Source organism: Sporomusa rhizae, assembly GCF_041428845.1.
In the GTDB taxonomy this organism is placed as follows: domain Bacteria; phylum Bacillota; class Negativicutes; order Sporomusales; family Sporomusaceae; genus Sporomusa; species Sporomusa rhizae.
This window is the reverse complement of the sequence record NZ_CP156925.1, coordinates 5,399,449-5,457,119: the sequence shown is the minus strand read 5'-3', so window position 1 is coordinate 5,457,119 and position 57,671 is coordinate 5,399,449. Positions and strand designations below refer to the sequence as shown.

At 45.6% G+C, this 57,671-nt stretch carries 50 protein-coding genes, 1 tRNA gene and 1 other annotated feature (2 of these 52 only partly in view); of the genes, 42 read left to right on the top strand and 9 right to left on the bottom strand.

All coding sequences use genetic code 11. The features are described 5' to 3' along the window. Together SRRS_RS25500 and SRRS_RS25495 are read left to right on the top strand one after the other, a co-directional pair. Nucleotides 1-840: the 3' portion of a nuclease-related domain-containing protein gene (locus tag SRRS_RS25500; protein WP_371364392.1), read on the top strand. 12 nt of this gene lie to the left of the window's left edge; the window shows 840 of its 852 coding nt (coding positions 13-852); its start codon lies beyond the left edge, outside the window; its stop codon occupies nt 838-840. Between the two features lie 444 nt (nt 841-1,284). Then, on the top strand, nt 1,285-1,830 hold the full coding sequence (locus SRRS_RS25495; protein WP_371364391.1) for a DUF4337 domain-containing protein: 546 nt from the start codon (nt 1,285-1,287) through the stop codon (nt 1,828-1,830). 145 nt (nt 1,831-1,975) lie between these two features. Here SRRS_RS25495 and SRRS_RS25490 read toward each other — a convergent pair whose 3' ends face one another. Next, complete coding sequence (locus SRRS_RS25490; protein ID WP_371364389.1) at nt 1,976-2,146, bottom strand: hypothetical protein; 171 nt, start codon at nt 2,144-2,146, stop codon at nt 1,976-1,978. A gap of 656 nt (nt 2,147-2,802) precedes the next feature. Then, entirely contained in the window at nt 2,803-3,021 is a 219-nt protein-coding gene (locus SRRS_RS25485) for a hypothetical protein (protein ID WP_371364387.1), read from the bottom strand. Nucleotides 3,022-3,596: 575 nt separating this feature from the next. On the opposite strand from SRRS_RS25485, the gene SRRS_RS25480 reads away from it, so the two are divergent. The 15 genes from SRRS_RS25480 (at nt 3,597) to SRRS_RS25410 (ending at nt 16,761) form a co-directional block, all read left to right on the top strand. Continuing rightward, nucleotides 3,597-3,803, top strand: a complete 207-nt coding sequence (locus SRRS_RS25480; protein WP_371364385.1) for a hypothetical protein — start codon at nt 3,597-3,599, stop codon at nt 3,801-3,803. A 199-nt stretch (nt 3,804-4,002) separates the two neighbouring features. Continuing rightward, nucleotides 4,003-4,380, top strand: coding sequence for a response regulator (locus SRRS_RS25475; RefSeq protein WP_371364383.1), 378 nt, complete (start codon nt 4,003-4,005; stop codon nt 4,378-4,380). 59 nt (nt 4,381-4,439) lie between these two features. Then, the gene (locus tag SRRS_RS25470) at nt 4,440-4,598 is read left to right on the top strand and encodes a hypothetical protein (RefSeq protein WP_371364381.1); all 159 of its coding nucleotides are present in this window, start codon (nt 4,440-4,442) and stop codon (nt 4,596-4,598) included. A gap of 228 nt (nt 4,599-4,826) precedes the next feature. Continuing rightward, nucleotides 4,827-4,916: transfer RNA gene (locus SRRS_RS25465), tRNA-Ser, on the top strand. Nucleotides 4,917-5,344: 428 nt separating this feature from the next. After that, the gene (gene dnaX, locus SRRS_RS25460) at nt 5,345-7,081 is read left to right on the top strand and encodes a DNA polymerase III subunit gamma/tau (RefSeq protein WP_371364379.1); all 1,737 of its coding nucleotides are present in this window, start codon (nt 5,345-5,347) and stop codon (nt 7,079-7,081) included. Between the two features lie 12 nt (nt 7,082-7,093). Beyond that, nucleotides 7,094-7,420, top strand: coding sequence for a YbaB/EbfC family nucleoid-associated protein (locus SRRS_RS25455; protein WP_371364377.1), 327 nt, complete (start codon nt 7,094-7,096; stop codon nt 7,418-7,420). A 3-nt stretch (nt 7,421-7,423) separates the two neighbouring features. Next, a complete protein-coding gene (recR, locus tag SRRS_RS25450) occupies nt 7,424-8,017 on the top strand; it encodes a recombination mediator RecR (RefSeq protein ID WP_371364375.1) in 594 nt (197 codons plus the stop codon). A 52-nt stretch (nt 8,018-8,069) separates the two neighbouring features. Then, entirely contained in the window at nt 8,070-8,324 is a 255-nt protein-coding gene (locus SRRS_RS25445; RefSeq protein ID WP_371364373.1) for a DUF2508 family protein, read from the top strand. Nucleotides 8,325-8,417: 93 nt separating this feature from the next. Further along, a complete protein-coding gene (locus SRRS_RS25440; RefSeq protein WP_371364371.1) occupies nt 8,418-8,714 on the top strand; it encodes a DUF2508 family protein in 297 nt (98 codons plus the stop codon). Nucleotides 8,715-8,754: 40 nt separating this feature from the next. Continuing rightward, a complete protein-coding gene (locus tag SRRS_RS25435) occupies nt 8,755-9,036 on the top strand; it encodes a pro-sigmaK processing inhibitor BofA family protein (RefSeq protein WP_371364369.1) in 282 nt (93 codons plus the stop codon). Nucleotides 9,037-9,106: 70 nt separating this feature from the next. After that, entirely contained in the window at nt 9,107-9,796 is a 690-nt protein-coding gene (locus tag SRRS_RS25430; protein WP_371364368.1) for a hypothetical protein, read from the top strand. A 331-nt stretch (nt 9,797-10,127) separates the two neighbouring features. Next, the gene (locus SRRS_RS25425) at nt 10,128-11,567 is read left to right on the top strand and encodes a sigma-54 interaction domain-containing protein (protein WP_371364366.1); all 1,440 of its coding nucleotides are present in this window, start codon (nt 10,128-10,130) and stop codon (nt 11,565-11,567) included. A gap of 346 nt (nt 11,568-11,913) precedes the next feature. Further along, the gene (locus SRRS_RS25420) at nt 11,914-12,816 is read left to right on the top strand and encodes a trans-4-hydroxy-L-proline dehydratase activase (RefSeq protein WP_371364364.1); all 903 of its coding nucleotides are present in this window, start codon (nt 11,914-11,916) and stop codon (nt 12,814-12,816) included. Between the two features lie 6 nt (nt 12,817-12,822). Then, entirely contained in the window at nt 12,823-15,201 is a 2,379-nt protein-coding gene (gene hypD / locus SRRS_RS25415; RefSeq protein ID WP_371364362.1) for a trans-4-hydroxy-L-proline dehydratase, read from the top strand. A gap of 285 nt (nt 15,202-15,486) precedes the next feature. After that, the gene (locus tag SRRS_RS25410; RefSeq protein WP_371364360.1) at nt 15,487-16,761 is read left to right on the top strand and encodes a sodium:proton antiporter; all 1,275 of its coding nucleotides are present in this window, start codon (nt 15,487-15,489) and stop codon (nt 16,759-16,761) included. A 221-nt stretch (nt 16,762-16,982) separates the two neighbouring features. On the opposite strand, the gene SRRS_RS25405 is transcribed toward SRRS_RS25410, so the two are convergent. Next, nucleotides 16,983-17,642 carry a C40 family peptidase gene (locus tag SRRS_RS25405; RefSeq protein WP_371364358.1) on the bottom strand — a complete coding sequence of 220 codons (660 nt, stop codon included), beginning with the start codon at nt 17,640-17,642 and terminating at the stop codon, nt 16,983-16,985. 158 nt (nt 17,643-17,800) lie between these two features. Then, nucleotides 17,801-18,205, bottom strand: a complete 405-nt coding sequence (gene mgsA, locus SRRS_RS25400) for a methylglyoxal synthase (RefSeq protein ID WP_371364356.1) — start codon at nt 18,203-18,205, stop codon at nt 17,801-17,803. Nucleotides 18,206-18,597: 392 nt separating this feature from the next. Here mgsA and SRRS_RS25395 point away from each other — a divergent pair, with 392 nt between their 5' ends. The 11 genes from SRRS_RS25395 to SRRS_RS25345 all read left to right on the top strand — a co-directional run bounded on the left by SRRS_RS25395 (nt 18,598) and on the right by SRRS_RS25345 (nt 30,667). Then, nucleotides 18,598-19,902, top strand: a complete 1,305-nt coding sequence (locus tag SRRS_RS25395) for a phenylacetate--CoA ligase family protein (protein WP_371364355.1) — start codon at nt 18,598-18,600, stop codon at nt 19,900-19,902. Nucleotides 19,903-20,040: 138 nt separating this feature from the next. Beyond that, nucleotides 20,041-20,490: an ACT domain-containing protein gene (locus tag SRRS_RS25390; RefSeq protein WP_371364353.1), complete on the top strand. Its 450-nt coding sequence runs from the start codon at nt 20,041-20,043 to the stop codon at nt 20,488-20,490. Nucleotides 20,491-21,092: 602 nt separating this feature from the next. Next, on the top strand, nt 21,093-21,620 hold the full coding sequence (gene ilvN / locus SRRS_RS25385) for an acetolactate synthase small subunit (RefSeq protein ID WP_371364351.1): 528 nt from the start codon (nt 21,093-21,095) through the stop codon (nt 21,618-21,620). Continuing rightward, complete coding sequence (gene ilvC, locus SRRS_RS25380; protein ID WP_371364349.1) at nt 21,601-22,593, top strand: ketol-acid reductoisomerase; 993 nt, start codon at nt 21,601-21,603, stop codon at nt 22,591-22,593. The genes ilvN and ilvC overlap by 20 nt, the downstream gene beginning before the upstream one ends. Before the next feature lie 89 nt (nt 22,594-22,682). Further along, nucleotides 22,683-24,227: a 2-isopropylmalate synthase gene (locus tag SRRS_RS25375; RefSeq protein WP_371364347.1), complete on the top strand. Its 1,545-nt coding sequence runs from the start codon at nt 22,683-22,685 to the stop codon at nt 24,225-24,227. Between the two features lie 6 nt (nt 24,228-24,233). Next, on the top strand, nt 24,234-25,502 hold the full coding sequence (gene leuC / locus SRRS_RS25370) for a 3-isopropylmalate dehydratase large subunit (protein WP_371364345.1): 1,269 nt from the start codon (nt 24,234-24,236) through the stop codon (nt 25,500-25,502). Further along, nucleotides 25,499-26,017 carry a 3-isopropylmalate dehydratase small subunit gene (locus tag SRRS_RS25365; RefSeq protein ID WP_371364343.1) on the top strand — a complete coding sequence of 173 codons (519 nt, stop codon included), beginning with the start codon at nt 25,499-25,501 and terminating at the stop codon, nt 26,015-26,017. The genes leuC and SRRS_RS25365 overlap by 4 nt, the downstream gene beginning before the upstream one ends. Then, nucleotides 26,014-27,087 (top strand): 3-isopropylmalate dehydrogenase, encoded by a 1,074-nt coding sequence (leuB, locus tag SRRS_RS25360; RefSeq protein WP_371364341.1) that lies wholly within the window; start codon nt 26,014-26,016, stop codon nt 27,085-27,087. The genes SRRS_RS25365 and leuB overlap by 4 nt, the downstream gene beginning before the upstream one ends. Before the next feature lie 11 nt (nt 27,088-27,098). After that, complete coding sequence (gene ilvB, locus SRRS_RS25355) at nt 27,099-28,763, top strand: biosynthetic-type acetolactate synthase large subunit (RefSeq protein WP_371369924.1); 1,665 nt, start codon at nt 27,099-27,101, stop codon at nt 28,761-28,763. A 225-nt stretch (nt 28,764-28,988) separates the two neighbouring features. Next, nucleotides 28,989-29,918: an ABC transporter ATP-binding protein gene (locus tag SRRS_RS25350; RefSeq protein ID WP_371364339.1), complete on the top strand. Its 930-nt coding sequence runs from the start codon at nt 28,989-28,991 to the stop codon at nt 29,916-29,918. Continuing rightward, nucleotides 29,918-30,667, top strand: a complete 750-nt coding sequence (locus SRRS_RS25345) for an ABC transporter permease (protein ID WP_371364337.1) — start codon at nt 29,918-29,920, stop codon at nt 30,665-30,667. Before SRRS_RS25350 ends, SRRS_RS25345 begins: the two co-directional genes overlap by 1 nt. Nucleotides 30,668-30,759: 92 nt before the next feature. Here the strand turns inward: SRRS_RS25345 and SRRS_RS25340 are convergent, their stop codons facing one another. After that, the gene (locus SRRS_RS25340) at nt 30,760-30,942 is read right to left on the bottom strand and encodes a hypothetical protein (RefSeq protein ID WP_371364336.1); all 183 of its coding nucleotides are present in this window, start codon (nt 30,940-30,942) and stop codon (nt 30,760-30,762) included. Between the two features lie 231 nt (nt 30,943-31,173). Here SRRS_RS25340 and SRRS_RS25335 point away from each other — a divergent pair, with 231 nt between their 5' ends. Together SRRS_RS25335 and SRRS_RS25330 are read left to right on the top strand one after the other, a co-directional pair. Then, nucleotides 31,174-32,409 (top strand): DUF445 domain-containing protein, encoded by a 1,236-nt coding sequence (locus SRRS_RS25335; protein ID WP_371364334.1) that lies wholly within the window; start codon nt 31,174-31,176, stop codon nt 32,407-32,409. Continuing rightward, entirely contained in the window at nt 32,406-33,665 is a 1,260-nt protein-coding gene (locus SRRS_RS25330; protein WP_371364332.1) for a DUF445 domain-containing protein, read from the top strand. Before SRRS_RS25335 ends, SRRS_RS25330 begins: the two co-directional genes overlap by 4 nt. Here SRRS_RS25330 and SRRS_RS25325 read toward each other — a convergent pair. Beyond that, nucleotides 33,646-35,790 carry an HD domain-containing phosphohydrolase gene (locus SRRS_RS25325; RefSeq protein ID WP_371364331.1) on the bottom strand — a complete coding sequence of 715 codons (2,145 nt, stop codon included), beginning with the start codon at nt 35,788-35,790 and terminating at the stop codon, nt 33,646-33,648. The genes SRRS_RS25330 and SRRS_RS25325 overlap by 20 nt on opposite strands. Before the next feature lie 135 nt (nt 35,791-35,925). Further along, on the bottom strand, nt 35,926-37,311 hold the full coding sequence (locus SRRS_RS25320; RefSeq protein ID WP_371364329.1) for a PhoH family protein: 1,386 nt from the start codon (nt 37,309-37,311) through the stop codon (nt 35,926-35,928). Between the two features lie 395 nt (nt 37,312-37,706). Here SRRS_RS25320 and SRRS_RS25315 point away from each other — a divergent pair, with 395 nt between their 5' ends. From SRRS_RS25315 to SRRS_RS25300, 4 genes are all read left to right on the top strand, one after another. After that, nucleotides 37,707-38,396: an NAD(P)-binding domain-containing protein gene (locus SRRS_RS25315; protein ID WP_371364327.1), complete on the top strand. Its 690-nt coding sequence runs from the start codon at nt 37,707-37,709 to the stop codon at nt 38,394-38,396. 239 nt (nt 38,397-38,635) lie between these two features. Then, nucleotides 38,636-40,603: a methyl-accepting chemotaxis protein gene (locus tag SRRS_RS25310; RefSeq protein ID WP_371364325.1), complete on the top strand. Its 1,968-nt coding sequence runs from the start codon at nt 38,636-38,638 to the stop codon at nt 40,601-40,603. Between the two features lie 210 nt (nt 40,604-40,813). Further along, nucleotides 40,814-42,784, top strand: coding sequence for a methyl-accepting chemotaxis protein (locus tag SRRS_RS25305; protein WP_371364323.1), 1,971 nt, complete (start codon nt 40,814-40,816; stop codon nt 42,782-42,784). Between the two features lie 204 nt (nt 42,785-42,988). After that, nucleotides 42,989-43,249 (top strand): hypothetical protein, encoded by a 261-nt coding sequence (locus tag SRRS_RS25300; RefSeq protein WP_371364321.1) that lies wholly within the window; start codon nt 42,989-42,991, stop codon nt 43,247-43,249. 78 nt (nt 43,250-43,327) lie between these two features. On the opposite strand, the gene SRRS_RS25295 is transcribed toward SRRS_RS25300, so the two are convergent. Then, complete coding sequence (locus SRRS_RS25295) at nt 43,328-44,290, bottom strand: DMT family transporter (protein WP_371364319.1); 963 nt, start codon at nt 44,288-44,290, stop codon at nt 43,328-43,330. 210 nt (nt 44,291-44,500) lie between these two features. Here SRRS_RS25295 and SRRS_RS25290 point away from each other — a divergent pair, with 210 nt between their 5' ends. Beyond that, nucleotides 44,501-45,769 (top strand): MFS transporter, encoded by a 1,269-nt coding sequence (locus tag SRRS_RS25290; RefSeq protein ID WP_371364317.1) that lies wholly within the window; start codon nt 44,501-44,503, stop codon nt 45,767-45,769. Nucleotides 45,770-45,843: 74 nt separating this feature from the next. After that, the gene (locus SRRS_RS25285; RefSeq protein ID WP_371364315.1) at nt 45,844-47,808 is read left to right on the top strand and encodes a methyl-accepting chemotaxis protein; all 1,965 of its coding nucleotides are present in this window, start codon (nt 45,844-45,846) and stop codon (nt 47,806-47,808) included. 509 nt (nt 47,809-48,317) lie between these two features. Here the strand turns inward: SRRS_RS25285 and SRRS_RS25280 are convergent. Continuing rightward, nucleotides 48,318-50,027: an EAL domain-containing protein gene (locus SRRS_RS25280; RefSeq protein WP_371364313.1), complete on the bottom strand. Its 1,710-nt coding sequence runs from the start codon at nt 50,025-50,027 to the stop codon at nt 48,318-48,320. Nucleotides 50,028-50,182: 155 nt separating this feature from the next. On the opposite strand from SRRS_RS25280, the gene SRRS_RS25275 reads away from it, so the two are divergent. The 6 genes from SRRS_RS25275 to SRRS_RS25250 form a co-directional block, all read left to right on the top strand. Further along, nucleotides 50,183-51,022: an ABC transporter ATP-binding protein gene (locus tag SRRS_RS25275; RefSeq protein WP_371364311.1), complete on the top strand. Its 840-nt coding sequence runs from the start codon at nt 50,183-50,185 to the stop codon at nt 51,020-51,022. Nucleotides 51,023-51,033: 11 nt separating this feature from the next. After that, nucleotides 51,034-52,449: a CCA tRNA nucleotidyltransferase gene (locus SRRS_RS25270; RefSeq protein WP_371364309.1), complete on the top strand. Its 1,416-nt coding sequence runs from the start codon at nt 51,034-51,036 to the stop codon at nt 52,447-52,449. Nucleotides 52,450-52,524: 75 nt separating this feature from the next. After that, nucleotides 52,525-52,720 (top strand) — a binding site (T-box leader). A 291-nt stretch (nt 52,721-53,011) separates the two neighbouring features. Further along, entirely contained in the window at nt 53,012-54,109 is a 1,098-nt protein-coding gene (gene serC / locus SRRS_RS25265; protein WP_371364307.1) for a 3-phosphoserine/phosphohydroxythreonine transaminase, read from the top strand. A 21-nt stretch (nt 54,110-54,130) separates the two neighbouring features. Further along, on the top strand, nt 54,131-55,714 hold the full coding sequence (gene serA / locus SRRS_RS25260; protein WP_371364305.1) for a phosphoglycerate dehydrogenase: 1,584 nt from the start codon (nt 54,131-54,133) through the stop codon (nt 55,712-55,714). A 56-nt stretch (nt 55,715-55,770) separates the two neighbouring features. Next, entirely contained in the window at nt 55,771-56,421 is a 651-nt protein-coding gene (locus SRRS_RS25255) for a histidine phosphatase family protein (protein ID WP_371364304.1), read from the top strand. Between the two features lie 202 nt (nt 56,422-56,623). After that, nucleotides 56,624-57,671, top strand: partial view of a tetratricopeptide repeat protein gene (locus SRRS_RS25250; protein ID WP_371364302.1) — the 5' portion only. 29 nt of this gene lie beyond the right edge of the window; only the first 1,048 of its 1,077 coding nucleotides appear in the window; the start codon lies at nt 56,624-56,626; its stop codon lies off the right edge, out of view.

The window sequence follows — 57,671 nt, the reverse complement described above, 5'->3', positions numbered from 1 at the left end:
GTATTTTTAGGAGCATGTATTATATGCATTGGTTTGTTTTTGTTACGACCTTGCTATGCTGCTTCAACGCAGCAGCCTCCGCCAGAGTTTCAGGAAAGTGTAAAAAAAAGCAAAGCAGAATACGAGGAGCGTGTGAAAAAAAGCCAGGCGGAATTCGACGCTAACGTTGCTAAGATGCGGGCTGATACAGCTAAAGAACGCCAAAAAATGAAAAGTGATTTCTACATCTGGGCGGTATTTGTGGGAATACTCGGTGTATCGGGCGGTCTTCTTAGATTTTATCAAAGACGCAAGAGGCATAGAGGGAAAGAACGAATTTCTAACGAACAGGCTATTTTAGATGCCGGAGAAGAGGGAGAAAAACAGACTGCATTTCATCTTTCTTTTCTACCAAAAGGGTACACGGTATTACATAATGTAATTGTACACTCAGAGGGGTTGAGCGCGGAAAATGACCATGTTGTTATTGGTTCATCGGGCATAATTCTTGTTGAAACTAAGAATTATGGAGGCACAATTTACGTTCGCCCCAATGGTTGGGTTCGGGAGAAGTTTGGTAACAAGCAGGGATGTGACAGTCCAATTGCACAGTCTGAACGGCATAAAATCGTTTTGGAAAGCTTTTTAACAAAAAGAGGATGGAGGCAAGTTCCAATTTATCTTGTTGTTGCTATTTCTAATTCGCAGGCAATTATTGAAGGTGAAGACCCTCGGTGTCCTGTGATGAAGTCTGAGAGTTTGCCTCATTGGATAAGAAGTCTGCCATCAACAATTTCAGAAGAGCAAGCAAATGATTTACGGAATCTATTTATTTCATTAGAAAGGACTGCGGTTAATTAAAAAAAGCTAAAGCTTTCTTATAGAAGCAAATAAGGTTTGTACAATTCCAGTATTACATTCTATACCCCCGGGGATGGATATTTATATGTTGATGTTATACCATTAAATCCTGCTCTACAAAGCAAATCGTATAAATTTCAATTACCCGAAGACGCACAGTACTTTAATGGGAAATGTTATGAAAATGTACTGATTGGTGAAATCGGTCTATATCAATAGTAGATAACAAAATGGACTCGCTTTTGCGGGTCTTTTTTTGTTACTGGTGGTACTTGTACTAGTTCATGTTTTTCTATCATTTAAGCTGGGGGCAGGGGTTATGATATACCTGATCGGATTGCAGGTAAACAGATTTACCTATTTTGTGATGACGGTAAGTGGTTTATAGAGCAGTAATTATAGTATAATTGATATCATCTTTTCTTAGGAGGAATTAGGAAGTACATGTCAAATGACCAAGGAAAAACACAGGAAGTTACCAGAAACGTGTGGAAAGAAAAAATTCCGTTATTTATTGCTATTACTACCTTAGTTTTGGCAGCATGCGCAACTTTAGCTTCATTTAAAGCTGCGGGATATGGTAACAAAATGGTTCTCGCTCAGAATCAGGCATCCGATCAATGGGCATTCTATCAGGCTAAAAGTATGAAAGAAACTAGTTATGAGCTAGCCAAAGATTCAATGGTTTTAACTTTGGATAAAGCCAGTAATACATCAGTTGTATCAGAAAAAATTGCTAAATACAACGAAGAAATTGCAAGATATAGAAACGAAAAGAATGAAATAGCAAATCAAGCCAAGATACTTGAGAATGAGCGTGACGTCGCTCGCAATTTTAATTTATTGTTTGGCAGATCATTAATTTTTCTTCAAATCGGAATTTTGTTATCATCGTTGGCCACGGTTAACAAGAATTATATTTACTGGTACATAGGTGCAGCAACAGGCTTAATTGGAGTGGCTATATTTTTGTACGCGTTGACACTATAGTAAATACACAATCCATAGCATTCTGCCTGACTCTTGGAATATAAAATGCTATAATCAAGGGATTGTGAGAGAAATCAAACCTCCGTAAAAAAATACGGAGGTTTGATGTTTTTTTGATTGCGGTAAAGTTGTGTCCAAAGTAGGGCTAAAATTCTTCTTCCTCTTCTTCTTCTTCGTCAAAGTCTGAGAACCCGAATGGGAAGAATCCGAATGGGATAAAGCGGCGTCTGCCAAAGCCGCCAAACCTCCCGAATCCGCCAAACCTCCTAAAGCCGCCGAAACTTCTAAAGCCGCCAAAGCGAGGTGGGTCACCCATTTCCATGCCACATCTTGGGCAACCGTGATGCCGGCGACAATCAAATTCATGGCCGCAGTGGGAACAGACCTTCATAATCTCATAACAGCAATTTTCATACACCCTATATCGAGTGGTAAAAGTTCCTACACACCTTCTATTACAACACTTAGGCATGCAGGTCGAACGATAGTTATGGCCACAGCATCCCATATTTATCCCTCCAAAATTAGATTTGTTATATCTTATGTTTGATAGATTCAATATGTTATGTAATATCGAAAATAAAAATAGCAACCCTCCTATAATATTCAATTTCAGCCTACATAGGAGGTCCTTTTCTTTCAGGGAAGTGCACATCAGTTCTGGTGGCGATTTTACTTATTCGTAAACATTATTGTAGCGTCTATGCAACAATCAGCGTCTTCAGCTACTGATGTTGAGAAGATTGCAGATAATGGCACTCCCTACCGGGCGACATAGCGACCCGGTGTATACATTTAAGAGTATCCGAACAGTATCAGGCCTGAATAAAAGAAAACTTTCATGATTGGCAAGCCGGAATTATAATTGGCTAATTTATATTGGAGCAGAATGAAAAAGATGGGTCTTTTATCAGATCCATCTTTTTTATCATCATTAGTTTCAGTTCGAAATAGCACCTTTTTATAAATAGATTAAAAAATTATTAGCGTAATTCTAGAACCGACGGCGCCGGAAAAAGAAGAACGGAAAGAAGAATGGAAAGAAGGGGAAAAATCCAAAGCGTGGGAAAAATCCAAATCTTCGTCTCCCAAATCCGTCAGGATCAAAGGGAGGATCGTCGTTAGGATCGTCCATTGAACCCATATCAGCCGGGGCACCACACCTTGGACATTCATCTCGTTGATCCTCATACTCGCCTCCGCAGTAAGCGCATACTCTACGTATGTCGTATCCGCAGTCGCAGTTTTCGTAAACTCTGTATCTCATCGAATAAGTTCCAACACATCTCTGCCCGGATGTTGGCATAGGTTCACAAGTTGGCATACACTCATCAATTGGCATACAATCATAGAACTTTTTTGGTTTACAGTGATCCACAATATACCCCTCCAATAACTTTTAGGTATTTCTATATATTTTATGCACGCTTATGTCGAGATGTTAAGTGAATTTAAGATTGGGAGCACAATAAAAAAACGGGTCATTTATCTGACCCATTTTTTTTATCCATCATTAGTTCAATTAGTGGCTTTGCCATAAGCTGAAAAGTAGGCATAGGATAATAGTTGATTGCTGATTTGCTATCATATGAAAGTTGAATCTGGTTGCACAGGACAAGTATCCAGCGAGATATCATCATAGCAATGGGAATACTGTAAGGAATTTGTTGGAGATCGGTAATGGTAGCTGAGTGGATAGTATTGGATGGTAAATAAAACACTATTAACGGTTTATATAAGACACCTGTGTGGGGAGGTAACGGCAGATGCCGGACTTAGATATAGTACCTTTTAAGGATCGATGCCAATTTTGCCGGAAGAGAAGAGTTACCAAGCAGTGTGATTTCCCGAAGGGGACGGGAGCTGCTTGTAGTGCTAAAGCTTGTGACGAATGTGCAGTTAGCTTAGGCAACGAAATTGATTTATGTCCCAAATGTGTGGAAATGGTGGTGAAAATGCAAAAAAAGCTATAATGAGTAATTAAAAAAATCATCGCGATTTGATAACTGAAGCATTGAATAAAGCCCGAATTTAAAGGAAATATGTATATTTTTGAAGAAATATAACAAATAGATAAATTTGTTACGTATTACATATCTTCCCTAAAAATAGGATACCGGAGCGTTGTTTTAATGACTTTTGCGCTAGATAGCTTACTGGGGGTGATTAGCAATGCGTGTGTTGGTAGTAGATGATTCTAAATTCAGCCGTGAGTTGATTATATCTTATTTTCATAAAATTGGCATACAGGAGATAGACGAAGCTGCCGATGGGCTTGAGGCAATAAGCAAAATTAAAATGCTGCCGCCGGAAGCCTGTTACGATGTTATTACCCTTGATGTAGTTATGCCGCGAAAAACCGGCATCCAAGCCTTAAAAGATATTAAAAATTTAGCTCCTGAATCAAAAATCATTGTTTGCAGCTCGCTGCATGATTTGCATACCGTCAACCTCACGATGGGATTTGGGGTAGATGGCTATGTTGTTAAACCATTTACCAGAGAAAAGTTGTTAAGTGCACTCTGGAATACGCTGAAATTTGAGGGCTAAATTTTAACTGTATAATAATGTAATGCTATGTCCACCCTAACCCCAAGGAGTGATTGGATATGATGGGCTATGGTTATGGTGGATTTTTTCCGTTTGGCATGCTTTTTGTAATTGGATACGCTATTGTTGTCATCTACGCGTTAGCGCAACTGAATGGTATAAATAAGGCGCTGCAGCGGGTTGCCGCTGCACTTGAAAAGAAGGCAAACGGTGAGTGAAGAAAGCGGCACGAAAGTTGACTTTTTATCCTGTTTTCCAAAATAAGTAGCTAGACAAGTACTACAAAACAATATATAATGAATTTCGTCGGTTTAGGCAGCCAGGATGTTGACAAGCTTGGTTATACTGGGTATAATAGAGCAGTATCTGGTGAACAGCGATTAGTGGTAATTACCAGTTGCTTTATCGGCTTAAATGATATATAATGACATTCTGTGAGAGCACCTGGAGAGATGTCCGAGTGGTTGAAGGAGCACGCCTGGAAAGCGTGTGTATTCGAAAGGGTACCGAGGGTTCGAATCCCTCTCTCTCCGCCATAAAAATTTGAGCCGGTTACGGCTTTTTGTTTTCTAGGCCGGGCTATAGCAGTGCCGGGTCTTACGCAATAGGAACTCGTGAATCGCGTCAGGTCCGGAAGGAAGCAGCGCTAAGTGATCATTCTTATGTGCCGTAAGGGCGCCTGGTATTGCTGTGGTCCGTCGTGGAAAACAAAGGCCGAAGCCTTTAATTGATAATAATATAGATCTATTTATTGAAGTAGCCATAATAGAGGCTGCTTTTTTGCTATATGCGCGAAACTTGAACAAACTGGAGGGGAGATATCCTTATCTCGGATTAATGTAAATTATTTTCTCGAAAAAGGGAAATATTTTAGTGTTGTTGAATATATCAAAGTTGTGGAGAGGCTTAGTTAATTAACTATAACTAGTAAAGAATGAGTTTGGTAGGATAAGGAGGCGGGAGTATGGCCTATGTAGCATTATACCGGCAATGGCGGCCGCAGGATTTTGATAATCTTGTTGGTCAGGAACATATTAGTATTACATTGAAAAACGCAATAGCTACAGGCAAAATTGCCCACGCTTATCTGTTCTCCGGACCTCGCGGCACAGGAAAAACCAGTACGGCTAAAATATTGGCTAAAGCGCTCAACTGTGAGCAGGGACCTAAAGCCAATCCTTGTAATCGCTGCTCTAATTGTGATAAAATAACTGCCGGCACATCCATGGATGTGTTTGAGGTCGACGCTGCTTCCAACCGTGGTATTGACGAAATCCGGGATTTACGTGAGACTGTCAAATTTGCTCCTGTAGACGGACGATACAAGGTGTATATAATTGACGAAGTGCATATGCTGACAACAGAAGCCTTCAACGCATTGCTAAAGACCTTGGAGGAACCACCTGCCCATGTGGTATTTGTGTTGGCAACTACCGAACCGCATAAAATCCCGGCTACGATTCACTCCCGCTGTCAGCGGTATGATTTTAGGCGAATTGGCGTAAAAGAAATCGAACAGCGGTTGGCCACGGTAATTGAAAAGACAGGTATTCAAATTGCTCCAGAAGCTTTGCGGATGGTTGCCGTTCAGGCAGATGGCGGTATGCGGGATGCACTCAGTATTTTAGATCAGTGCGCTACCCTTGATAGCGGCGGGGTAATAACAGCCCAGCATGTTCGTCAGCTTTTAGGTTTAATCGGACACGAATGGGTTTGGCAGCTTACCGACGCTGTGGCTGAACGCAATGCCCATGACTTGTTGTTAAAACTGGATGAACTCATTAGTCTGGGCAAAGATGTTCGCCAGCTGCTTCTTGAATTAGCGCTGCACGCGCGCAGTTTGATGTTGTATAAAGCAGCTCCTGACATAGATAATATTGAAGTATACAGTGATGATAAAGCGATATTGGCTGCTCAAAGTGCCAAGTTCAGCCATCAGGAACTGGTAACCATGCTTGAAACGCTTCACAGTGCGGCCAATGAAGCCAAATGGGCAGCAGAACCGCGTATAGCTGTGGAAATGGCATTGATTACACTTTGCCGCCGCGCGGCAGGAAACGATATTGATGCATTGGCGGCCAGGGTTGCCGAGCTTGAGGCCAAACTGGCAAGTGGTCCGGTTCTGGTTGCTGCCAGTGCACCCCAGACAATAGCCCCGCGCCCGCAACCGCAGGCACCACCAGTTAGGCCGCAGGCTCCGGTTCCGCCCACGGCCAGATCGCCACAACTGCAGCAACAACAGCCGGCGGCTCCGCCAGTCCAGATGGAGTCTGCCAGCGGCAGCAGTGGTAATTTAAATGAGATATGGGCCGCTGTTTTAAAAGAACTTTTGACAAATGGTAAACGCTCAGTACATGCCTGCGTTATGCAAGGACAATTAACAGGTCTTACCGATACTCAGGCTATGGTGCGTTTTACGGCCACTTTTCCTAAGGAACGCACTGAAAAAGATGATTACCGGGCTATTGTTGAAAAAACCTTAGCACAGATTACCGGTCATGAGGTAAGACTTACTTGTTCATTAGGGCTTGATACGCCACCTTCCAAACCTGTTGCTGCTCAGCCGCCGGCAACTGCGGCGGTTGCTTCGCCGAGTGCGGTGACAGCAGAGCATGATCCTGGTATGGATGATCCTGTTGTGAAGCAGGCGCAAATGCTGTTTGGTGGTAAAGTAATTAAGATAGACGAAAAAAAGCTTTAGGAGGATGACAACATGTTTGGAAATATGGGAAACATGGCGGGTATGATGAAAAAGGTGCAAAAGCTTCAGGGCGATATGGCGAAACTTCAAGAAGAGCTTAAGGCCCGCACGCTCGAGGTATCTACCGGAGGCGGAGCAGTAAAAGTCGTTGTTAATGGCGAGAAAAAGATTCAATCGATAAAAATTGCACCTACCGCTGTTGATCCGGAAGACGTAGAAATGTTAGAAGATTTAGTGACGGCAGCTGTAAACGAAGCTATGAGTAAGGTAGACGATATGATGGCCCAGGAAATGGGCAAGCTTACCGGCGGCCTTAACCTGCCGCCCGGAATGTTTTAATCTATGAGTTATATTGCGCCGATTGCCAGGCTCATTGAACATTTTCGCCGCCTGCCCGGCATTGGCCCGAAATCGGCAGCCCGTCTTGCCTATCATGTGCTCAAAATGGATAAAGCACAGGCGCAGGCTTTGGCAGAAGCCATTGTTAATGCCAAAGAACGGGTGGGTTATTGCTCGGTGTGTTTTGATTTAACCGATACCGATCCGTGTCAGACTTGCCGTTCCGAAGGCCGTGATAAGACTGTCGTCTGTGTTGTAGAAGACCCCAAAGACGTTACCGCTATGGAACGCACCCGCGAGTTTAAAGGTTTATATCATGTGTTGCATGGTGCTCTGTCTCCGCTGGAGGGGATTGGGCCGGATGACATTAAGATAAAAGAGCTTCTTGCCCGGGTTGGTCAGGGAGTTCAGGAAGTTATCATGGCTACCAATCCTAATGTCGAAGGCGAAGCAACAGCGATGTATATTGCCAAACTGTTAAAACCACTCGGGGTTAAAGTAACGCGTATTGCTCATGGGCTGCCGGTAGGTGGTGATTTGGAATACGCGGATGAGGTCACCTTGTCCAAGGCTTTAGAAAACCGGCGAGAAATGTAGCATGTTTTATCCTGCCTGTTTATGGGAATACTCTAGACAGGGGGAGATGTGCATGAAGACTGTATTAATGAATTTTGCCTACGGATTAGTGCCGCAAGAGTTGCCTGTACCTAAATATCAGCCTTTACCGGAACAGATTGAACAGGCTAGGCAAGAATGGCTTAATGCTCAAAACTACTACAATAATGTATCAGACGTTGATTTGATTGATTATGCCGCCTATATGATTAAGGCCGCCGAAAAAAAGTATACATACCTACTCAAACGTGCACGTCGCGAAGGCATTCATTATTCGCCTTTCAGTTAGTTCGCAAAATACCGGATTTTTGTCCGGTATTTTTTCATTTTTTTGGACTGGCCAACATATATTGTGATAAGTATGATGTTGGAGGGATTCAAAATGTTCGCATGGCGGAGATTGCTGGGACTGGGGGATAACGAACAGTCCAGTGGAAAAAAACTTGTCAATTTAGTAGAAGTCGCCGATCAGGCACGACGTGACTGGTTATATGCTCAGTATTATTATAAAACAGTAACAGATCCTGATTTAATCGAATATGCCACATACCTGATTAAAGCCTATGAACGCAAGTATATTTATCTGATTAAAAGGGCAAGGCAAGAGGGGATTAGGTATCCGAATTGCGTTAGCCTGTCAGAAATTATCGAAACGAAAACTGTACGCGGGCCATTTTAATGTGGTAGAATTAAGAAAAGTAATGAGAGGGGGCTAAAGAATGCCGATTTTTCCAGGCTTAGAATTAAACGTAATCATTGCCTATGCTTTTGGGATTATTTTAATTTATCTTATCGGCCGCATGTTTTTTATGCCTATTAAGCTGGTATTTAAGCTGATATATAATGGTTTGATGGGTGGAGTGATGCTGTGGGCGGTTAATTTTGTTGGTGCGTATGTGGGTTTTAACATTGGCATAAACCCGATTACAGCATTGATTGCCGGATTTTTGGGATTGCCGGGAGTTATTTTGCTGATTTTGTTTAAAATATTTATAAACTGACAAAAGACTTGGCAGAGGCCAAGTCTTTTTAATTAGTGCTGAGCAAGCAGTAGGACAAGGAGTGTCGAACGTGGAGAGTGTAAAAGAGCCACAGCAGTCTGAGCCAATTATTGAAGCTTACGTGGGGGAATACGCCAGCGGCAAAAGTGAAAATGCCGTAAACAGAGCCATTTATTTACGAAAACAAGGTTTGCCGGTAACCATTGCCGACTTGGACACAGTAGAACCGTGCTATACGTTGCGTCCCATCAAAAGAGAGCTGGAGGATTTGGGAATTGATGTAATAGCGTGGGAAACTCGCGATACTACCGGGCTTGGTGAAGCGGGCAATGTTATTAAAGCTTCTATGCGATGGGTACTTAGGCGTAAAGGTAATATTATTATGGATGTCGGTTATGGTGTGCACGGTGCCAAAATTTTTAATCTGGTAGAAGGCGCTTTTGAGAATCCGTACCTTAAGATTATTGCTGTTATTAATATGTCGCGTCCATTTACTTCGACCGTGGATAATATTTTGGAATATGTCAATACCTTAGGGCGGGTTGATGCAATGCTTAATAATACGCATATGGCTGAGGAAACTACTGTTGAACTTGTACAACGTGGTGCCGAAGGAGTAACCACGGCAGCCAAGCGCCTCGGTGTACCTGTTGTCGCCACTTCGGCGGTTGCTGACATTGCCAAGCAGATTGGGCCGGTCGACTGTATGGGGAATCCGGTATGGAAATTAGAAAGAATTATGCCGCGGACCTTCTGGTAGCAACGAAAACTGCTCGTCTCGTAAAAGGCGGAGTTTCGTAGGGGTAATAGTAGAAAAGGATGCTGGGTGGGTTTCCAAATGATCTTCAGGATATCGTAAGAAAATTTTTGTTCTTGCTGCTTCGGTTAGTGAGAAAGAGAGTGCCCTGCTGCAACTATACTTCAGCAGGGCCTAGCTATGTGACGAGGTATATTACTTGCCAGGCAGGCTACACCGGAATACGCGGCTGTCAGCCCCGAAGTGCCGAAATGAGCAATTTGCCAAGAAGGAGTTTGCTGGTGAGCGGTAAATAGTACTATAACTAATACGCATTATAGAAAGGATGAAGGCTTTGGACTATAAATTCCTTTTAGAAGCAATCTTAACTCATTTGGATGAGGGAATTTTAGTAGTGGATAAACACGCAAATGTTACTTTTTATAATGAACCGGCAACCAATATAGCGGGGATAACTCAGGAAAAGGCCATCGGCAAAAATATACTGGATATTTTTCCTGACCTGACACCGGAAAGCAGTACGTTTTACCAGGTGCTCAAGCACAAAGAACCAATCATTGACTATGTACAGACCTATATGAATTATCAGGGGCGAAAAGTATCTACACTGACGTCCACTATACCGCTGATTAAACAAGACGAAATTGTTGGCGCCCTTGAAATCTATCGCGATTTAACCCAGGTCAAGGAGTTATCGGAAAAAGTATTAAACTTGCAATCTGAACTGTTTAAGAAAAAAAATAATGAAAAAACATATAAAGCCAATGGGATTAGCTATTGCTTCGAGGATATTATTGGTGAAACCCCGGTGATGAGAAAACTAAAGGAACGGGCAAGAAAAATAGTTGATAGCAAATCACCGGTACTGGTTTATGGTGAAACAGGTACAGGGAAAGAACTCGTGGTGCAAGCGATTCACGGTGCAAGCAAAGCCCGAGGGAACAAGCCGTTTATTGCGCAGAACTGTGCGGCACTACCGAATGCTCTTCTTGACAGTATCTTGTTTGGTACTACCTCGGGGAGCTTTACGGGTGCTAAAGATAAACCGGGTTTGTTTGAACTTGCCGACGGTGGCACACTGTTCCTGGATGAAGTCAATTCCATGGATATGAAGCTGCAGGGGAAATTGCTGCGTGTTCTGCAGGATGGTGTTGTCCGGAGAGTTGGCGGGCTCAACACAACTCGTGTTGACGTGCGAATAATTGCCAGTACGAATGAGCCGCCAGCCAAAATCGTTGAGCAAAAAATCATGCGAAATGATTTATATTACCGGTTAAATGTAATTTCGCTTTGCATGCCCGCCTTGCGCGAGAGAAGAGAAGATATTGGATTATTGACTAACTTTTTTATAAACTTATATAACGGTACAGTGAATAAAAAGGTGAAAGGCATATCACCTGAAGCATTGCAAGTATTTGAGGCATACCATTGGCCCGGGAACATCCGGGAGCTGCGCTGCGCCATCGAAAGTATTATGAACTTTATTGATAGTCAACAGATAGAGCTTGCGGATATTCCTCCGCACATCGCTAATTGTGCGGAGACTTCGGACGTGAGACAAGAGGTGTCGGAAGAAGAGCTTAGTGATGTGTGCCTAGCGGATAAACTCAACGAGTATGAGAAGAAGTTGATTCAAAATGCTATACTGCGGGCCGGCGGCAATGGAGCCAAGGCGGCAAGAATGCTTAACATTCCACGGCAAACGCTGCATAACAAAATAAAAAAGCACCATATTGATTGGGAAATCATCGTTAGTCCCAAAAAGCATAATTAAAAGACTAAGTTAAAACGTCCCAAAAATGAGACGACGTCAAAAAAAGTTACGTCTCATTTTTGGGACGTTTTTGTAGTTTTCGGAAATATAACAATCTTTCTGCTAAGGTCATGTACCAAAAAGGGCAGGAAAACAGTGGGCTGGTAGCACGATTTCTAATTTTCTAAAAACGGTTGGCGAGAGAATTGCTATATATAAGGTCACAAGGCAAAAATTGAATCATCGAAGGAGGTAACACAGCTTCTCAGTCCATGCTTATTAGAAGAAAACACGGTTTGCCCTTACCCTGTTTTTACGAAAGATAAACTATCTGTGGGGTAAAAACCAGCTGATTGGCGGTGATGTTTTGACTGTAGGAACAGTATTCAATATGCAAAAGTACTCAATCCATGATGGTCCAGGTATACGCACTACAATTTTTTTTAAGGGCTGTCCGTTGTCCTGTCAATGGTGCCATAACCCGGAGAGCTTGGTTCCAAAAACTGAAATAGTTTTTCTGGAAAACAAATGTATCGGTTGCCGGGAGTGCGTAAAGGCCTGTCCCGCTAGTGCAATTACTTTTTCCGAGCAAGGGTTTTGCCGGGATAAAGAAAAGTGTACTCTCTGCGAAAAATGTGTCGACATGTGTCCGACCGGAGCTATGGAAAAGCTCGGCAGCAAGAAAACGGTTGCCGAGGTAATCAAGGAGATCGAGAAGGACAGTATCTTTTATGAAGAATCCGGAGGCGGAGTTACATTTTCCGGCGGCGAGGCTCTGATGCAGCCAGCGTTTCTTAAAAATCTGCTTACTTCCTGTAAAGAAAAACGAATTCATACTGCTTTGGATACTTCAGGGTATGCTTCGTGGGAATCTCTTGCAAGTATAGCCGATCTGGTAGACCTGTTTTTATATGACATCAAATTGATGAATGAGGAAAAACACAAAAAATACACCGGTGTTTCTAACATCCCGATACATGAGAATCTGAAAAAACTGGCAGCCAGAAACAGCAAGATCTGGATTCGCATACCACTAATACCCGGGATAAATGATGATGAACAGAACATCGAGCAAACAGGCGCTTTTATTGCTGCGCTAAATCTGCGGGATGTCTCCCTGCTGCCATATCACAATATTGCAATGGATAAATACACTAGGCTGGATAGAACATACAGGCTGCAGGATATTCGGCCTCTTTCCAATACACAAGCAAACGCCATTGCTCAAAGGTTAAAAGCCTTTGGCTTAAATGTAAAAGTTGGAGGATGATGAACAATGTCCACAGGAAAAGTCACTAATCCCAGAGTTCAAAAACTAAGAGAGCAGAGTGTTAATGCCGTTCCTCGGTTATCGATTGAGCGGGCTCAGCTAGTAACAGAAGCTTACCAAAATTATGCTGGTACAGTATCTGTTCCGGTATTACGAGCTTTGACTTTCAAGCATCTGATGGAGAACAAAACCATCTGTATCAATGACGGCGAATTGATTGTCGGTGAACGCGGCACTGGCCCGCAAGAAGCTCCTACTTACCCTGAATTGTGCTGCCACACAGTGGAAGACTTCGACGTTGTAGATAAGCGGGAGAAAATTTTCTTCCGTGTAGACGAAGAAACAAAACGCGTTCAACGGGAAGAAATTATTCCTTTTTGGAAAGGTAAAGCCATCAGGGACTTACTGATGGAGCAAATGACTCCCGCGTGGAAAGATTGCTACGAAGCTGGTATTTTCACCGAATTCATGGAACAAAGAGCGCCAGGACATACAGTTGCCGACGGCAAGATATACCACATCGGTTTTCTTGAATTCAAAGCGATGATTGAAAAAAGACTGGCCGGTCTGGATTTTGGGCAAGATCCGGAGGCCTATGACAAGCAAGAACAGCTAAAAGCGATGGTTATTTGCTGTGATGCTCTGATTACTTATGCCAGACGGCATGCTGATAAAGCCAGAGAATTAGCGGCAAAAGAACAAAATTCCGTAAGAAAGCAGGAACTGCTGAAAATCGCCGAGATCTGCGAATACGTTCCGGCTCACGCTCCGCGTACCTTTAGAGAAGCTTTGCAAACCTACTGGTTTGTTCACCTGGGAGTTATCACCGAATTAAATACTTGGGACTCCTTCTGTCCTGGTAAATTGGATATTCATCTCTATCCTTTCTATGCTAGGGACCTGGAAAGTGGATTCTTAACCCAGGATTATGCTAAAGAACTCTTGGGTTGCTTCTGGGTTAAATTCAACAATCAGCCGGCTCCTCCCAAAGTAGGTATTACTCTTCAAGAGAGCGCTACCTACACCGACTTTTGTAACATCAACATCGGTGGCATCAATCCGGATGGCAGCAACGGTGTCAACGATTTGTCCTACCTGCTGTTAGATATGATTCAGGAAATGAAAATTCTCCAGCCGAGCACTAATGTGCAGATCAGCCGGAAAAATCCTGACCAGTTTGTCATTAGAGCTGCTGAAGTTATTCGTGAGGGCATGGGTTTCCCGTCGGTATTTAATACCGACGCCGTACTTGAAGAACTTCTGCGTCAGGGTAAGAGCCTGGAAGACGCCCGGGGCGGCGGCACCAGCGGTTGTGTTGAGGTAGGCTGCTTTGGCAAAGAAGCGTATACCCTGACTGGCTATCTGAACCTTGTTAAGATCCTGGAAATTACCCTTCACAATGGTATAGATCAACGTACCGGCAAAATGCTTGGCATCGAAACAGGCGACCCGACTACATTTGCTTCCTTAGACGAGCTGTTGGCTGCCTTCAAGAAACAAGTTGAGCATTTTGTAAATATTAAAATCAGAGGCAACAACGTTATCGAAGTGCTGTATGCCAAATATATGCCGGCTCCATTTATGTCCGTAGTGATTGAAGACTGCATCACGAACGGCAAGGACTACAACGCTGGTGGCGCCAGATACAATTCCCGCTATATTCAAGGCGTAGGTATCGGCAGTATCGCTGACTGCCTGTCGGCTATTGAATATCATGTTTACGACAAAAAGCGAATGTCGATGAGTGAACTACTTAACGTATTAAAAGCCAATTTTGAAAGTCATGAAATTGTTCGTCAGCTGTTCCTTAATAAAACTCCTAAATATGGTAATGATGATGACTATGCCGACACCATCATGACCAAAGTATTCGAGATTTTTTATGAGATTGTAAATGGTCGCAAGACCCCGACCGGCAGTACCTACCGGATTGAAATGCTGCCGACAACCTGTCACGTATATTTCGGCTCTGTCATCGGCGCAACTCCGGATGGACGCAAAGCCGGACGTCCTCTTTCCGAAGGAATCTCTCCCGTTCAGGGCGCAGATAAAAACGGGCCTACCGCTGTTATCAAATCCGCGGCCAAAATGGATCAATTAAGAACAGGCGGCGCATTGCTTAATCAAAAATTCTCCCCGTCGGTAGTAGCCGATGAAGACGGTCTGAGAAAAATGAAAGACCTGATCCGGGCGTACTTCAAACTGGATGGACACCACGTTCAATTTAACATTGTAGATGCCGTTAGTCTACGGAAAGCGCAACAAAATCCTGATGAGTACAGCAACTTAATTGTTCGGGTAGCTGGCTACAGCGATTACTTTAACAACCTGACCAAAGCTTTACAGGATGAAATCATCGAGAGAACCGAACATCAAAGCTTCTAATTATTACACTACTATTTTAACCAGAGGGTCTTGTGCATGCTGGTGGCCAAAGACTCAAAATCTCCGGCGATTGTTCCCTAGGTACCGGTAGAGCTTATAAAGGAATTGCAATTCTACCGAAAAAATCGGTGAGGCTATCTACCTGTGACCAATCTGCTATTTGGCTTCCGACATGGCGAATATTGCGAATGCGAACTAGAAATTGATGATATTTCTGGTAAATTATCATCAATTTCACTATAATAATAAAAGTAGCAAATTAGCCTGGGAGTGAGATGTATTTAGATGACAGAACACGCGTGGATAGCTTTACTTGTTTTTGTTTTTGTGTATGCAATTATTATATCTGAGAAAATTCATAGAACCAAAATAGCCTTACTTGGCGCTGTCGCAGTAATTTTCTTAAAAATTATGACCCAGGAGCAGGCCATAGCCATAGTTGATTTTAATACTTTAGGACTCCTTATCGGCATGATGATTATTGTGTCGATTACCCGCAAGACCGGACTATTTCAGTATCTGGCAATAAAATCGGCTAAAATGGTTAAGGGTAATCCGGTTCAGATTTTAATAGTGTTTTTCTGGCTTACAGCAGTTGCCTCGGCCTTTCTGGATAATGTAACAACAGTACTTTTGTTTACCAGTATTATTTTTGCGATAACCGATGTACTTGAAGTAAACCCGGTTCCCTTTCTGATTTCCGAAATACTCGCTTCCAATATCGGTGGTACCGCTACCCTTATTGGTGATCCGCCCAATATTATGATTGGTGGCGCTACCGGTTTGGGCTTCAATGATTTTATTATGAATTTGACATTCCCTATCGTACTGGTAGGTATTGCTACCTGCTGGTTATTAGTTCTCTTTTATAGAAAAGATTTGCGAGTGGGTGAGGATAAGCAGCTCAAGGTTATGGAACTTAAAGAAGAAGAAAGCCTTACTGATGTCAGTCTTCTGAAAAAGTCACTGGCCGTATTAGGCGTAGTAATGCTGGGATTCGTTCTTCACCAAATGCTGCATTTTCAATCCGCTACTATTGCCATGGGCGGTGCAGCTTTGTTGCTATTGGTGAGTGGTATTGAGCCGGAAGAGATTTTCAATGAAGTCGAATGGAATACGATTTTCTTCTTTATCGGATTATTTATTCTGGTAGGTGGTTTGGAAGTAACCGGCATTATCAAAATGGTAGCCAAATGGTCGTTAGATGTTACCAGTGGCAATGTTGTGCTTATGCATTTCCTGATTTTATGGCTTTCCGCTATTGGATCGGCATTTGTTGATAATATTCCGTTTGTGGCAACAATGATTCCATTAATTAAATCTATGGCCGAGCTTGGTCATATGGATGTTACTTCGCTGTGGTGGACACTGTCGCTGGGAGCCTGTCTGGGCGGAAACGGCACAATTATCGGCGCTTCGGCCAATGTTGTCGTATCCAGTATTGCGGCAGCTAAAGGCAGACCAATATCTTTTGGCTACTATTTCAAAATAGCATTTCCCTTGATGCTTGTATCGGTTATAATCTGTAATATTTATATTTATTTGGCTTACTTGCGGTAAAATGAATCAAAAAAACAAGGGCCTGAATCTGATAATTGTCAGATCCAGGCCCTGTGTTTTTTTGCAAGCAAAAGTATGTCTATGCGGGAAATCCAATAGGTTTTATTTCCGCATGTGCAGTTTATGAACTTTTAGCTGCCAGAGAAATAGTTTTTAACGAAGGAGAAGAAATTGCTAGTATTATCCAAAAGACCATCTGCTTAGGCAGATGGTCTTTTCTCTTAATAGCGGCGTGCCCCAATATAATGTTCAGTGTAATAAGTTTCAGATAAAGAGTTAATCGTTACTTGTTTGGCAGCCGAGCTGGCATGGATAAACTTGCCGTCACCCATGTAGAAACCTACGTGAGAAGCACCCGGCTTGTAGGTGGTGAAGAACACCATGTCGCCTACCTGGAGATTCGCTTTGTCAACAGGCGTACCTTGGCTGAATTGCTCAGCCGCAGTGCGGAGAATGTTAATTCCATTTTCACGCATTACGTACTGGGTAAAGCCGGAGCAGTCCCAGCCGGTTGGGGTGTCGCCGCCCCATACATAGGGAACTCCCATATATTTTTGGGCTGTTTTAACAATTTGAGCTCCTTTGCTGCTGTTATTCTCAGTGGTTTTGGAGTCTGTTATGGAACCTATAATGGAGGCAATGCTGGGAGTCTTGGAGGTATTGGCGGTATTAGAACTATCGGAGTTACTAAGAACTTTACCTAAGAGGAGCGCCAGCAAAATGTTAAGCAAGCTACTGGAACCACCACTGCTTTGTTGCGAGGAAGAAGAACCGGTAAGATCAGTAAGAGAAAACGCCTGCGCAGGTGCGGCAGGGAAAAATAGCGTAGTAAAGAAGGTGAAGAGAAGAACTACGGCTATGTTATTGATATAGCGCTTCATATACGCCCTCCTTGTTGTGTGAGTTATGGACTACCCGTACATAATAACATAGTAAAATAATTATGTAAACAATATAAATTTGGCATTACAGGATGAAAAGACCCCATCTCGATAGCCATGCTATCGAAGATGAGGTCTTGAATGGCGGTATTCATTTATTAATCTAAACTCTGCAGTACTAAGCCGGCGGTAGCAACATTGGTAGCTACCGGAATGTTATGGACATCGCAGATTCTAAGGAGAGCTGTAATATCCGGCTCATGCGGTTGAGCTGTCAGTGGGTCACGCAGGAAAATGACTGCAGAAACTTCCTGGCAAGCTATGCGGGCACCAATCTGCTGGTCGCCGCCGAGCGGGCCGGACAGGTAGGTGGTAATAGGAAGGCCGGCTTTTTCTTTGACAATTTTGCCGGTAGTTGCAGTGGCAATTAAATCGTAATTGCGTAATTGTTCTTTATGATCAAGGACGAATGTAAGCATTTCTTCTTTTTTGCGGTCATGGGCGATAAGAGCAACAGTTTTTTTCACAAAATTCACCTCTTTGCATTCAATCTTTGTACCCATAATATCATAAAGCGTATTTATAGGAAATAAAGCTGCGGATTTTTAATGTTTATTTAATAAAATACAAAGGCAATAAGCTATTGACTTTGTTGGGGGCAACTGGTAATATATGAAAAAATACAGTATACAAGTTTACACTTTTTTTAAGCGGAAGTGTGTCTAGGGTTCCGGCAGTCATGCGTCTGGTCCAAGCGGCACAGGGCCCATTGGGTCACACCGTGGGTATAAAAAACCCCAGCGGAAAGTTCCTGTTAAGGACTTTTTGCGGGTTTTTTTGTTTTTATCCTGAGAGAAAGTATAACTTTCACCTGGATAAGAGCAATATCGGCTTCCGCTTTCGCCAAGGCTCGACGCAAGCCGTGTTTTTTTATAGGAGGAAGGGGAATAGGACAATGATTAGCTATTGGAACAAGCCTGCGGAAACCATGGAGCGGGCAGAGATGACTCAGCTTCAGACCGGACGACTTAAAGAAATTGTTGCCAGACTATACCGCCAGCAGCCGTTTTACCGTTCCAAAATGCAGGCCGAAGGTTTACTGCCTGAGGATGTTAATACGCTAGAGGATATTACCAAACTGCCGTTTACTACAAAGCAAGATATGCGTGATAACTACCCCTATGGACTGTTTACCGTACCCATGTCTGAAATTGTGCGGGTTCATGCCTCCAGTGGCACAACCGGCAGACCTACAGTTGTTGGCTATACGAAGCGGGATATTGGCATTTGGTCAGAGGTTGCGGCCAGAGCGTTGGTATCCGCAGGTTTGAGTAAACAGTCCTGTATTCAGATAGCCTATGGTTACGGACTATTCACCGGGGGGCTGGGAATCCATTATGGCGCTGAACTCTTAGGTGCGTCGGTTATTCCCATATCCAGCGGCAATACGGCAAGGCAAATTAACCTTATGAAGGACTTTGGCACTACGGCGCTGGCTTGTACGCCTTCTTATGCGTTATATATCGCCGAGGCCATGCGGGAGATGGGCGTAGAACCTAAAGACACTTCGCTGAAGGTCGGTATTTTCGGTGCCGAACCTTGGTCTGAGCGTATGCGGCAGGAAATTGAGGCTCAGCTCGAAATTAAAGCGATTGATATCTATGGCTTAAGTGAAATCATTGGACCGGGGGTAGCGGTTGAGTGTCCGGTACAAGACGGTTTGCATATCAATGAAGACCATTTCTACCCGGAAATTATCAACCCGCTTACCGGAGAAGTACTGCCTGACGGTGAAAAAGGGGAATTGGTAATTTCGACCCTTACCAAGGAAGGTATGCCTATGATTAGGTACCGTACCCGCGACTTAACCGTATTGCATAGAGAAAAATGTGACTGTGGCCGGACACTGGTGCGAATGAGCAAAGTGCTAGGCCGCAGCGACGATATGCTTATTATTCGTGGTGTTAACGTATTCCCGTCTCAAGTGGAAAGCGTACTTCTTAGCTTTGGCGAAACCTCGCCGCATTATCAACTCATCGTTGACCGTAAAGACAACCTGGATCAGTTGACGGTACTTATTGAAGTGACAGATGCGATGTTCTCTGACGAAGTGCGGGGATTAGAAGTGCTGGAAGCCAAAATTAAAGCAGAATTAGCCAGTGTGCTTAATGTATCAGCCACCGTTCGCCTCGTTGGCTCCAAAACGATAGAAAGAAGTGAAGGTAAGGCCAAGCGGGTAGTGGATAGAAGGAATCTTTAATTACCGGAATGTTAATATGCAGAATTTGCTGGTTGGAGCAATCCGGGAGCTAAAACTATTTGCCTGTGCCAGGGCTAAAGTTTGGCCAGCTGCCGGTTAGCGGAATAAAAAATAAATCAGTATCTAAGGAGGGGCAGCATGGTTATTCATCAATTGTCGGTATTTGTTGAAAATCAGCCTGGAAAATTGGCTGAAGTCCTGGGTGTACTTCATGAGCATAGCATTAATATTCGGGCTATGGCCGTAGCCGATACGGCCGACTTCGGTATTTTAAGAATTATTGTGAATGAACCGGAAAAGGTTCAGCATATACTTAGAGGAGCAGGGCTTACTGTTAAGGCAACACCGGTTCTCAGCGTTGTCCTCAACGATCAGCCGGGAAGCTTATTTGAAAAAGTAAGCAAATTAAGTTCTGCCGGTGTAAATATTGAATATGTATATGCCTTTGCCGCTAATTCTACGGAGATTGCGCGAGTTGTATTGAAAGTAGATAATTTGAGTTTGGCGGAACGCCTCATCAATGGCCAAGGAACCGAGAATAAGCCGTATCAGGATGATAATGATAACGTTCCTGATTTTTACTGGTAATACAGAGAAGAATAGGGTATCTGAAAATAAGATAAAAAAATCCTCTTGACAAAGTACGAAGGTACTGGCATAATGTATACACAGTTACATAACGCGTAAGGAAGTGCGTCTAGGGTTCCGCTGGTTAACAGGTCTGGGCCGAGCGACGCAGAATACAGCAGCCGCTGTATTACACCGTGAGTATAAAAGGCTCTGCGGAAAGTTTCTTACTTTTTATTAAGTAAAAACTTTCTGTGGAGCCTTTTTTGTGTATCTTTCCTAATAGAAAACAGAGAACAGGTAATGACTGGGATAAAAACTTATTATCCTGTGCAGAGAGCCGGTGGTTGGTGCGAACCGGTACAGTGATATAAGTCCTGCTCACCCAGGAACTCTTTGTTGAAATGCATATTGTATGCTGTAAACAATATGCACTAGGCAATAGCGGAGCTGGCCGTTATCCGGTAGTCACGATATTTCGTGGCGCAACAAGCCCAAAGTAGGGTGGTACCGCGCAATCCGCGCCCCTATGGACAGATGAAAATCTGCCATAGGGGCGTTTTCTATTTATTAAATTAGGAAGAGCACCACGGTAAGAAACTAAAAAAGTGGAGGTGGTAGTTGTGCAGTCTAATGTTCTGTCAGTATTAGTACACAATCAGCCGGGGGTGTTGGTACGAGTGGCTGGCATGTTTTCACGGCGGGGGTTTAATATTGACAGTCTGACTGTAGGTGTTACTCAAAACCCTGAGTTTTCACGAATTACAGTAGCTGTCAACGGCAATCAGGCGTTTATTGATCAAGTAAAAAAGCAGATTGAGAAGCTGGTGGAAGTAGTGGCTGTACAAATTCTGCCGCTTGATCATTCGGTGGTGCGGGGGATGGCGCTTATTAAAGTTAAGGCCGGCGAAAACCGCGCCGAAATCTTAAAACTTGCCGAGGTATTTAGAGCCAATGTTATCGATATTTCCGGCAGCAGTGTCACGCTGGAAGTAACCGGCGAAGACAGTAAGCTGAATGCCTTAACCGAGGTTTTGGCACCTTACGGACTTTTGGAAACCATCCAGACCGGCCTTGTAGCGCTGGAACGGGGTGAAAATACAATTTATCAATATGAGGAGAGATTAAATTATGAGCAAAATGTATTATGAACAAGACGCCCGCTGGGAGCTTATTAAAGGAAAAACTGTTGCAATTATTGGTTATGGCAGCCAGGGGCATGCCCATGCGTTAAACTTAAAAGACAGCGGGATTAAGGTTATTGTTGGTCTTCACGCAGGCAGCAAATCAGCAGCAAAAGCGCGTGAAGCAGGACTTACTGTTACTGATGTGGCCCAGGCAGTTGCCCAGGCCGACATTACCATGATTCTGATTCCTGATGAAAAACAAGCAAAAGTATATGCTGAGCAAGTTGCCCCCAATTTGAAGCCGGGTTCAGCGCTGGCATTTGCCCACGGTTTTAATATTCATTTCGGTCAAATTGTGCCGCCGGAAAACGTAGACGTTTTTATGGTTGCTCCCAAGGGACCGGGACACCTTGTGCGCCGGGTATATACCGAAGGCAAAGGCGTACCCTGCCTGATGGCTGTTCATCAGGATTACAACGGCAACACGCAGGATTTGGCGCTGGCATATGCCAAAGGTATTGGCGGTGCCCGTGCCGGTGTACTTGTTACAACCTTCAAAGATGAAACCGAATCCGACCTCTTTGGTGAGCAAGCCGTACTCTGTGGTGGCGTAACCGAACTCATCAAAGCCGGTTTTGATACATTGGTGGAAGCAGGTTATGAGCCGGAAATCGCCTACTTCGAGTGTATGCACGAAATGAAGCTTATTGTTGACCTGATGTATGAAGGCGGTATGGCCCGTATGCGTTACTCGGTCAGCGATACCGCCGAATACGGTGACTATGTGACGGGTTCACGCATTATTACCGAGCAAACCCGTGCGGAAATGAAAAAAGTTCTGGCTGAGATTCAAAACGGTACCTTTGCCCGCAACTGGATCTTAGAGAATCAGGCCAACCGTCCGATGTTTGGTGCTAAACGCCGTCAGGAAGCCAACCACAAGATTGAAGTTGTCGGCAAAGAACTGCGCGGGATGATGTCCTGGCTGCAAAAGTAATATAAGTAAAGCAAACTAATCTTCAGGTGGGGAGTGCCCCACCTGAAGTAATAAATGGATTAAATATAATGGAAAGCGAGGTAATGACAATGGAAACTCGGAGAATTCAAATATTCGACACTACCCTCCGGGATGGCGAACAAACGCCGGGAGTTAGTTTACAAACAGAAGAAAAGGTGGAGATTGCCCTAGCTCTAGCAAAGCTGCAAGTTGATGTCATTGAAGCCGGGTTTCCGGTCGCCTCGCCAGGAGATTTTGAGGCTGTAAGCCAGATCGCCGCCAAAGTAAAAGGTCCGGCCATTGCTGGTTTGGCTCGCGCTGGTGAAAAAGATATTGCGACAGCTTATCAAGCGGTGAGAAAGGCCGAAAGGCCGCGAATTCACACCTTTATCGCCACGAGTGATATTCACTTGCAGCACAAACTCAAGATGTCCCGGCCTGAACTTTTGGAGCGAGCTGAGCAGGCGGTGCGCTATGCTAAAACTTTGGTAAACGATGTGGAGTTTTCGGCCGAAGATGCTTCCCGTTCTGATTGGGACTTTCTGTGCCAGGTGTATACCAGGGCTATTGCCGCCGGTGCCTCTGTTATCAATGTTCCTGATACCGTTGGCTATACTACTCCGATAGAGTTTGGAGCACTGATTACCTATATCCGGGAACACGTACCCAACATTGGCCAGGCAGTTATTAGCGTGCATTGCCATGATGACTTGGGAATGGCGGTGGCCAACTCACTGGCGGCTGTGGCTGCCGGAGCCGGTCAAGTAGAGTGTACTATTAACGGTTTGGGAGAGCGGGCCGGTAACGCTTCGTTGGAGGAATTAGTCATGGCTCTGCATACCCGCCGTGAATTCTACCGGGCGATGCCTAACATTGCTACTCCGCAAATTTACCGGACATCACGTCTTGTCAGTACATTGACCGGAATTGCCGTACCTCCGAACAAGGCAGTTGTGGGTGACAATGCCTTTGCCCATGAATCAGGTATTCACCAGCACGGCGTACTCAATAATCCACTTACTTATGAGATTATGAGCCCCGAAGCAGTGGGCATCAGCCGCAACGCTATTGTGCTTGGCAAACATTCCGGGCGGCATGCTTTTGACGAGCGTCTTAAGCACTTGGGTTATGAACTGGATGCCGATACAATTACTACTTTGTTTGCTAAATTTAAGGATTTGGCTGACCGCAAAAAGATGGTATTCGATAAAGATATTGAGGCGCTTATTGTGGAAAAGGCTTCCGTGCGGCCGGAATGGTATACTCTTATTTATCATCATGTGAGTAGTGGCAATCAGACCTTGGCAACTGCTTCGGTACAACTGAAAACCAGTGTCGGCATCAGTGAAGCAGCCAGTTGCGGCGATGGCCCGGTTGATGCAGCCTTTAAAGCGATTGAACAGGCGGTTGGTTTTCCTATCGGTCTCAAGGACTACCAGTTAAAGGCCGTAACGGCAGGCGAAGATGCTCTGGGGGAAGCAACTGTCTGGATTGAACGTGATGGCCGAACCTTTAGTGGCCGGGGTCTGTCTACCGACGTAATTGAAGCAAGCGCCAAAGCCTATGTTAATGCAATTAATAAGATGCTGGCTGTCTGCGGATTTCCCGCAGTGGAGCAGGCGGCAGGGAGGTAACTTTTTATGGCAAGACCTATGACTATGACTGAAAAAATATTTGCAGCCCATGCCGGCCTTAAGGACGTTCAACCCGGCCAGCTTATTAAAGCCAAGCTTGATGTAGTGCTGGGCAATGATATTACCGCTCCGCCAGCCATTAAGGAATTTGAGCAGATTACTGATACCGTGTTTGACAAAGATAAAATTGTTCTGGTGCCGGACCATTTTACGCCTAACAAGGATATCAAGTCTGCCGAAATGGCTAAGACTGTGCGTGAATTTGCCAGGAAACACAACATAACCCATTATTTTGAAGTCGGACGCATGGGCATTGAGCATGTGCTGTTGCCGGAGCAGGGATTGGTGGCTCCTGGTGAAGTTATTATCGGCGCCGATTCTCATACTTGTACTTATGGAGCAGTTGGCGCTTTTGCCACAGGTGTTGGTTCTACGGACATGGCTTGCGCCATGGCGACAGGCGAGACTTGGTTTAAGGTGCCTGCCAGCATTAAGGTAAAACTCATAGGTAAACTGGCAAAATGGGTAACGGGCAAGGATGTAATACTTAAACTTATTGGTCTTATCGGCGTCGACGGCGCCCGTTATCAGTCGCTGGAGTTTTGCGGCGAGGGGGTAGCTGACCTTACTATGACCGACAGGCTGACAATCGCTAATATGGCGATTGAGGCCGGGGCAAAAAACGGCATTTTTCCGGTGGATAGTGTCACTGAAAATTATCTTCAAGATCGGGTTAAAAAAGCTTACACGACGGTGGCCGCAGACCCTGATGCCGAATATGTGCGTATGGTTACCATTGATCTAAGTAAGTTGACACCGGTTGTGGCGTTACCGCATTTGCCAGAAAATGTATGGCCGGTGAATGAGGTTGATTTTACTCCTATTAATCAAGTAGTCATTGGCTCCTGTACTAACGGGCGGATTGAGGATTTGGCGCAGGCTGCCAGCATTTTGGCAGGACGCCAGGTTCACAAGGATGTCCGGGCAATCGTCATTCCCGGCAGCCAGGAGGTATATCTTGAGGCTGTAAAGCTAGGTTATGTTGAGACTTTTATTAAGGCCGGAGCGGTTGTCAGTACGCCGACTTGCGGGCCTTGTCTGGGCGGCCATATGGGGATTTTGGCTAAAGGGGAACGGGCGGTAGCTACCACCAACCGCAATTTCCGCGGCCGTATGGGGCACGTAGACAGTGAAGTATATTTGGCCAGTCCGTTGGTGGCGGCGGCCAGCGCAGTATTAGGCCGAATTGCCGGGCCGGAGGAGGTAGGAGCATGAGATTTACCGGAAAAACATGGCGCTATGGCGACAACGTAGATACAGATGTAATTATTCCGGCCAGGTATTTAAATACTGCCAATATGCAGGAACTGGCGGCGCATGCCATGGAAGATATTGATCCGACGTTTGCCGGCAAGGTACAGCAAGGCGATATTATTGTAGCTGGTAAAAACTTTGGCTGCGGTTCCTCACGGGAACATGCACCGGGTGCCCTTAAGGCGGCAGGCGTAGCCTGCGTCGTGGCCGAGAGCTTTGCCCGCATTTTTTACCGGAATGCCATAAATATCGGACTGCCGCTCATCGAGCTGGGGGTGGGTTCGATTGCTATTAATGCCGGGGACAATTTGGCGGTTGACTTGGATGCCGGGGTAGCTGAGAACCTTGCCACTGGCGAGAAGTTTGTCGTACCGCCGTTGCCAGGATTTATCCAGGAGATCGCAGAGGCCGGTGGTTTAGTCAGTTATACACGCCGGCAACTGGCTTCCCGGAATGAGGGAGGTCGATCGCTGTGAGTAATAAACATATAGTAATAATTCCCGGAGATGGGATTGGTGTTGAGATTACTGCCGCTGCCCTCAATGTGGCCAAGGCGGCTGCTGATAAATGCGGATTTAGTTTTAGTTACGAAATCAGGCAGGCCGGTGGCGCCGCATTAGATAAATTTGGTGTGCCGCTGCCGGAAGCTACAATTGCAGCGTGCCGTCAGGCGGATGGTGTATTATTAGGAGCGGTTGGCGGTCCTGAGTGGGATCATGTGGCTCCTGAACTTAGAGCCGAAAAGGCAATTTTGGGGCTGCGCAAGGAGCTGGGCTTGTATGCCAATTTGCGACCTATAAAAGTCTTTCCGGCATTAGCCGGGCAGTCACCATTAAAACCCGAGCTAGTCAGTTCTGTGGATATTCTCATTGTGCGTGAACTGAACGGCGGCATCTATTATGGCGATAAAAAGGAAGCTGCCATAATTGACGGCGTAGAAAAAGCCTCTGACACCGAGGTTTACAGCCGTCCGGAGATTGAGCGCATTGTGCGCATGGCTTGCCGGGCAGCCGCCGGACGTCGCGGCAGGGTCATGTCGGTCGATAAAGCTAATGTGCTGGCCGCGTCCCGCTTATGGCGTAAAGTGGCTGTTGAAGTTGCGCAGGAGTTTCCACAAATTGAATTAACCCATATGTATGTAGATAACTGTGCGATGCAGTTAGTGCTTAATCCGGGTAGTTTTGACGTGCTTGTTACAAGTAATCTATTCGGAGATATTTTAAGTGATGAAGCGGCCGTACTGTCAGGGTCTATCGGTCTTTTGCCTTCGGCCAGCCTGGGAGATGGAACCGGTCTGTATGAGCCGATTCACGGTTCGGCTCCCGATATTGCCGGCAAGGGGATTGCGAACCCACTGGGAACTATCTTATCAGCGGCCATGCTGTTTAGGTACTCTCTCGGCAATTCTCAGGCAGCATCTATGATGGAACAGGCTGTAGAGCAAGTTTTGGCAGACGGATACCGCACTCAAGATATTTATCAGCAAGCCTTTACCAAGGTGTCGACGGAAGCAATGGGGCAGCAGGTAATTGCAAGATTGGGGTGAACAGTATGCGCATGACAGGAGCACAAGCCATTGTTGAGTGTTTGGCTAAAGAAGGCGTAGATACAGTTTTCGGGTATCCAGGCGGCACCATTCTCCCATTGTATGATGCGCTGCACGGTTTGCCTGTCCGCCATGTGCTGACTGTACATGAACAGGGGGCTGCCCATGCCGCTGACGGCTATGCCCGAGCCAGTGGTAAAGTAGGAGTTTGTATTGCTACCTCCGGGCCGGGAGCTACTAATCTAGTTACCGGTTTGGCTAATGCTTTTATGGATTCTATACCGGTTGTTGCCATTACCGGTCAAGTTCCGACAAACTTAATTGGTCGTGATGCCTTCCAGGAAATTGATATTTCCGGGATCACCATGCCTATTACCAAACACAATTTCATAATTAAAGATAGCAGCAAGCTAACCGAAATAATCCGCAGGGCATTTGCTATTGCCCGTTCGGGCAGGCCTGGTCCGGTGCTTATCGATATACCGCGCGATGTCCAGTCCGATGTATATAACTTTACGGACTTAGAGTCCGAAAACATTGGGCAAAGGTTAGTCAGGCAGTCGCCCAATTTGCCCGAACTGATCACAAAAGCGGCAGCTGCTATCAGCGCCGCTGAGCGGCCAGTTATTATCGCCGGGGGCGGCTGTATTAATGCCAACGCCAGTCAGACGCTCACTGCGTTTGCCGAGCGATGCGGATTGCCTGTTGTTACAACCCTGATGGGTATTGGCACTTTACCGGGAAATCACCCCAATTTGTTGGGAATGACCGGGCTGCACGGGCTTAAGGCAGCCAATCACGCCGTGCACGGTGCCGATGTGCTTATTGTTACCGGCAGCCGGTTTAATGATCGGGTGACCGGTGACCGGGCTCGCTATGCCGATGGCAAAACCATTATTCATATTGATATTGATCCGGCGGAAGTACATAAGAATGTAGCCGCCTCTGTGCCGCTCGTTGGTGAAATGAACACCATTCTGAACGAACTGAGCCAGGCTGTTGTTCCCGGAAACATGGCCGCCTGGTGGGAAACAATCAGACACTGGCAGGCATTGTACGGCATAGTTGCTGACAGTACCAAGCTGGAAGCAGCCGGGGTTATGGGCGAACTTAACCGGCAGCTGGACGGACACGACATTATCTATGTTACTGATGTTGGCCAGCACCAGATGTGGGCGGCGCAGAATTTAAAGGTTAGCGGCCCGCGGGGGTTTCTGACTTCCGGGGGATTAGGCACAATGGGGTTTGGTCTGCCGGCGGCTGTGGGTGCACAAATGGCCAGACCGGACAAACGGATTATTCATATTGTTGGTGACGGATCGCTTAAAATGACCGGTTGTGAACTGTACACCGTAGCTGCCGAGCAGCTGCCAATTATCTCCATTGTGATCAATAATAACAGTTTAGGTATGGTCAGGCAGCTGCAGCATTGCTTCTTTGACAAACGGTACTCCGCTTCTTTGCTGCCAACGCCTATGGACTTTTCGGTTTTCGCCGCCGCGTTTGGCATTCCGGCGGCGGTGGCGAATACGCAAGCAGAATTCAGTCAAGCGCTGACGGCGGCAATAGAGCGCCAAGGAGCGTCATTGCTTGTCGTCAATATCGATACGGAAGATTTAGTTACACCCATGATTGCTCCGGGCGGGGCGATGGATAGTTACATTGATTTAGAGTAAAAGAGTCTATCAAGTAGAAGAAGCATAGTTTGCCTGTGGCAAAACTATGCTTCTTCTATTATAGACAAAAACCGCTTTCAAGCCATGCGGCAAGGAAGCGGTTTTTCACTGTCACCCCAGGCCCGGCGAAAGCGGTGTTTTCTTTTGTAATGGGAAAGCTAAAGACAAACCCTGTATGCGGTGGTATGATATATACGGTTGCATATATTTGGAAAGGATGTCGCTATGAATACTAGCATAGTCCGGGCGGAAAGCCTTGGTAAAAAATACGGCAATTTTCAGGCACTTAACGGTATTTCCTTTACGATTGAAGCCGGGCAGTGCTTTGGTTTCTTAGGTCATAACGGTGCAGGCAAAACAACTACTATGCGTATGATGTACGGAATGTCAACTGTGGAAGAAGGAAAGCTGTGGCTGTTTGATGAACCCATTAGACTAACGCCGCCTGCCCTGAAAGCCAGATTGGGAGTAGTGCCGCAGGAAGACAATCTGGATGTGGAACTGACTGTTATAGAAAACCTCGAGACTTTTGGCTGGATTTTTGGATTAAGCCGGGAAGAATCCCGGGTAAGGGCAAAAGAGCTGCTGTCATTTATGGGGCTGGAGGATAAAGCGAATAACAATGTGGAAAGTCTTTCAGGCGGACTTAAACGGCGATTGGTCATTGCCCGGGCGCTTATTAACCAGCCAGAACTGGTTATTTTGGACGAACCGACTACCGGACTTGACCCACAGGCCAGACATTTGGTCTGGCAGAAGCTTAGAAGTCTTAAAGCCAACGGAGTTACGCTGGTTCTGACTACACATTATATGGAGGAAGCCGTCCAACTTTGTGACAAATTGGTTATTATGCATGAGGGGATTATTTTGGCTGAAGGCAGTCCGCAGCAACTTATTGAGAAATATGTCCCGCCCTACGCTATTGAAGTCCATTTACCTTTGGCCGAACTGCCGGCGGGTTTAGAGGATAAGGTGACAGAGTGGGGCGGACAGATCGTCCAGGTAGTAGACGGTTTGTTTTTATACGCTGCTGATGGTGAAGCGTTGTGGCAAAATCTTGATAGCTGGGGACTGCCGAGACATGCTTGTTTGTTAAGGCCGGCTAACTTGGAAGATGTGTTTTTAAAACTTACCGGTACAGGGGGCGAAAAGTAATGGCGGCCCTAAGACTTTTTTTTCGTCATATCGCGGTATTCAAAAAGACATGGTATACCAGTATTATGTTTAATTTCTTTGAGCCGATGTTTTACCTTACCGCCATGGGATATGGGTTAGGCAGCTTTGTCCAGGATATTGACGGCTTGGCGTATATTCAGTACATTGCGCCGGGGATGGTGGCTTCATCGGCGATGTTCGCCGCTTCTTTTGAATGTACTTACGGCAGTTTTGTCAGACTTTATTATCAAAAGCTATTTCAGGCCATGCTGGCAGGACCAACTACCGTACGGGATATTGTTGCCGGTGATATTTTGTATGCTACCTTTAAAAGCATGCTGTTTGGGGTTGTTATTCTAACGGTTATTACTGCTTTGGGACAAGTGCAGTCCTGGTGGGCACTCTTGATTCCTTTGTTTCTTATTATCCCGGGGCTGACATTTTCGCTCCTGGCGATATGCTGTACCGGTATTGCTCTTACTATTGATAATTTTAACTACTATGTAACTTTGTTTTTGACACCCTCTTATTTATTTTCCGGCGTTTTTTTTCCGATACATTCTATGCCCAGCTGGGCTCAGGTTGCAGCGTGGATTAATCCCATTTATCATAGTGTGGAAGTGTGCCGGGCTTTGGCTCTGGGCAACATTGCCCCCGGCCTGCTTGTGCATGCCGGGGTGCTCGGATTACTTGCGGTATTGTTAATGCCGTTAGCCGTTAAGCTGATGACAAAGCGGTTGGTTATGTGATACATTTTTTTGTCGGCGTAATATAAATGCCGCCAACTTACGGGTGTAAGCTGGCGGCTATGTAACCTTCCCCGGCGAAGCCGGGGCTTATATTAACGGCCCATAAGGCGAAGGCGCCGGTTCGGGATTCTCAGACGGTCGATTTTAGGAAGCGTGTCTGAGACAAAGGTAATTCTGCCGCAGGTACGGCAATGAGTAGTACCATACATAGTATGCTCTAAATCGGTTTCAGGACATCCGGTGATAGAATGCCAAAACCAGCGTATAATAGCCATTGTCTCAACCCCTTTACTATAGTTTGCCTTTTTATTTTACTGTTTGTTGCCGTCAATAGCAAAGACCCGCTAGGACCGCGGGTTTGCATCAGAGCATCTTGGGGGCATTTTTGTCGATTTTAGTCGCTTATTCTTATGAATAGACCGGATAGGTAGATGATCTCAAAAAATGGATATTAAATTGGTACTTACATCCAAATTACTTCAGACCTAGACCAAGAAGGTGATAGTTTGCGTTCTAATAATTATAAAGCGTTGCTGGCCTTAGCTGCCGCTGCCGCCGGATTCTTACTTAGCTATCCTTACCAGTACAATTTTTGGGGTGGTTTGCTGCATAGCGGCTTTGCTGCCGCAATGGTCGGCGGATTGGCTGACTGGTATGCAGTGACAGCGCTATTCCGCCAGCCATTTTCCTTATCTAATAAGCCAGGAATTATTCCCAAAAACCGTGAGCGCATTTTTAAAGCTATTGTAACGATGGTTGAAGATGAAATTATGACTGCCGCGACGATTAAGGAGACTCTGACAAAAGCGGGAATGGTCCGATTGGTACTTGGTTACGCCGGCAGGGCTGAAGCCAGACACCAATTGTATACTGTCGTAGGTAATTTAGCTAGAGAGACTGCCAGCACTATGGAGGCCACGAAACTGTCAACAGCGCTGAAAATACTGTTGACAGCCAATAAGGACAAAGTAAAAATAGCGCCGTTGGTTGGGCAAGCTTTGGAGTGGGCGATAAAAAGCGGGTTTGCCGATAAAGTAATTGATTTGGTTATATCTGAGATAAGACGTATGGCTGGCGAAAAGTATATGTTACGACTCATTGCTGCAATATACAGCCGCGCCCTTAGCGCTTACTCTGCCAGACAAAATCAACGTAAACTGGTAGGCTGGGTTATGGAAAACCTGCTTAATATTGATCCGCTGATGGTTGCAGCCAGTATCCAGGATAAGATTATTGTTAGTTTGGAGGAGCTTTATAATGCTAACCATCCATTGCGGCAGCGGTTGCTGGCCTGGGTAAGCCAGTTTGCCGAGCGTTTGAGTACAGATGCTGCACATGCGGCTAAGGCGGAAGCCGAGTTAAGTCCGCTGCTGGCAGTACTGGTTGAACGGCTGGCGGAAGTGCCTCTCTCCCAGCGAGATATGATCGTAGGGGGTACAAAATGGGCTATTAAGCGCGTTATTAAGCTGGCGGATGAATTTGTCGAGGATCCGGCCAGACAGGCTAAGATAGACGCTTATCTGACCGATAAGCTGGCAGAATGGGTTAGTCAAAACCATAGTGAAATTGGCCGGATTGTTACAGAGTATCTGGAACGGTTTAGTAATGAGGATTTGGTAATCTACATAGAAGACAAGGTAAAAAACGATCTCCAGATGATTCGAATTAATGGTACCGTAGTCGGTGGTTTTGTGGGAATGATCTTGTTTTTAATTACCAGTCTAGCAGGGGGGAGACCATGAAAACTGCTATGAGACGGGCCAATATTGTGCTTAGCGTTGCGGCCGGTTTGTTTGTGGCTGCCTTACTACTAAAACAAATATATCCTTTTCATTGGCTGGCATCCGCTTTTTTAACAGTGACGGAAGCCAGTCTGGCCGGTGGAGTTGCCGATTGGTTCGCCGTTACGGCGTTGTTTCGCCGTCCGCTGGGTTTTCCCTATCATACAGCGCTTATTCCGCGGAACCGGGAGCGGATTATCCGGGCTTTGGCCCATGCTGTTGAACAGGATTTTTTGAATAAACAAGCTATTAAGGAACGTCTTCAACAGGTGCAGTTTATAAATAAGCTGCTTACCTATGCCGAAGGTTATGAAATGAACTCAATAATCCGGACAACGGTGGATAAACTGGTTGCGGAAATTGCGGAAAATATCGAACCGGAAGTTGTCGGCCGTTATGGAGACAGGATTCTCAAACTTGTGCTCAAACGCCAGCTGGTAGCGCCGGAAGCAGCGGAAATGTTTTGCTGGCTTTTACAACAAGGCCGGGCTGGTGAATTTTATACCGCAGTTCATCATGAAATTTCTGGCATAGTCCGGCAAGATAAGACCAGAAACGCCATTTTGTCCTATTTAGAACAGATAAAACAAGAGACAGCCCAGAAGAATTGGCTGTCTTCGTTCCTCACCGGGTTTATGGAGACAATTGATGCGATTAACCTGGAAGACGCAGCGACGGCGTTGCACCAAGAATTAATTAAAACTGTGGATGATCTAGAAGCAACTGACAGCACGTTAAGGTTGTGGTTTCAGGAAGAACTCCAGGGTATGGCGGTGAAGCTTGAAACACCGGAATGGGAACAGAGTATAGATACTTGGAAAAACGGGTTACTTAATCGGGTTGACCTTGTAGAGACCCTTACCCTGTTAGCGAACAACTTGCAAGAAACGCTTATGCAGCCTTCAGACTTCAGAAGCAATGCCGTGGAGTGGGTGGCCGAACAGGTAGAAAGCTATTGGCTGCGGTTCAAAGAAAGTGCTGAATTGCAAAACCAAGCCGAAGAATACATAAAAAACTTATTGGTTGTGATGCTGGACCAGGAACATCATCTTGTCGGCGATGTGGCCAGCCATGCGTTAAGTAAGCTTTCGGATGAAGATCTTAATGCATTTATTGAAGATAAAGCAGGTCATGATCTTGACTGGATTCGCGTTAATGGTGTGGTTGTCGGTGGTTTAGCAGGAGTAGGGCTTGTAGCTATTCGTCTATTATTTTAATAAACCTTTCCACAAGATGCGGGTCGAACTGGGTGCCCGCATTTTTTTTCAATTCAACGATGGCTTCCGCGGTCGGGAGGGCTTTGCGGTAAGGGCGGTCGCTAGTCATAGCGTCAAATGCATCAACAATTGAGATAATCTGGCAAGCCAGTGGAATGTCTTTACCCTGCAGACCTAAAGGGTATCCCTTACCATCCCAGCGTTCATGGTGTTTCCAAATCCAGTCGGCAATTGGGATAAGCTCAGGAACGTTCTCCGCAATGCTTTTGCCGATAACCGGGTGGCGCTGCATTTCCAAATACTCTTCAGGAGTAAGTTTTTCAGGCTTATTTAGTATTCTATCAGGTATACCTACTTTGCCTAAATCATGAAATCTTCCTAATAGTTTTAAATCATTAATGAGGTGTTCAGGCAGAGTTAGTGCTCTGGCCAGAGTAGCGGTCAACTTTTGCATCCTATAGGCATGATTGCCTGTGACCTTGTCACGCGCTTCGAGAGCCTTAATAAGGGCTTTGACCATTGCGCAGCGAATGCTTTGGTTGTGATGTAATTTTTCCCGGAACATATTATTTTCTGCCTCGGAAAGGACCTCTTTAATTGAACTATTACTGCTGGTTATTGCAAATCCTGTGGAGAGACTCAGCGGCACAGCGGGGGAGGAGTTATTGAAGGCGGTAACTTGACCGGCGATGTTTTGGGCAATGGTTACCAAATCAGTTGGCGATACTTTACCGGCAATAACGGCAAACTCGTCGCCGCAAATACGAAAAACTTGGCAGTTCTCCTTTCTGAAGGCAGCGACACCCTGACTAATGGCAGCGGCGGCGGCCATTAGTATTTTATTGCCGACGTCATGTCCTAAGGTATCGTTTACGAATTTAAGTCCGTCTATGTCGCAAATGACAATTCCGACTGTGGTAGAAAGGTTCCTAATAGTATCTTCAAAACTGGTTCGGTTATATAAACTGGTAAGGGGATCGTGGCAGCTTAAAAACTGAAGAGCCTGATTTGTTTTGTTAAGTTCGATAGTGCTTTTTTCTACCTGGTGTTCAAGTTGGGCTTGGACTTGTCTGAGCTCTTCTTCTCGCGCCAGTGACTGCTCCTGCGTGTTTCGCAGCGTGACTAGCATTTCATTAAAGTGATTGGCTAGACTGGTCAGCTCATCGTGGTGGCCTGCTGGTATACGGACATTCAGGTTTCCCTTGAGACGAATTTCCTTCATTACCTGCCTGGCTCTTGCCAAGCGGGTTAAAATGCCTTTTTCCAGAAAGACCAGGAGTAAGCAGGTAAAAATAATACTTGTAAAAAGAAGTGAAACTGCTAAATATAAGAGGGTTTTCTGACCTTGATGAACCATTGTTCGCGGCATGGTTATGGTGAATAGTACGGATGGTTTGCCGTCGATACCTTGAATAGTGTCAGATCCAGCAGTCAATTGTTCGTCTAGAGTTTTTACAGTACCGCCGGGTGGGAGGTAGGAGTCGCCAGTTGTTTGGCTAATCGGTGAAAAGCTTACTGGCAATTGGGTAATCCTTTGAACCCGCGCAAGGCTGGCGGTGTCTAATTCGCGTCCGATAATCAAAACTCCTCTGTTTTGGCCGGGTCCATCGCTGGGGATAACCGGTCTGGACGCTAACAAAGTTGGGCCCTCGGGCAGCCATATAGCGCCTTTTATGCCGTGGGCGGGACCAGTGTAATTAGTTAAGGAAGGGTTTTGGCGGATGAATTCAAGGATACTTGGCGGTACCGATATTTCTTTATTTTTGGGTAGGTCGAAGGCTTTGGCGAATACAATTTTTCCGGTTGCGTCAGCATAGGCAATAAAGCTGATGTTACGCTTAGAAAATATGGCGTTACCTAATTGGAGACCACTATCTTCAGGATTGCCTGTGTCGAAAAATTTATGGCTATCGTACCGGGCCGCGTAATCTTGGGTGATAATATCAACTTCATCTAGTTCAAGCATGAGTGCATGTGCAGTCCTGGCGACATTTTCTTTGACAAGACGTTCTTCGAGCGTAACGAAGCCGACCAGTAAAATTTCCTTAGAAGTAAGGTATTGAACAAATAATAGTAATAGCATGGTTAAACCACTAACGATTATCGCTTTAGTGCGTAAGCTCACTCTACTCCTCTCCTATAAAAAAATATGTATTATATCTTATGGAATGTAGACGTAAAGAGTTACAATTGCTAAGCGAAATTCAAGATAAAAGACAACTCCCGTGCCTTTTTTAGGAACGGGAGTTGTTTTTTATTATTATAAGCGTAAGGAGGCTTCGGCAGCCAGTGGTGAGCGTTCGCATTCATCATAATTGAGTGTTACCTGAAAACACAATTTACTGCCTTTCATTTTTTCGGCGGCGTAGACTAACCCATTCGTGCGGCTGTCAAGGAAGGGATGATCGATTTGTTCGGGGTCACCGAGCAAAATAATTTTGGTGCCTAGGCCCGGGCGGGTGATAACTCCTTTGGCTTGACGCGGAGTAGAATTTTGCATTTCATCGAGGATAATCCAGTACTTCTGCAGAGATCGGCCGCGTTGATAGGCCAGGGCCTCAGTCTGAATAATGCGTTTATCAAACAGCATCTGCACAGTGTCTTCGGCTTGTTCAATTTCTTTGGGCTCAGTCATATTGTGCCCTGACATGAGAGTAAACAAGTTATCCCGGATGGCTCGCATATAGGGGTCAATTTTGTCTTGCTCGGAGCCCGGCAAATAACCAAGGTCTTCATCCATGGGAACATTGGGTCGGCAGATGAGCAAATGATGATAAGCACGGGGGCGGCAGTCAAGGTGATTATAAAGGCCGACAGCCAGGGAATAGAAGGTTTTAGCCGTACCTGCCGGTCCCTTAATAATAACAAGCGGCGCTTCTTCCGCGCTGAGCATCAGGCATTCTTGCATAAAGACTTGCCCGACATTGCGTGGTGAAACGCCGAAAGGGTTGCGGCTTCGGTATCTCAGGTGCACAACTTTTTGACCATCAAAGCGCCCGAGAGCGGTATGACGGTCTTTATCTGTGGAACGAATGACCAGAAACTGATTGGTTACTAACTCAATGGGAATCATACTATGGGTAGTTTCATCAAACACACGGAGGTGATCGGGGTCAAGATACTTGCTGTCATCCTGGTGGAATGCATCAATTGTGACTGACGGGGTGTATACTATGGCTCGCCCGGTATATTGTTCTTCCACGCAGGCAACTTTTTCGTTACGGAAATCTTCGGCTTGGATGCCTAAAATAGCGGCTTTTACCCGCATATTGGTATCGCGGCTGACTAAAATAGTGTGCAGACTGTCCTCGGATAAGCCTTTGCACACTTGCAGAATGCGATTATCTGGTTTGATTTTGTCCCAGTAGGGCGGCATCAGCGTTTCCAAGTGATTAGCCTCGATGCGCACAAGTCCGCCATGGTCATTTAGTGGTACACCGGCTAAGAGATTGCCTTGTGCCCGGAAGTTGTCAATCATCCGGCTGACGAGACGGCTGTTGGCGCCGCGTTCACTGGTTTCAGATTTGAACTTGTCAAGTTCTTCCAAAACTACTTCGGGAATGATAACGGTGTGTTCGTTGAAAGCAGTAATTGCATAGGGAGAGTGTAACAACACGTTGGTGTCTAACACGTAATACTTATTCAAAAAGCAATCCCCCTTTAATAGCTTATAGCCTTAAAATCAGCGATAAATGGATTTGCGGTGTTGCCTATATATAAATTGTACTGGCGCTTGGGCGGGAGTATGTTATCAATTTATTAAATTGAGGTTAATTTCTAAAACAGGCGGCGGGTGCACCACCTGCTGCCCAGGGGCATATATTACAAAGAACTTACCGCATCCTGTGACTAACCCGCTCTGGCACTCCCAGCTTCTATCTGTACTCCTCAGGGTAGAAGTGGAAGTTTAATAGCGGATAAGTCCCCGGATAAGGGTGGCTAACCTTCCGATAGGGTAAAACCCTACCTGAAGTTAAGTCTACTTTATTGTATGAATGCCAGTTAGGGAACGTAACCTAAGTAGATGAGGTGCTGAAACAAATGAAACAGGTGGGTTTGATAGGTGTAGGGAGAATGGGCGAGGTTTTATCAGAAAAACTCGCAGGTCATATTAATTTAAAAATTTTTGACAGAGATGAAAGTCATATGCAAGAGGTTGCAGACAGTCTGGGGGTTCAAACAGCAGCAAGTTTGGAAGAATTGGCTGACTGGGGACCGGTTATTTTAGTTGTCCCGGACAGAGAAGTGATAAACGTGATTAAAGATTTTAATCAGATGGGACGGCCGCTTAGTGTTATCAATGTTGCTACCAATGTCGCTCAGCCGGTATTGGAGATGACAGCTTCTCCACAAGTAAAATGTATTGGGGCTAAGTTTGTAGCCCAGGCCCGAGAAATTGCGTTGGGGGCCGAACCGGTCATTATTGTCAATGAGCGCCCGGCCGAACTTGTGGAAATAGCGCGGGAAATATTAGCGCCGGTAGGTAAGATTTTTGTTGGCAGCGCCGACGTTGTTACATATATAAATACGCAAGCTGCGGAAAAGGCACTTACCGCAGCGGTAATGCTTGAAGAAACCCTGCGCTGTCAGCCTTATATCAATACAGATATGATTAAAAGCGCTATCCGGCAGGTGGCCGCCGGTGTATTGAAAGCGTATGCCGATGATGATCTTGGACCGTTTGCCCGGGAGATTGTGCGGGCAATAAAATCAAAGCTTAGGAAAGCTTGAGTGGTAAGCAAAGAGAACGCCGCTGAATTAAATTCAGTGGCGTTCTCTTGTAGCTACAACACTGGCTCTGGCCCCTAGTACGGGTAGCATCCAGATATGAGGTCGAAAATATCAATTGTTATTTAGGAAAAATATGTGGTAATATATGTGTAAGGAAAAAATGTCGAATTATGTAGAAATTAAGAATTTCTGGTTTTCCATTGGACTTTATTAATAATTATTGGAGGGGTGAAAACTACATGAATCTAAGGGCCAAGTTATTATCCGGATTTGCATTAATCACAGGGATAGCGCTTATTGCTGTCGCTACCATGGGCTATTTTTATGCCAGGCAACAGGTTATGAGTGGCGTTAACGAAGAAATGACTTCAACTATTAACGGCCACGTATCCGAATTCGAAGGTTGGCTTAGTGTGAAAGCCAACACCCTAGAGACATTGGCCTTTACTTCTCAAACTACTTTTGGTAATAGTGATGTTCCACCTACATATCTTGAAGCGTACAAAGTCGATAAGGAATTAATTAACGTTTTCGTAGGCTATGCAGACGGCCGCTTTGTCGATGGTACAAAGTCGGTATTGCCTGCCGGCTATGACCCGCGGGTACGGAGCTGGTATAAGGATGCCCTGCAAAAAGGAAAGATTAGTTTTACTGATCCGTATGTTGATGCATTAACCAATAAATATGTAATATCAGCAGCTGTGCCGCTAAAAGCAGCAGACGGGTCAATCAAAGGTGTAATCGGTGAGGATGTCCAGATGGACAGTTTCACCGAAAATATCAAGAAAGTTAATTTGCATGGTATAGGCTATGCGTTTCTTTCGGATAGCAAAGGAACAATCATAGCCCATCCCGACAGCAAGCTGGTAACTAAAAACGTTGTTGATATACCTGGGTTGAAAAGCCTCGGACAAGAGATGCTGGCAAGTAAACAAGGTTCTAAGGTTTATGAGGTTGATGGTGAAAAGAAATTAATTATCTATAATAAAATTCCGTCAACAGGCTGGTTAATGGCGATAACCGTTTCAGAGGCTGATGCCTATCGCCAGTTAGCAGAGCTTAGAACCAAATATATCATCATAGTATTGTCTACATTGTTATTAGTAGCCGGTTTTGCTCTGTGGTTTGCTAATAAATTAGCTAAACCCATGGCGGAACTTACCGTTAATGCACAGAAAATGGCGGAAGGCGATTTGACTGTCAAGAGTGTTGTTGTCGGCAAAGATGAAGTTGCCTGCCTGGCTACCGCTTTTAACCAGATGAGCGGCAACCTGCGGGGATTAATTAAACAAATTGCCGAGTCTGCCCGGACTGTCGACAGTGCGGCTCAAGACATGCAGAGCTCTTCCCGGGAGGCAGGGCAGGTTACCGAGCAGATCGCGACGACGGTTAATGATCTTGCCCAAGGCGCCGGTGCGCAAGCTGAGTCCATGCAAAAGGGTGCGGGAATGGTTAGTGATATAAGTAATTCGGTGGAAATTATTTCACAGAATACTGATAACTCTGCCAGGCGGGCCCAAGGTGCTCAGTCAGCCGTGGAGCAAGGTTATCAAGCAGTTATGCATCAAAGCGAATTAATGATCAAAAGCCATGAGGCTACTCAGAATGTCGGACAGGCCATTTCCGCTCTTGCTGATAAATCTAAGATGATTGGTCAGATTGTTGAGGTGATTGGTAACATTGCCGGTCAAACCAACCTGCTGGCACTCAATGCCGCTATTGAAGCGGCACGGGCCGGTGAGCAAGGACGGGGATTTGCCGTTGTCGCCGACGAAGTGCGGAAACTGGCCGAGCAAACTGCGCATTCCAGCCAAGAGATTGCTAAATTGGTACAGGATATCCAGCAGGGAACCGATCAGGCCGTTAGAGAAATGCAGTCTTCCGAGGCTATTATTGGTCAGCAGGAAAAGGCAGTTGATCAGACCGAAACTAACTTTAACCAGATTAAAGATTATGTTGCTCAGATTGCCAGCCAGATTCAGCAAATTGCCGCCGAAGTAACGCAATTAAGCGATAAAGCAACAGACGTTACCGGCGTCATTAACGATGTAGCGGCTGTGGCTGAAGAAAGCGCCGCTGCTACCGAAGAAGTGGCAGCCGCTACCGAAGAGCAGACAAGCGCTGTTGAGACAATTGCCCAGCAGGCGGATAAACTGGCTGCAGAAGCCAAAAAGTTAGAGCGCCAGATAGCCGGATTTAAAATTTAACAATTGGTGCGAAAGGCCAGGAAGCAGGTTAGTGCTTCCTGGCCTTTTAATTTTGCAGGTTTTGCCAAATTTGCTCATAAATTGTCTGATTTATTCGACAAATATCCTCTATAAGAACATAAAACAAAGTGCTATAATGAAAAAAAGTATAACTTAGGGAGAAAATCCTAGTTTTGGTAGTTTTATGATGAAAGAAGGAGGGGAGAGACGGTGAATTTAAGAGCAAGGTTGTTACTGGGTTTTGCGCTAATTACCGGTATAGCGCTAATAGCAGTTGCCTACATGGGCTATTTTTATACCAAAAAACAGGTCGTAGATAATGTTAACGCCGAAATGGAAGTTGTTCTAAAAAGCCATGTAACCGAGTTTGAAGGATGGTTGGCTGCCAAGGGAAAAATAGCCGAAACACTGGCATATACGGCTGAAAATGTATATAGCGACAGTGAACTTCCCATTTCTTATCTTCAAGTCTTTAAAAACGATAAGGATATGACTGATGTTTATATTGGGTATGCCGCTGATGGCCGGTTTGTAGACGGAGCCCAAACTAAATTGCCGCCAGGTTATGATCCGCGGCAGCGGGGCTGGTATAAGCTTGCCGTAGAAAAAGGGAAGCTTGTATTTACTGAACCGTACGTAGATGTGTTTACCGGAAAATATGTAATTACCGCAGCCATACCCGTCAAAACTCCGGCTGGAGCATTGAAAGGGGTATTTGGTGAAGATATTCTATTGACTGCCTTTACCGATAATATTAAAAATGTTAATTTGCGGGGCATGGGCTATGCCTTTGTTATCGATAATAAAGGGGTAGTGGTTGCCCATCCGGACAGTAAGCTACTTACCAAAAATATTTTAGAAGATCCTTCGCTCAAGGCTTTGGGACAAGATATGCAGGCGAAAGAAAATGGTTCTAAAGTATATGATTATGAGGGGCAAAGTAAAATTACTATATATCAAAAGATTCCGTCGACAGGCTGGGTAATGGCCATTACGGTAACTGAAGCCGAAGCCTTTAGTCAATTGGCAGACCTTAGAACCAAATATATTATTGTAGTCGTGGTAGCTATGCTGGCGGTAGCCGGTTTTGCGTTATGGTTTGCTAACAGGATTGGAAAGCCGTTAGCCAGACTAACCGGTAATGCGCAAAAAATGGCTCAGGGTGATCTTACCGTAAAAACGGCAGTAGCAGGCCGGGATGAAGTAGCCAAACTGTCTGAAGCCTTCAATCAGATGAGTGCCAGTTTACAGGATTTGATCAAACAAATCAGACAATCGGCCCAGACGGTAGAACTGGCAGCCCGGGATATGCAGGGGTCGGCTCGAGAAGCCGGGCAAGTCACGGAACAGATTGCGACAACGGTAAATGATCTTGCGCAAGGATCGGGTGTGCAGGCTCAGTCGATGCAAAACGGGGCAGTCATGGTTACAGAAATGAATAATTCTGTTGGTATTATTTCGCGTAATACCGACAGTTCCGCCAAACGGGCGCTGGGAGCGCAACAGGCGGTGGAGCAAGGTTATCAAGCCATTGTTCACCAAAACCAGCTCATGGTCAAAAGCAGGGATGCCACGCAGCACGTTGGGCAGGCTATCACAGCACTTGCTGACAAATCTAAGCTGATTGGTCAGATTGTTGAAGTGATTGGGAACATAGCCGGTCAAACTAACCTGCTGGCTCTCAATGCCGCTATTGAGGCCGCTAGAGCCGGTGAGCAGGGACGGGGATTTGCCGTAGTCGCCGATGAAGTACGGAAATTAGCCGAACAAACTGCCAACTCCACCCAGGAAATTGCGGCTTTGGTTCTGGATATTCAGCAAAGCACCGACCAAGCTGTTAAGGAAATGCACGCCTCTGAATCTATAATTGGTGAGCAGGAACAGGCCGTCGGTCAAACTGAAAATAATTTTAATCAAATCAAAGAGTTTGTTGCCGATATATCGAGCCAGATTCAACAGATAGCAGCCGAGGTTACCCAACTAAGTGCTAAAGCAATGGAGGTTACCGGGGTAATTAATGATGTTGCGGCAGTAGCTGAAGAGAATGCTGCAGCTACTGAGGAAGTGGCTGCAGCTACTGAACAGCAGACAAGTGCTGTTGAAACTATTGCCCAGCAGGCAGATAAGCTGGCCGCTGAGGCCAAGAAGCTGGAACAGCAGATAGCAGGATTTAGAGTTTAATATAGGTTGTGAAAAGGCCAGGAAGCAAATCGACTGCTTTCTGGCCTTTCAAATTTTTGATTCATTAGACTATGTTGATGTTTACATATTTTCTCCCCGAAAAAGCATATACAAACAATATTTGCAACATGTATAATAGAAAAAAAGGTAAAAAAATGTAGAAATTAGTATGATTTTTTTACATTGTAAATGGAGGGGAGACGAATGAAATTAAGGACGAGACTGTTGGCTGGGTTTGCTTTATTTACAGGTATAGCACTAGTAACAGTAGCCTCCATGAGATATTTGTACACTAAAAAGCAGGTTGTTGACAATGTTAACAACGAAATGTCAATTGTTCTTAACGGCCATGTTAACGAATTTGCAGGCTGGCTTGGAGCTAAGGGAAAAATTGTTGAGACACTGGCACAAACAGCAGAAACGGTTTGTAGTAATAGCGATATTCCGCGATTCTATAACACATAGAAAAAGAGCCAGGAAGCAAATAGGATGCCTCCTGGCCTTCTTTGTCCTAAACGAAGGGCAAAAGCTATACCCGGTTCGCTAAGGCTTGGCGCAAGTCGTGTTTTCTTTAGCGTGATATTCCTTGTGTAGCCAATTTGTTAATGTGCCTGTTCCTAAACTGACACCGAGCAGTACTAACACGAGTGCCACATAATGTTTCCATATCAGCTGTTCATCCAGGAATACGGCTGAAGCAAAAAAGCTGACAATAGGCGAACCATTAAGAAACAGCGAGGCTGTAGAAGCACCGATATGGTGAACGCCGGTATTCCAGAGCAGCGCGCCTAAAGCGGTGCTGAACCAACTGGAAAAAAACAATATAGCAATAGGCAGCAGTGCAAAGGCACCTTCATTTACCCATATTGGATTAATAGTGGCGTTGATGACTAATAATACGGGAGCGGCTATAAGGTGGCTATATGCGGTGATGACAAGCGGCGAAGTGTACTCTGTACCTTTTTTTACACATAGCGAGCCAGCGACATAAGTCAGCATGGCAATCAGCATTAAGCCGTCGCCGCCCATAGTAGCTTGGCCTGCTGCGGCTTTCCCGGTGATAATAAGCAGAATGCCACTAAGACCAAAGGCTACCCCGATTGACTTGCTCCAATTGAGCGGCTCATTAACAAGCAGGCTTGCGGCCAGGGTTGTTGTCAGCGGGTTAAGAGCCAAGATTAAGGCTGCATGTGTGGCGCTGGTAGAGCTAACACCCAACGATAAAGTGATCTGATGCATAACGATGCTAAATAGAGCGACGCCGCAGATGGGCAGCCAAGCTTCCCGCGGTACAGGCTGTCTGCCGTTGGGGTAGTACAAGGTGGGTAATAGAAACGCTGCAGCCAGTGTCATACGGATTCCGGGAAGCGCCAGGGGTGGAAAAAAGTTGGTAAGGTACTTAAGCATTACAACATTAAGACCCCATAATAAAATTACTGAAAGCATCATGACAGTAATTTTATTTGAAGATAAACCTTTAGGATGATTGAGTGATTGCTGAGTCATGGTAATCTCCTGGTAAGTATAAAATCCGATATTAGGATAGTACCATGTGGCAAGTGCATAAATCAATACATATATTTATATTTACACACGCTTTACGACATGATTGCTTTTATAAATGAACCTTTGTTTTACGGTATATAGCCGGCGTTATGGGTTTACCCTACGTTTGGAAGGTAAACTGGAGGCTAAAATTAGATACAGAGAAAGGAGGTGAAGCGAATCGCAATTTTTACTATGAAGGAAACATTTCGAGCACTTAAACACCGCAATTATCGACTATTTTGTTTGGGCCAAGGTCTATCCTTGATTGGAACTTGGATGCAGCGGACGGCTACTATTTGGCTAGTATACCGTTTGACTCAGTCCCCAGAAATTTTGGGTAATGTTGATTTCACCGGGCAGATTGCCGGGGTAGTGCTTATTCCTGTTGCCGGCGTGCTGCTAGACCGGTGGAATCGCTATCGGGTTATTCTGTGGACACAGTTATTAAGTATGGCACAGGCCATGGTGTTGGCAGGGCTGGTGTTTAGTGGGACTGTGGCCGTCTGGCATATTGTTGTGCTTAATGCCTTTTTGGGTGTAATTAATTCGTTTGATATGCCTGCCCGCCAGGCTTTTGTCTCGCAAATTGTGGAAGATAAAGAAGATTTGGCTAATGCCATTGCCCTTAATTCGGCTATGTTTAACGGCGCCCGGATTATTGGGCCGTCGATCGCTGGATTGGCTATTGCGGCTTTGGGCGAAGGGCTATGTTATCTGCTCAATGCTATTAGTTACATAGCTGTGCTTGGAGCACTGCTGGCTATGAATATTAAGGTGACAAACACGACGCCTTCCAGTTCGGAAAATATAGCAGGCGGCTTGAAGGAAGGGCTTCTCTATACCTATAAGTCCTTACCGATAAGAATGGTTTTATTGCTGTTGGCTCTTGTCAGCCTCGTGGGGTTTCCAATTTTACCACTTATGCCGCTTTTTGCCGGACAAATTCTTGGCGGTGGACCTGACACTCTGGGGTGGCTAATGTCAACTTTTGGACTAGGAGCTTTGGTCGGCACGATTTTTCTAGCATCGCGAAAGTCCATTGTGGGTATTGAAAAAGTAATTGCCGCAACTTCTGTTATTTTTGCGGCAGGGCTAATGGCATTTTCCCTGTCAGCTACAATTGAACTTTCACTGGTAATCGCTTTTATCATGGGATTTGGCATTATCGCTCAGATGGCTTCTACCAATACCATTATCCAGACATTGGTTGACGAGGATAAACGTGCCCGGGTAATGAGTCTGTATGTGCTGTCTTTTGGCGGGATTACCCCGATTGGCAGCCTTTTAGCCGGTCATGTGGCCGGTATCATAGGCGCTCCTTATACCTTTTTGCTCGGAGGAGGACTGGTACTGGCCGGAGCGCTGCTGTTTGTCATAAAATTACCTGCTTGGCAAGCTGCCGCGTATAAAATATATTGTGAAAAGGAGGTCATTTAAGCAGGCAGGATTATTTTTTGCTAAGGAGAAGCAAGAAAATATAATACAGGAATTTTGGTAAGGGGGCTTATGGCATGCCGCAAAGTATTCAATTTAAACAATCACTATACACAGGACTTATCATAGTAATGGTGACTATACTACTGATAACGGGAAGTAGCTATTTTTTCACCCGGTATGCAGACGAAGCTAACAGAGAAGCTGCCGTTAAAGGGGTGGCTGCTCTACAACTTACACTGGATGGTTGCCGGGAACAGGTGAGCTCTATCGCCATTATGACTGCCAGCCGCCCGGAAGTGATCCAGGCGGTCGCGGGCAAAGATCCTGTCGCCGGCATGCGGGTAGTTACCGGCCTTAGTGCGCAGGCAAAACTAACTTCGCTACAATTAGCGGATAGTCAAGGCCGGATATTGACCGGAGAGGGAAAGCCGCTGCAGCAGCAGTCCGTGAAACGGGTTATTGAGCAAGGGCAGACTACTTCTTACTATGAGGATGCTTCCGGAGAAGCTGTGTTGTCGGTAACGGTAACACCGGTTAAAGATGCCGCCGGCAATGTAGTTGGAGCTGTGGCTGCAGGTATGGCTGTCAGCCGTGATGATTTTGTCGACAAAATAAAAGGTATGCAAAAGGTAGACGCTACTGTTTTTGCCGGTGATGTGCGGGTGTCTACAACAATTATTCAAGAAGATAAGCGGGTAGTCGGGACAAAACTCGACAGTAAAATCGCCGCAGCTGTACTGGGGAGTGGTCAGACGTACGCCGGTGCAGCCAAAATTCTCGGTATGCCGTATGTCACCTATTATCAGCCGCTTCTGGGCTTGGATCAGAAACCGGTTGGTATTTTGTTCGCAGGCAAATCGGAAGTGGAAGCGCTGGCGGTTCGCAATAAAACGCTGATGACTTTGGGATTAGTTGGTCTGTTAGTGTTGTTGGTGGGTATTGCGTTTTCTATATGGACGGCACGGAAGCTGACTAAACCGATACTAGCGGTAGAACGGCTAATGGAAGAAGCCGGTTCCGGAGATTTGACAGTTAGGGCGGAAGTAACTTCCCGCGATGAGATTGGCAGGCTGCTTCAGGCTTTTAACACCATGATGGAAAACCAGTCAAACCTTGTTGGCGCTGTCAGCCGGACCAGTAAAGAGATTGCATTTGCTTCCGAACATTTAGCGGCCTCCAGTGAAGAAATGAGCTCTACGATAAATGAAGTAGCTTCCAATATGGGACGGGTCGCCAACAATGCATTGTCCGGGGAACAGGCCGCCGAAACGGTAAGTGAAGCGCTGAATAATCTGGCGAAACTGATAGTACTGGCAAAAGACCGGGCCGTATCCGCACAGGATGCCTCGTCGGTAACTTCCCAGGCCGCTACTAAAGGGCAATCAACGGTTGCCAGTACGGTTGCTAGTATTGACGAAATGAAAGCTAAAATTTTAGAAACGGAAGAACTTATCAGCCGGTTAAATGAATATTCCAGTCAGATTGGTGTTGTTACTGAAACAATTACCAGTATCGCCGGCCAGACCAATCTGCTGGCCTTAAATGCCGCTATTGAGGCTGCCAGAGCGGGAGAAGCCGGACGTGGTTTTGCCGTAGTCGCAGAAGAAGTCCGCAAGTTAGCCGAACAGGCAAGTAGTGGAGCACAAAAAGTTACGACACTCTTAAGCAAAGTTACAGAGAATACGGCTGCTGCCGTAAAAGCGGCTGAGTACAGCCGTGCTGGTATAGAACAAGTTGTCAGCTCAACAGACGCTGCCAGTTCAGCTCTTGCCAGTATTTTGACTGCAGCAGGCGGTACAGTTACCGATACTGAACGGATAATGAAGGTGGCTGATGACGAAGTTGCTACTTCCGACCGAATTGTGGAGCTTATTAGCAGCTTAACAAAAGGCCTAAAGGAAACAACAGGCCTTAGTAGAGAAGTAGCGGCTGCCTCTGAACAAACCGCCAGTGTTGTAGAAACAGTAGCAGCCAGCGCTGAACAGTTAACAAGTATGGCTGCAGAATTGAAAGAAATGGTAGTAAGGTTTAAAATATAGATATATTGGAACTGGCTTGGCCGCCGCCTGTCCCGATGGGATAGGCGGTTTTATATTGAAGTTTGAGATTAAAAAAAAGGCCTCCAGCCGGAGGCCTATATGTTATGTTACAGAGGAAAACATGGGCGAGGAAAACACCACCTGCGCGGGTTGCAATACCAAAATGGACGGCAGTTGTCGAAGCGAGGGGAACAGTTCCGGCGAGGGCGACAGCCGAACCCTAGTCCTAAACCTAACCCAAGAACAAAAGGAAATAGCTGTCTTTCATTTCTCGTGTTGGGTTCTTGCTCCCATTCTATATCCTCATCAAACCATTCTTCTATCTCTGGTTCTTCCCATTCTTCCCAAGATGAACGTCTCTTTTTAGCCACCTCAATCCCTCCTATACACTCTTTGCTACATAATATGCTAACCTTAATTTAACTGCTACTGCTAATGGCAGTGAAAGCGGTTATAAGCGGCCTCTATTTGTAGAAAGCGAAGGATTATGGGTGGCTAATAAAGGAAGTTTAGTTTACAGGCCAAGGTTCAGGTCTGGCAATGTAAAAACCCTGTGAGAAGTCGATGTTATAATCCTTGACAGTCGAGAAAACTGATTCGGAATGAACAAATTCGGCAATTGTTTTGATGCCCATATCGCGGGCGAAGGTAACTATGCTTTTGACGATTGCTTGGGAATGGGCGTCCTGATCGATGTTTTTGATGAGAGAAGCGTCTATTTTTAAATAATCAAAGTCTAGGGAAAGTACGTAGGAAAAGTTGGAGTAGCCTGAGCCAAAATCATCGACAGCCAGTTTACACCCGGCTGCTTTTAAGGTTTTTAGAAAGTTTACTGCTTCGGTGTGATTTTCCAAACGATGATTTTCTAATACTTCAAATACAACGCGATCGGCTATATTGTGTTTTGTCAGTTCGGTATGGATCATTTCTGTGGTTTGGATGTCTTCCATATCATCAATATCAAGGTTTATGGAGATTTCATCAGGACGGTCTTTAAATAGGGCAAACGATTTTTGAACGATAGCCTTAGTAATTGCCGGATATTGACGGGTAACTTTGGCAATGTTGATAAATTGAAACGGAGAAATAACATTGCCACTATTATCAATAAGGCGGGCTAACACCTCGTAGTGTTTGCTGTGGGGTTGCTCGTGGTTGTATATTGGCTGAAAATAGGGTACGATACGGTCATGTTTAATAGCATCTTGCAATATTGAGGCTAGCTTAATATTATCATGGTAGCGGGCGCCAATCTCTTCGGTTTCTTTAAAAAACAGGAAGGGTTTTCGTCGACAGCGGGCTTCCCGTAAGGCGATATCAGCTTTGATTACCAGTTTTTCTGGGTCAGGGTCTGTGGCAAAGGCTATGCCCATAGTAACTCTGAGCATTACTGCCTGGTTTCTGTTGGTGAACTTAGTAGCGGGAATAAGGGCAGTAATATGCCTTGACAATTGCTCAAAGTCATTCAGAATGACAGGTAAGTTTGCCGCACGTTTGGCATCCAGGAAAATAGCATATTCGTCGGCGTGAATCCGATAGAGCTGATACGCTTTGCTAGGTAATGTATTTGATAATAACCGGGCTAGGTTTAACAAGATTGCGTCTCCGGCCGTATAACCATAAAAGTTATTTATTTGCTCAAATCCGTCAATATTGATAAGGGCTACTACCGGTACAGCGGATTTATTTAAATCGCGCAGCAGGCACAGGCGGTTAGGAAGTCCTGTAAGACTGTCAGCATATAATAGCCGGATAAGTTGATCTTCGCGCTGTTTAAGCTCTTTAGTCCTATCGGCCACGCGCTTTTCTAGCGTTTGGTTAACATTGGTAAGCTGCTGCTCCAGATGTTTATACTCTGTAATATCTTTGAAGCTATTGATTACTCCAAACACTCGTTCTTCAGAATCTCTGAGCGGCGTAGCTGTTAAAACGTAATATCTAGAATCATTGGTACAGTTCTTCAGAATAACGTTAGTATTATAGGTCTGGTTCGTCTCTAAAACGCGGCATAAGGGGCAATCTGTTTTAATGCAGATGGCATCATTGAGCACTTCATTGCACTTTTTTCCCTCGATACTTTCGCGCGAAATTCCTGTCATATTGGTAAACGCATCGTTAACTCTTAGAACGGTAAAATCCCGGGCAATTACGTACATGCCGTCAACTGAGGCGTTAAATATTTGATAAAATTCGTCATGATCTGACTTGATCTGAATCACGCCCGGATATACCTCCTGAATTTGTCGAATATCTTAATAATAACACTATTGGTTATGATTTCCATATAGGACTTTTGACCTATGCAAAAATGTTAATGGCAGGAAACTACTAAGGCTTGTTGAAAATTATACTATTACAATTTGGTGAGGTTACTATGATTTGTATAGATGGCTTAGTAAAAAAGTTTGGCGAGCGGATTGCTGTAGATAATTTGAATTTAACGATTAACCAGGGAGAAACCTTCGGGCTGCTTGGACCGAATGGCGCAGGCAAAACTACGACTATACGGATTTTGACCATGCTTACCAGACCGACGGCAGGTACGATTACCCTGAATGGCTGGCGTCTGCCGCAGGATGAACTTGCTGTCAAATCTATTATCGGTGTTGTTCCCCAGCACTTCAATCTGGATATTGACTTAACAGCGAGAGAAAATCTTAATTTGCACGGACGCCTGCATCATATGCCGCACGGGCTGCGGGAAGAACGCGTTGAAGAACTTCTGGATTATGTCGAGCTAAAGGAACGGGGCAATGACATGGTCAATAAGTTCTCCGGAGGGATGAAACGGCGGTTGATGATTGCACGGGCGCTTTTACATAAGCCTCAGATTTTGTTTCTCGATGAACCGACGGTAGGACTTGACCCGCAGGTTAGACGCCGGCTATGGGATCTAATTCGCCGGATGAATGCCGATGGCTTGACCGTGCTGTTGACTACTCACTATATCGAAGAGGCGCAAAACCTGTGCGCCCGGGTGGCTATAATGGAAAAGGGCCGCCTGATCGCGCTTAATACCCCTGTGGCATTATGTGAGCGACTGGGCAAATTTGTTGTTGAGTGGAATGAAAGCGAGGGTATGCAATACCGCTTTTTTACCAACAGGACTGAAGCGGCGGCGTTTGCCGGAACCCTTTCGGTTAACGCCACCTTAAGAGATACAAATTTGGAAGATGTTTTCGTGGAATTGACAGGCCGCCGGGTAAGCGGCTAAAGGAGTTTACTATGGAGACTGCACGAGTTATCATGGCGGCGCTGGCCGAAGACGGACAGGAAGCATATGTTGTGGGCGGAGCTGTTCGTGACTTGTTACGCGGTGTTCCGCCTGTTGATATTGATATTGCGACAAACGCGACGCCTGACCGGATTATAGCCGTTGCTGAGGCCAAGGGCTGGAAAGCTATTCCGGTAGGAGCGGCTTTTGGTGTGATAACTGTAGTAGCTAACAACCAAAGCTATGAAGTAGCCACCTTCCGCAGTGAACGTTACGGCGTTGACAGCCATCGCCCGGAAGCAGTGACGCTAGGGGTTGATCTTGCCAAGGACTTGGCTAGGCGGGATTTTACCTTTAATGCTATGGCTATGGCGGCTGATGGGAAAATTATTGATCTGTTTGGCGGGCAGCAAGATCTAAAGGCTCAGCTTATTCGAACTGTTGGCAAGCCGGAAGAGCGTTTTGCTGAAGATGGCCTGAGAATGTTCCGCGCCGCCAGGTTTGCCGCCCGGTTGGGTTTTAATCTGGAGGCCATGACGTTTGCCGCAATACCCGCATCGCTGGAACGTATCCAGGGATTATCGGTGGAACGGGTAAGGACAGAACTTGAAAAAACACTGCTGTCGCCATTTGCCGCACGTGGTCTTGATATTATGCTAAAATCGGGTTTATTGGCAGGCAATTGTTTGGGCAAAGAGCAGGGAAAAACCCATCCTGTACCTATTTTGCCCGAACTCTGCCACTTGGATGGGTTGTTGCAAAACCCCCGGTATCACATGCATGATGGTTGGCGCCATACGCTCGCTGTTACTGAGTTGGTTCCCGGCGATTTATCCTTGCGGTGGGCGGCACTTTTGCATGATGTAGCCAAAGGCTGGCCGGAAATACGGGTAACAAACCGGGAAGGGCAGCCTTCCGATCCAGGACATGACAAAGCCGGCGCCCAAGCTGCCGCTGTTATCTTGCGCAGGCTGCGGGTAGACCGGCAGGTTGTAGAACAGGTGGAATGGCTTATCAGGAACCACTTAATGTTTCCGGTGGTCGAGGAAAAAGCGGTTCAGAAGTGGCTAAAGCGTCTAAGTAAGGAGTTTAAAGGGCCGGAATCGTTTAAGAATGCTCTGGACCGGCTATTTTCATTGCATCAGGCTGACCGGCAAGGCGGACATACTCAGCCTGATATGGTTGGGTTACAGGCGGTTAAGGAAATTGCGGACCAGATAATGGCTAGGGTGCCGTTTTTTCCATCCCAGCTCGCTCTTAGCGGTGGTGAGATTGCCAATAAGCTGGGAGGAGGTCCTGAAGTTGGCCGCTTCCAACAGAATTTACTGACACGAATCCAGGCCGGGCAACTCGCCAACACCAAAGAATCATTGGTGCCAGCACTCGCTTCCCGGGTTCGCAGATTGACGCAAAAGACAGTCGAATAATCCTAAAAAGTTTTTGTGAAAAATACACTTGACTCTGATAAAAGTATAGAGTATAATCAAAAACAAGTTAAAAATGAAAATACGATGAACAGGAAGTTAATTAGTTTACAATCTTCAGAGAGCTGGCGGTTGGTGAGAGCCAGTGTGAGTAACAGTTAATTCCGCCTGGGAGTATCTGATGATGAATCTGACGGGTCCGCCCGGTATAGCGGTAAAAGTTGGCCGAAAGGCAACATGGGTGGCAACGCGGGAAACAGCTCTCGTCCCTGTATAGGGATGAGGGCTTTTTATATTTTCCAGTGCTTAATTCGCGCAAAGACTCATATTCTTTATTTGGGGGAATTATACCCCTATGGGTACAGGAATGCGAATAAGTATCTGGATAAGGTGACTAACCTCAGTGGGGTATACACCACTGACTAAGTCTTCCTTATGCGGAAGCGTTACTCATGCTGTCCTATAAGCTAATTTGGGTGGCACCGCGGGATACCTAATCTCGCCCCAATGCATAGACACATATGCTGGGGCGGGATTTTTTATTTTAATTATGAGGTGATAGTTGATGAGAGAACATGGTAAAAGAGCCTATAATTTTAATGCCGGACCGGCAGCCATGCCGTTATCTGCCCTGCAAAAAGCGCAAGCCGAGTTGCTTGATTTTAATGGTACAGGAATGTCTATTATGGAACACAGCCATCGCGGCAAAGACTACGAAGCGGTGCACAACCAGGCTATAGCGTTATTAAAAGAACTCATGGCTATTCCTGAAAACTATGAAGTTCTGTTTGTGCAAGGCGGCGCCAGCCTCCAGTTTGCAATGGTACCAATGAATTTTCTGCCGGCAGGCAAGCAGGCTGGTTATGTCATGACCGGTGCCTGGTCGGAAAAAGCATTTGCTGAGGCCGAGAAATTAGGTGCTGCCTACATCGCAGCAACTGCCAAGGAAGGCAATTACCGCCGGATACCGGCGCTTAAAGAAATAAAAGCCCAACAAGATACAGCTTATCTGCATATTACCTCTAACAATACTATTTTTGGAACTGAGTGGCATGCTTTCCCGGATACCGGTGAAATTCCACTGATTGCCGATATGTCGAGCGATATTCTCTCCCATCCGTTTGACGTAAGCAAGTTTGCTCTTATTTATGCCGGAGCACAAAAGAATCTGGGACCGTCGGGCGTGACAGTTGTTATCATCCGCCGCGAGTTTTTGGAACAGGCCAACAAGAATTTGCCGGCAATGCTAAAATATGCAACCTTTGCCAAAGACAACTCGCTGTATAATACACCGCCTACTTTTAGCATATATATGGTAAAACTCATGCTGGAATGGGTGAAGGAGCAAGGGGGCGTAACTGCTATCCATAGGCGCAATCAGGAAAAGGCTGCTTTACTCTATGAGGTTATTGATGCCAGCAACGGGTTTTATGTCGGGCACGCTCAGCCTGAGGCCAGGTCACTTATGAATGTAACCTTCCGTTTGGCGGATGAAGCTCTGGAAAAGAAATTCTTAGAAGAAGTCAAAAAAGAAGGCTTTGTCGGCTTGAACGGCCACCGTTCTGTCGGCGGCTGCCGGGCATCCATGTATAACGCCGTGCCTTACGAAGCATGTAAAGCCCTGCGGGACAAAATGCTGGCATTCCAGAAAGAAAACGCTTAACTATATTGGAGGAGAATATAAATGAAAATATTAGTAAGTGATCCGGTATCGGCTGCCGGTATCGAGATCTTGCAAAAAGAGTTTACTGTAGATATAAAATTAAAACTGCCGCCGGAAGAACTTATCCGGATTATCCCGGAATATGATGCCTTGGTGGTAAGAAGCGAAACAAAGGTTACCAAAGCTGTAATTGAGGCTGCTAACAAACTCAAAGCCATTGGCCGGGCTGGCGTAGGGGTTGACAATATCGATGTTGAAGCCGCTACCCAGAAAGGGATCATTGTACTAAACGCGCCGGAAGGTAATACGATCGCCGCTACCGAACATACCATGGCCATGATGCTGGCACTGGCTCGCAATATTCCCCAAGCCCACCAAACTATGAAAGAAGGTAAATGGGAACGCGGCAAGTTCATGGGGGTTGAAATGCGTGGCAAAACTCTCGGCATTCTCGGCCTTGGCCGGATTGGAACCGGGGTAGCTAAGCGGGCGATGGCTATGGAGATGGAAGTTATTGCTTACGATCCGTTCATCAATGCCGATCATGCCCGAAATCTTGGTATTGAGTTAATGGAAGTTGATGAAATACTGACCAAAGCCGATTTCATTACCTTACATCTGCCGCTTACACCGGAAACTAAGAACTTACTAAATAAAGAAGCTTTCGCTAAAGTTAAATCGGGAGTGCGGATTATTAACTGTGCCCGCGGTGGAGTGATAAATGAAGCTGATTTGGCCGAAGCCGTCGAACAAGGAAAGGTAGCCGGCATAGCGGTAGACGTATTTGAAAAAGAGCCGATAAATCCAGAAAACCCCTTGCTTAAACTGGAAAAAGCCGTGCTTACACCTCACCTTGGCGCATCTACAGCCGAAGCTCAAGTTGGCGTTGCTGTTGATGTTGCCCATGGTATTATTGCCGCTCTCAGAGGCGAACCGGTTATGACCGCGGTTAACATGGCGCCTATTCCGGCGCATGTACTCAAAGTGGTTAGACCTTATTTTGAATTAGCTGAGAAAATGGGCTGCCTGGCCGTGCATCTGGCCGATGGGCGCATAAACTCGGTGGATATTGAGTATAACGGCGAAATCAGTCAGGTTGATACCAAGATGCTGACAACGGCGCTGGTAAAAGGTTTGCTCAATCCAATCCTGCAAGAAAGCATTAATTATGTTAACGCTCCGGGGTTAGCTAAAGCCCGTGGTATTAAGGTCAAGGAAATCAGAAGCAAAGAATCTGCCGATTTTGCCAATTTAATTACCGTTCGTGTCCGCACTGACAAGGGAGAGCATATGGTAGCCGGAACCTTGTTTGGTCAGGAAGGCCGCATTGTACTTATAGACGGCTACCGGGTAGACGTGGCGGCACGGGGGTGGCTGTTACTTGGCCCACATCTCGACCAGCCCGGTATGGTTGGCAAGGTAGGAACAATCCTGGGCGAAGCCAATGTAAATATTGCCGGTATGCAGGTTGGGCGAACCGAGACAGCAGGTACTAATATTATGGTAATGAGTGTCGAAGCCGATGTTCCTACCCCGGTTATGCTGAAAATAAAAGCAATTGATGGTATATTAGGAGCAAAGCTTGTAAACTTTAATGCAGGATAAGACGACGGCCAGAATATAATGAAGCTATCTGACGGCTGTTGTCGCAGGAGGAGAATATGGCACTAACCCGATTTATTTTAGTACGGCACGGTGAAACTACGTGGAATAAGGAAGGGCGTTATCAAGGGCAAATAGATACACCGCTTAGCCCGTTTGGCCGGGAACAGGGACAGATGGCCGCCAAGGCACTAAAAGGTGTACCTATTGATATATGCTATGCCAGTCCGCTTAGCCGGGCGGTGGATACAGCTATGATGTGCGTGGCCGCTCATGGATTGTCGGTGAATACCGACAGTCGCTTACTAGAGATTAACCATGGCGAATGGGAAGGTATGCTGAGCGATGAGGTAGGAAAGACATATCCCGAACTGTTGACTCAATGGAAAACTACAGTTGTGGGGGTTACTATGCCAGGTAAGGGTGGCGAGGATATCGTTTCTGTTCGTGACCGGGCGATGGTATTCTTCCGGGAAATGGCGGAAAAACACCAGGGCCAGACAGTGTTGGTAGTAGCTCATGATGCCGTTAACAAAGCTGTATTATGTGATATTTTAGATATTGATCTGTCCCATTTCTGGCAGGTAAAACAAGATAATACTTGTATTAACGTCTTTGAGTATCAGGACGGAAAATGGCGATTGGTACTCATGAACTCGACTACCCATTTAGGATTTTTATTCAGTGGCATTGAACAAAAAGGATTATAAAACGCTTATTCGCTTCTATAAAGTGTAAGTCTTTAAGGGGCTAGTCAAAGTACAGAAATAATGAGGCTGCCGATAGGCGCCTCATTATTTTTTTCGGGCCCGGCATAAGATAATTTTCCCAATCGCAGCAGGTATTGAGGAAGTTATCTTGAAAATATATAGCAACTAAAAATGATTACTAAAATTAAAGGAGTGTTACGATATGAGTCAGGATAGAGACTCGAGCCAAGCTGCTTTAAAAAGTCAGTCCTGTGATTGCGGCTGCGCGGGTTGTGGCCCTATCGAAGAGAGCCGGTTCAGTAAAGATATGCGGAAACTTTACGAAGCAGGCCAGACAGCCGATATGTTGACAGCTTGTGAAAAAATGCTGATTGAAAATCCGGAAAACGGCGATGCTTATTTTTGGCGTGGAGTAGCGGCGGCCGTTGCCGGGAATTTTGAAAAGGCATTGACTGACTATAACAAAGCTGTTGAGCTAAATGACAGAAATGCGGCATACTATTCGTATCGTGGCAGCGCTTTTGCTATGCTTGACGATATCAAAAATGCTGTAATGGATTATTCTAAAGCTATATTTTATAACCCTAATGATTGGGTTAATTACGCCAATCGCGGTGTACTGTATTTGAATAACGGAGTACTGGACCATGCTATTGACGATTTCAGTAAAGCAATCGAGCTGGAACCCGGGGATATGGGCTCTTACATGAATCGTGGTGATGCGTATGCCAACCGGAACCAGTATTCCGCGGCGATTGCTGATTATGATAAGGTACTACAACGCTTCCCGGAAGAAAGCGTTGCACTGATAAAAAGAGGACAGGCTTATTTTGAGCTGGGGATGAATGACGAAGCGATGGCCGACTATAATAAAGTAATTGAACTTGAACCTGAGAATGTTCAAGCCATTGCCATCAGGGCTTCTGTATATTTGGGACAAGGCAAACCGGAACAGGCAGTCGCTGATTTTACCCGGGTCATTGAATTTGAACCAAACGACTCACGTCCGTACTTTTTCCGTGGAATAGCTTTTGTTGCTCAAAAAGCGTACAAGGAAGCAGTTGCAGACTTTACCCGCTGTACCGAGCTGGATCCGGATAATGCACTTGCTTATCATAATAAGGCTATTTGCTGTGAATTACTGCAGCTTACTCATGAAGCAGTTATTGCTTACACGGAGTTTTTGACCAAAGCGGATGCCGAGTCACCGGAAGCAAAACAGGCGCAGGAGCGGCTGCAAGTGTTAACAA

Bases quoted from the DNA above. Each gene is read 5' to 3' on its own strand.
- SRRS_RS25350 (WP_371364339.1), top strand. From the start codon at position 28,989: ATGAATACTAGCATAGTCCGGGCGGAAAGCCTTGGTAAAAAATACGGC.
- SRRS_RS25310 (WP_371364325.1), top strand. From the start codon at position 38,636: ATGAATCTAAGGGCCAAGTTATTATCCGGATTTGCATTAATCACAGGG.
- serC (WP_371364307.1), top strand. From the start codon at position 53,012: ATGAGAGAACATGGTAAAAGAGCCTATAATTTTAATGCCGGACCGGCA.
- SRRS_RS25405 (WP_371364358.1), bottom strand. From the start codon at position 17,642: ATGAAGCGCTATATCAATAACATAGCCGTAGTTCTTCTCTTCACCTTC.
- ilvB (WP_371369924.1), top strand. From the start codon at position 27,099: ATGACAGGAGCACAAGCCATTGTTGAGTGTTTGGCTAAAGAAGGCGTA.
- SRRS_RS25390 (WP_371364353.1), top strand. From the start codon at position 20,041: ATGGTTATTCATCAATTGTCGGTATTTGTTGAAAATCAGCCTGGAAAA.
- SRRS_RS25455 (WP_371364377.1), top strand. From the start codon at position 7,094: ATGTTTGGAAATATGGGAAACATGGCGGGTATGATGAAAAAGGTGCAA.
- SRRS_RS25485 (WP_371364387.1), bottom strand. From the start codon at position 3,021: ATGAGGATCAACGAGATGAATGTCCAAGGTGTGGTGCCCCGGCTGATA.
- SRRS_RS25410 (WP_371364360.1), top strand. From the start codon at position 15,487: ATGACAGAACACGCGTGGATAGCTTTACTTGTTTTTGTTTTTGTGTAT.
- SRRS_RS25340 (WP_371364336.1), bottom strand. From the start codon at position 30,942: ATGGCTATTATACGCTGGTTTTGGCATTCTATCACCGGATGTCCTGAA.
- SRRS_RS25490 (WP_371364389.1), bottom strand. From the start codon at position 2,146: ATGGGTGACCCACCTCGCTTTGGCGGCTTTAGAAGTTTCGGCGGCTTT.
- SRRS_RS25285 (WP_371364315.1), top strand. From the start codon at position 45,844: ATGCCGCAAAGTATTCAATTTAAACAATCACTATACACAGGACTTATC.
- SRRS_RS25255 (WP_371364304.1), top strand. From the start codon at position 55,771: ATGGCACTAACCCGATTTATTTTAGTACGGCACGGTGAAACTACGTGG.
- SRRS_RS25470 (WP_371364381.1), top strand. From the start codon at position 4,440: ATGATGGGCTATGGTTATGGTGGATTTTTTCCGTTTGGCATGCTTTTT.
- dnaX (WP_371364379.1), top strand. From the start codon at position 5,345: ATGGCCTATGTAGCATTATACCGGCAATGGCGGCCGCAGGATTTTGAT.
- SRRS_RS25435 (WP_371364369.1), top strand. From the start codon at position 8,755: ATGCCGATTTTTCCAGGCTTAGAATTAAACGTAATCATTGCCTATGCT.
- leuC (WP_371364345.1), top strand. From the start codon at position 24,234: ATGGCAAGACCTATGACTATGACTGAAAAAATATTTGCAGCCCATGCC.
- SRRS_RS25440 (WP_371364371.1), top strand. From the start codon at position 8,418: ATGTTCGCATGGCGGAGATTGCTGGGACTGGGGGATAACGAACAGTCC.
- SRRS_RS25395 (WP_371364355.1), top strand. From the start codon at position 18,598: ATGATTAGCTATTGGAACAAGCCTGCGGAAACCATGGAGCGGGCAGAG.
- SRRS_RS25315 (WP_371364327.1), top strand. From the start codon at position 37,707: ATGAAACAGGTGGGTTTGATAGGTGTAGGGAGAATGGGCGAGGTTTTA.
- SRRS_RS25495 (WP_371364391.1), top strand. From the start codon at position 1,285: ATGTCAAATGACCAAGGAAAAACACAGGAAGTTACCAGAAACGTGTGG.
- SRRS_RS25270 (WP_371364309.1), top strand. From the start codon at position 51,034: ATGGAGACTGCACGAGTTATCATGGCGGCGCTGGCCGAAGACGGACAG.
- SRRS_RS25445 (WP_371364373.1), top strand. From the start codon at position 8,070: ATGAAGACTGTATTAATGAATTTTGCCTACGGATTAGTGCCGCAAGAG.
- SRRS_RS25365 (WP_371364343.1), top strand. From the start codon at position 25,499: ATGAGATTTACCGGAAAAACATGGCGCTATGGCGACAACGTAGATACA.
- recR (WP_371364375.1), top strand. From the start codon at position 7,424: ATGAGTTATATTGCGCCGATTGCCAGGCTCATTGAACATTTTCGCCGC.
- SRRS_RS25295 (WP_371364319.1), bottom strand. From the start codon at position 44,290: ATGACTCAGCAATCACTCAATCATCCTAAAGGTTTATCTTCAAATAAA.
- SRRS_RS25480 (WP_371364385.1), top strand. From the start codon at position 3,597: ATGCCGGACTTAGATATAGTACCTTTTAAGGATCGATGCCAATTTTGC.
- SRRS_RS25300 (WP_371364321.1), top strand. From the start codon at position 42,989: ATGAAATTAAGGACGAGACTGTTGGCTGGGTTTGCTTTATTTACAGGT.
- SRRS_RS25475 (WP_371364383.1), top strand. From the start codon at position 4,003: ATGCGTGTGTTGGTAGTAGATGATTCTAAATTCAGCCGTGAGTTGATT.
- SRRS_RS25375 (WP_371364347.1), top strand. From the start codon at position 22,683: ATGGAAACTCGGAGAATTCAAATATTCGACACTACCCTCCGGGATGGC.
- mgsA (WP_371364356.1), bottom strand. From the start codon at position 18,205: ATGGGTACAAAGATTGAATGCAAAGAGGTGAATTTTGTGAAAAAAACT.
- hypD (WP_371364362.1), top strand. From the start codon at position 12,823: ATGTCCACAGGAAAAGTCACTAATCCCAGAGTTCAAAAACTAAGAGAG.
- SRRS_RS25275 (WP_371364311.1), top strand. From the start codon at position 50,183: ATGATTTGTATAGATGGCTTAGTAAAAAAGTTTGGCGAGCGGATTGCT.
- SRRS_RS25330 (WP_371364332.1), top strand. From the start codon at position 32,406: ATGAAAACTGCTATGAGACGGGCCAATATTGTGCTTAGCGTTGCGGCC.
- SRRS_RS25345 (WP_371364337.1), top strand. From the start codon at position 29,918: ATGGCGGCCCTAAGACTTTTTTTTCGTCATATCGCGGTATTCAAAAAG.
- serA (WP_371364305.1), top strand. From the start codon at position 54,131: ATGAAAATATTAGTAAGTGATCCGGTATCGGCTGCCGGTATCGAGATC.
- ilvC (WP_371364349.1), top strand. From the start codon at position 21,601: ATGAGCAAAATGTATTATGAACAAGACGCCCGCTGGGAGCTTATTAAA.